The organism is Actinomyces sp. AC-20-1, assembly GCF_023369555.1.
In the GTDB taxonomy this organism is placed as follows: Bacteria; Actinomycetota; Actinomycetes; order Actinomycetales; family Actinomycetaceae; genus Actinomyces.
Genome location: NZ_JACJVC010000012.1, coordinates 1 through 56,634, shown reverse-complemented (window position 1 = coordinate 56,634; position 56,634 = coordinate 1). Strand labels below are relative to the sequence as shown.

Below are 56,634 nucleotides of genomic sequence, written 5' to 3'. Positions count from 1 at the left end.
GCCCGGTAGATGCCCTCGGGGTCGTTGTCGAAGTTGAGCGGGTAGATGTCCTGGTACTTCTTGGGCGGGTTCTCGGCGTAGGCGATGGAGCCGTCGGCCAGGACGGTGAACCACTCGGGGTGCTCGGTGACCCACGGGTGGTCCGGGGAGCACTGCAGGGCCAGGTCGAGGGCGACCTCCATGCCGAGCTCGCCGGCGCGCGCGACGAGGGCGTCGAAGTCCTCGAAGGTGCCCAGGTCCGGGTGGATGGCGTCGTGGCCGCCGTCGGGCGAGCCGATGCCGTAGGGCGATCCCGGGTCGCCGGGGCGGGCGGTGAGGGTGTTGTTGCGGCCCTTGCGGTTGGTGGTGCCGATGGGGGAGATCGGGGTGAGGTAGAGCACGTCGAAGCCCATGGCGGCGATGCGGTCCAGGTGCGCGGCGGCCGTGCGCAGCGTGCCCGAGTGCCAGACGCCGTGCTCGTCGACGCCGGAGCCGAGCGAGCGCGGGAAGATCTCGTACCAGGAGCCGGCCAGGGCGCGCTCGCGGTCCACCTGGAGCGGGTAGGTGGCGCTGGGCGAGACGTGGTCGCGCAGCGGCAGGCGCTCGAGCGCGCCGGTGACCTCGGGGCTGTGGCCGGCGGCCAGGCGCTGGGCGGGCTGCAGGGAGGTGTCGCGCAGGACGGCGGCGGCCTGGGTGAGGACGTCGGCGTCGGCCGGCTCGCGGCCGCTCACGCCCGCGGCACGCTCGAGGACGCGGGCGCCCTCCTCGAGCATGAGCTCGACGTCGATGCCGACGGGCACCTTGATGCTGGCGTCGTGGCTCCAGGTGGCGTAGGGGTCGGACCAGCCCTCCACGCGCAGGCCCCAGTCCCCGGGGGCGTCGGCGGCCAGACGGGCCTCGTAGCGGTCCAGGCCCATGCCGACCTCGTGCATGCGGGCGCTGGGCCCGTCGGTGCCGTCGGGGCGCACGAGGACGGCGGTGGCGCCGTAGCGGTCGTGGCCCTCGCGGAAGACGGTGGCGCGCACGGGCAGGACCTCGCCGGGCACGGCCTTGGCGGGCCAGCGCCCGTCCTCGACGACGGGGAAGACCTCGGTGACGGGGATACGGCCCACGGGGGAGTAGGCGGCGGGCCGGGGGGCGCTGGGGGCCGGGGGAGCGGGGGTCGTCGGCTCCCCCGAGGTCGCAGAGGCGCTGGACGCCCTCGGCTTGCGGGACGTCGCGGGGGCGGGGGAGGGCTTCGGCGTGTTCGCGGTCACAGTCGAAGGGTACGGGCTGCGCGGGCGCGAGTCACATCGCCGCGGGCTCGCCCGCGCGTCACGCGCCCACCTCCTCGGTTTGCGCGCGAGCGTACGGCGAACCCCCGGGGCGCTCGAGAGCGAACCGAGGAGCTGGAGGTGGGTTGGACTGGCCCGCGGTCACTCGCCGTCGCTGCGGCGCGCCCAGGTGCGGGCCGCAGCGCTGAGCAGGCCGAGGACGGGGGCTGCCAGGAGGATGAGCGGGATGTTGTCGTCGCGGCCGAGTGCCGCCGCGACGACGCACACGACAGCCGCGACCGCGCAGGTGGCGAGGACATGGCGCACCGCGGTGCTCCGGGCCCGCCGCCCCGGGCTCGTCATGCTCATCATGACCTCCTCGTCTCCTTCCGGCACGTGCCCATCTCCTCGCTTTGCGCGCGAGCTCCCTGGGGTTTTGGCGTACGTTCGAGCGCAAACCGAGGAGGTCGAGGCGGGTCAGGGGCGTGGTCGCCAGCAGCCAGCAGCCCCAGGGTAGCCAGTAGTCAGCAGTCAGTAGTCCATGTGCATGGCCCGGCGCACGTCCTCGAGGGTGGCGGTGGCGACCTCGCAGGCGCGCGCGTTGCCCGCGTGCAGGACCTCGCGCAGGTAGTCCTCGTTCGCGGCCAGCTCGGCGCGGCGGGCGCGGACCGGGGCGAAGAACTCGTTGACCGCCTCCGCCGTCAGCCTCTTGAGGGCTCCCGCCCCGCCGTCGCCGATCCGCTCGGCGACCTCCTCGGGCGCGCCCGCCCCGCACAGGCTGGCCAGCATGAGCAGGTTGGACACCTCAGGGCGGCCCACCGGGTCGTAGGTGATGACCCGGTCCGAGTCCGTCTTGGCCTTCCTCAGGGCCTTGGCCGTCTCGTCCGCGCTCATGCGCAGCTCGATCGTGTTGTGACGGGACTTGCTCATCTTCTCCCCGTCGAGCCCCAGCAGCAGCGGCGTCTCGGACAGCAGCGCCTCCGGGCGGCGGAAGACCGGGTGCTTCCTGTCCGCCCGCCCGTAGCGCTTGTCGAAGCGCTGGGCGATGAGCCGGGCCTGCTCCAGGTGCGGCAGCTGGTCCTTGCCCACGGGCACGAGGTTCGCCTGGCAGAAGAGGATGTCCGCCGCCTGGTGCACCGGGTAGGTGAGCATGAGGCCGGTCATGGCGCGCCCGTCGGTGGCCTCGAGCTCGGCCTTGACCGTCGGGTTGCGGTGCAGCTCGGACTCGGTGACGAGCGACAGGAAGGGCAGCATGAGCTGGTTGGCCGCCGGGACGGCCGAGTGGGCGAAGACGGTCGAGCGCTCGGGGTCCACCCCGACGGCGAGCGTGTCCGCCACGAGGGACAGCACGCGCTCGCGGATCGGGCCGACGCCGTCACGGTCGGTGATGACCTGGTAGTCGGCCACGAGGATCCACGTGTCCACCCCCAGGTCCTGGATGCGCCTCCAGGAGTGCATCGTGCCGAAGTAGTGACCCAGGTGCATGTTGCCGGTGGGGCGCACGCCCGTGAGCATCCGGTAGCGGCCCGGGTTGACGTCGAGGTCCGCGCGGATCTCCTCGCTGCGCGCCAGGGACCGCGTCAGGGAGGCGTCGTTCGTGGCGTTGGCCAGAGCCTCCTCGGCGGAGGTGGGCGTGGTCGTCTCGTGCTCGGGCGTCTGCGTCATGGCGCCCATCCTAGGGGCCGACGGCGACCACCCCGCTCCGCCCGGTCCCTCGGCACCCGCGGCTCAGGGGTGAGCCAGGACCTCCCCGGAGAAGTACACGCGCATGCTCAACGCCTCCAGCGTCGTCGTGTCCCCCGGACGGTCCTGGCGGCAGTCGGTCGCCCCCGGCCGCGAGGCGCGGGCGCGCTCGGGGTTGACGGCCCGGGCCCGCGCCGCCTCGCCCCGCGAGACCCGGCGCGCCAGGGAGAAGGAGGAGGTGTGCGGGCGCGGCACCGGCCAGGTCGAGTCCCACGCCAGGTGCCAGTCGGTGCCGTGCCCGTCGGCCAGCACCACCTCGCACTGGTCGAGGGTGCCGTTGATGACGACGAGCAGGTCGTCGTCGCCCACAGGCCGCCCGGAGCGCAGCATCTGCACGACCCGCGTGTGCGGGTCGTGCCAGGCGTCGTTGCTCAGCGCCTCGCCGTCGGCCCCGATCCACGACAGGTCCGCGATGGTGTCCCCCGGGCGGACCGCGCCCGAGGCGAAGGAGGTGGGGCGCATGACCGGGTGCTCGTGGCGGGTGCGCACGAGGAACTGGGTGGTGGCCAGCAGGTCGCGCTGCCACGGCTCCAGGTCCCAGCTGTACCAGGAGACCGGGGAGTCCTGGCAGTAGGAGTTGTTGTTGCCCTGCTGGGTGCGGCCGATCTCGTCCCCGCCCAGGAGCATCGGCGTGCCCGCGGACACGAGCAGGGTCGCCAGGACGTTGCGCATGGAGCGTCGGCGCATGAGCTCGTGCGGGCCCATGTCCACGCCCTCGGGGATCGGTCCCTCGAAGCCGTGGTTCCAGGAGCGGTTGTCGTCCGTGCCGTCCCGGTTGCCCTCGCCGTTGTCCTCGTTGTGCTTGTGGTCGTAGCAGACGAGGTCGCGCAGGGTGAAGCCGTCGTGGGCGGTGACGAAGTTGACGCTCGCGAGGGGCCCGCGCCCGCCCGGGTACTCGCCGTGGCCGAAGGTGTCCACGCTGCCCGACAGGCGCGTGGCGAGGTCGCGCAGGTCCGAGCCCGTGCGCCCCTTGGACATCTCCGAGGCGTCGCGCAGCCAGAAGGAGCGCACCGTCCCGCGGTAGCGGTCGTTCCAGTCGTGGAAGGGCTCGGGGAACTCGCCGGTGCGCCAGCCGCCGGGGCCCACGTCCCAGGGCTCGGCGATGAGCCGGGCGCCGCTGAGCACGGGGTCGGTCGCCATGGCGACGAGCAGCGGGTGGCGCGGGCTGAACTCGGTGGCGTGGCGCCCCAGCGTCGCCGCCAGGTCGAAGCGGAAGCCGTCCACCCCCATCTCGCTCACCCAGTAGCGCAGGGAGTCCAGGGTGAGCTGGACGGCGCGCGCGTAGCGCATGTCCGTGCTCGCGCCCGTGCCCGTGACGTCGTAGTAGTGGCCGGTCTGGCCGGGCGCGTGAAGGTAGTAGCGGCGGTCGTCCAGGCCGCGCAGGCTCAGGCTCGGGCCGCCGAAGCCGGACTCGCAGGTGTGGTTGTAGACGACGTCCATCACCACCTCCAGGCCCGCCTCGTGCAGCAGCGAGATCATGCCGCGCACCTCGTCGAGGACCGCCTGGGGGCCGGCCTCCTGGGAGGAGCGCATGGCGTATGACGGCTCGGGCGCGAAGTAGGACAGTGTCGAGTAGCCCCAGTAGTTCGTGCGCCCGCGCGCCAGCAGGAAGGTCTCGGAGAAGGCCGCCTGGATCGGCAGCAGCTCGACCGTCGTCACGCCCAGGGACCTCAGGTGCTCGATGGTGGCCGGGTGGGCGAGCCCCGCGTAGGTGCCCCGCAGCTCGGCGGGCACCTCCGGCAGGGTGAGGGTCAGGCCCTTGACGTGCGTCTCGTAGACGACCACGCGCTCGTTGCCCACGCGCGGGCCGGGGGCCACCGGGAAGGACGGGGCGGCGGTGACGACGCCGAGGGCCACGTGCCCGGCCGAGTCCAGGCGGGAGGGGGTGAAGGGCACGTAGGTGGGGTTGTAGTCCTCGTCGACCTCGTGGGCGAAGATCTCCGGGCCTAGGCGGGGCGCGCCCTCCAGGGCCCGGGCGTAGGGGTCGAGCAGGAGCTTGTGCGGGTTGAGCAGGAGGCCCGTCGAGGGGTTCCACTCGCCGTGGACGCGGTAGCCGTAGCGCTGGCCGGGGCCGACGCCGGGCACGTGCGCCCCCCAGGCCCCGCGCACGGGGCCGTGCATGCCGACGCGGCGCTCGGACAGGACCCGGCCGCTGCCGTCCGTCTCGAGCAGGCACAGGTCGACGGCCGTGGCGTCGGGGGCGACGACGACGAAGCTCGTGCCGTCCTCGGCCGGCACCGCGCCCAGGCGGCTGCGGTCACGTGCGTCCAGGCTCGCCAGGGCGGCGGGTCTGAGGAGGTCGGCGGCCGGGGGCGCAGCGGGCTGCGTCGTGGTCGTGTCAGGCATGGGGGCATTCTTGCCAGGTCGAGGGGGAGCGGCAATCTGAATGGGGCTTTCGGTGCGACGGAGTCGCCTCCCGGGCCGTCCCGGGAGGGGCGGGTGGCGCGCGTCTCACGCCCCCGGGGGCCGGTGATGAGCAGGGCCGTGAGTGTCTGCGTCCCGGAGGCGCGTCTCACGCCCCCGGGGGCCGGTGACCGCGGCACGCGCCGTGTGGCAGCCTGGGCCGCATGAAGATCGTGGTCTGTGTCAAGCACGTCCCCGACGTGCAGTCCGAGCGGCGGCTGGAGGACGGGCGTCTCGTACGAGGTGAGGATGACGTCCTCAACGAGCTCGACGAGAACGCCGTCGAGGCCGCCGTCAGCCTCGTCGAGGAGCACGGGGGTGAGGTCATCGCGCTGACGATGGGCCCCGAGGGCGCCGAGGACGCCCTGCGTCGCGCCCTGCAGATGGGGGCGGACTCCGCCGTCCTCGTGAGCGACGAGGCGCTGGCCGGCTCCGACGTCGTCGCCACGGCCCGCACCCTCGCCGCCGCCATCAGGCGCGTCGGCGGGGCCGGCGAGGGCACGGGCGACGTCGACCTCGTCGTCACCGGCATGGCCTCCCTCGACGCCCTGACCTCGCTGCTGCCCGGCGCGCTCGCCGCCGAGCTGCGCGTGCCCGCCCTCACGCTCGCCACCGGCCTGGAGGTCCACGACTCCGACCTCGTCGTCACCCGGACCGTGGGGGCCGTGCGCGAGGTGCTCAGCGCCCCCCTGCCCGCCCTCGTCTCCGTCACCGACCAGGCCAACGAGCCGCGCTACCCCAACTTCGCGGCCATGCGCGCCGCTCGCCGCAAGCCCCTGGAGACCTGGGACCTGGCGGCGCTCGGCCTCGAGGCCCCGAGCCCCGCGGTGTCCGTGCTGTGCGACCGGCAGCGCCCGGCGCGCGGCGCCGGCACCATCCGCACCGACGCCGGGCAGGCCGGCCGCGAGCTGGCCGCCTGGCTCGTCGAGAACCAGCTCGTCTGAGAGGAACGCACATGACTGACACCCCCGCCGGGACCGCGGGCGGGACCTTCGACGCCCCCGTCCTCGTCCTCGTCGACCTCGAGACGCCCACGACGAGCGCTGCCGAGGCCGTCTCCCAGGTCGCCCCCTCCGGTGCCGGGCTCGCGCTCGTCGCCGGGGCCGCGGCCCTCACCCGCGCTGACGTGGTCTCCCTCGTCCTCGGGCCCGTGGGGGCGGACGCCAGCGCGGCGCTGGCCGGGGCGGGCGCCACGCGGGTGCTCGCAGCCGACCTCGGGGACGCCGGCACGCAGGCCGGCGCCGTGGCGGACGCCCTCGTGAGCGCCGTGCGCGCCGTCGAGCCGGCCGTCGCGCTCGTGCCCTCCGACCACCACGGCAAGGAGGTCGCCGCCCGCGCGGCCGTCCTCCTCGGCTCGGCCTGCACCGCCGACGCCAGTGACCTGCGGGTCCAGGACGGTGCCCTCACCGCCTCCAAGACCGTCCTGTCCGGCTCCTGGGCCACGACCCTGAGGGTCGGCGGTACCGGCACGACGCCGGTCGTGGCCGTGCGGACCTCCGAGGTCGAGGTCCCCGGGCCCGGCGCCCCCCTGGCGGTCGAGGCCCTGGACGTCGTCCTCAGCCCCGAGTCGCTGGCCGTGCGGGTCGTCTCGCGCGAGCCGGCCCCCACGACCTCCGGCCCGGACCTGGTGGGGGCCCGCACCGTCGTCGTCGCCGGGCGCGGTGTCGACGGCGACATCGACCTCGTGCGCTCGCTGGCGGACCCGCTGGGGGCCGCCGTCGGCGCGACCCGCGTCGCCTGTGACGAGGGCTGGGTGGAGCGCAGCGCCCAGGTGGGCCAGACGGGGGTGAGCATCGCCCCGCGCCTGTACATCGGCCTGGGCGTCTCGGGGGCCGTGCACCACACGAGCGGCATCCAGGGGGCGGGCACGATCGTCGCGGTCTGCGACGACGCCGAGGCCCCGATCCTCCAGATGGCGGACTTCGGCGTCGTCGGGGACGTCAGGACGGTGGTGCCGCAGCTGGTCGAGGAGCTGGGCCGCCTGCGGGGCTGAGCGGTGCCCGTGCGGGTGCGGCCTGTGCGGGCGGTCCTGAGGGGTGGAACACATGGTGCCCGACAGGCCCTCAGGCTAGCCTTACCTGCGACCGGGGTCTGATGAAGGAGGACGTGTGAGCGAGCAGGGCAGCGCGGCGGGCACCGCACCCGTCTCCTCGCGCCGGATGGCGCGACGGCTCCTGGCCGGGGCCGGAGCCGCCGAGGTCACCGCCTACCGCCACGCCGGGGCCCAGCCGCTGGCCGTCATGCACGCCCTGGACGAGGACGGGCGCGTCATCGTCGCCGCCTGCCCCGGCGTCGACCACCCCCTGGCCGACGCTCTCGACGGCGAGGTCGTCGAGGTCCGTCTCGACGTCACCCTCGAGGCCGCTGAGCCCAGCCTGCGCGTGACCTCGGCGACCGCCCACCTCCTGGGCCTGCTCACCTGGCTGGACGCGGACGAGACCGCCCTCGTCCTCGCCGGCGAGACCGCCGGCTGCCACTGCCCGATCACGGGCGAGGACCCGCTCGACGGTCTCGGCTCCCTCGCCGGGGCGCCGGGGGGCCGCCTGGGCGTCGTCACCGCCGACCGCGTCATGGTCCACGACGCCATGGGCGTGTCCGGCCACACGCTCGAGGAGGTCGTGGAGGCCGACCTCGCCCCCTCCCTGCTGTGGAACGACCTCGACTCCGTCAGCGCCCAGGAGGAGGTGCGCGAGCTCGGCGACGCTGCGCTCACCCTGCTGTGCGAGAGCGTGGTCCAGGGGCGCCTGCCCGGGGTGCTGTGCTCCCACCGCCCGGCCGACGGCCTGTGCCCGTCCCTGCACGGGCGGGTCCTGTGCGCCGACGTCGCCCCGGACGGCGTGACGCTCATGCACGTGTCACCCACCTGCGTCGAGACGGTGCAGGTCTGGCTGCCCAGCGGCACCCGCCGGGCCTGCGAGGTGGGGCCCTTCCTGCGCGGCTGCGTCCAGGAGGCCCTGCTCGAGGACCTGCTGCGCGGCTGAGCCCCGCACCGTCCGGCGGGTGTTGGTGGCGCACGCGCAGGACCGGCCCCGCCGTCCTTGGTGGGGCCGGTCCCGTTCAGCCTCCGGTGTCCGGGCCTCGTGCGTGCGAGGCCCGCTGCGTGGTACCAGGTGTCAGCGGGCCTCGTAGGTGAGGCAGGCCGCGGTGTCGGGGCCGAGGGTGACGCCCTCGGCGGAGCACATGAGGTCCTTGTTGTGGACGCACTCGAGGCGCTGGCAGGCCCCGACGTGGGCCTCGGCGACGGGCAGGCCGCCGCGGGCGTCGAGGTTGATGAGGGTGCTGCAGGTGCCCGTGCCGCCGATGGTGACGGCGAAGGCGGTGCAGCCCTCGTGGTTGAAGGCGCAGGTGGTGGTGTAGCAGGCGGTGATGGGGGCGACGGTCGGCATGGTCGGTTCCTCTCGTGAGACGTGCGGTGGCCGGAGCGGCTGACGTAAATCACCGTAGGAGGGGTGTGCGGCGTCGGCAAGGCGGGATCCGCGAGAGTGGTCGGCGTCCGAGCGAATCGTTGGTATCGCATCGGAAAACGATGGTTCTGCCTTCCGTGACGCCGTGCTGACGCATATCGCTGAGGTCCTGTCTTGCGTGTGTGCCCTATTTCCAAATGAGTGGAGCCCTGCCTTGCTGAGGGTGTCCTTGCCCGGTGGGTCCGTGTGTGCCGGGGGTGGTGCTGGGAGACGGGTTGACGCCACCGGACCTCTGTGTCACTGTATTAGTGCAGTGACACAGGCGCTCCGGCCGGGCGCCCGGTCACCCGCTCATGAGCACACGTCCGCATCCGAGCCCCAGGAGGTCACGTGCCCGTCGACGACACCAGACCGATCTGGGTCCAGCTGGTCGAGACCTTCCGCCTGCGCATCGTCTCCGGCCACTGGCCGCCCGGAACCCGCATCCCCTCCGTCCGCGAGCTCGCCTCCGACGCCGGGGTCAACCCCAACACCGTCCAGAGAGCCCTCGCCGAGCTCGACCGCAGCGGCCTCACCGGCGCCGAGCGCACCTCGGGCCGCTTCGTCACCGCCGACCCCCACGTCCTCGACAGGGTCCGGCGCGAGCTCGCCACCGGCTCCACCGACACCTACATCACCGCCCTCACCGGCCTCGGCCTCAGCCTCGAGAGCGCCACCGCCCTCCTGGCCGAGCGCTGGAGGGTGCAGGGCGGCCGAGGAGACACACCATGAGCACCCCCGCACCAGCACCGGGCACCGTCCGGACCACAGGACCGGCCCCCGGCACCGACCCGGCTGGCCCCGCCCACCGCGAGCCCGGCCTCATCGAGCGCTTCCGCACCATCGCGCCCGCCTGGGGCGCCGACCCCACCGCGCCGCCCGCCGTCGCCGTCCACCACCTCACCCGCGGCTACCGGGGCACCCCCGTCCTCACCGACCTCACCCTCGAGCTGCCCGCCGGACGCGTCGTCGGCCTCATGGGCGCCAACGGCTGCGGCAAGACCACCCTGCTCAAGGTCCTCGCCGGCCTCCTCGCCGACTACGACGGCGAGGTGCGCGTGGCCGGGCACGTCCCCGGCCCCGAGTCCAAGGCGCTCGTCTCCTTCCTGCCCGACGCCGCCCTCCTCGCCCAGGACCTCACCGCCGAGCGCGCCGTCGCCCAGTTCTCCCGCCTCTTCGCCGACTTCGACGCCGCCAAGGCCCGCGAGCTCCTGCGCTTCTTCGCCCTGCCCACTGACCGCACCCTCAAGGCCATGAGCAAGGGCATGGGCGACAAGCTGCGCATCACCCTCGCCATGAGCCGACGCGCCCGCGTCTACCTCCTCGACGAGCCCCTGTCCGGCGTCGACCCGGCCGCCCGCGACGTCATCCTCGACGGCGTCCTGCACGACTTCGACCCCGGCGCCCTCATGCTCATCTCCACCCACCTCATCGCCGACGTCGAGAGCGTCGTCGACTCCGTCGTCTTCCTCAAGGACGGCCGCCTCCTGCTGGCCGCCGACGCCGACGACCTCCGTGAGGTCTCAGGCATGAGCCTCGACGCCCTGTTCAGGAAGGAGTACCGCTCATGATGCGCACCCTGCTCGCCGAGGAGCTGCGCACCCTCGGCACCGTCCACGCCAAGACCGTCGGCGTCCTGCTCGTCGCCGGAGCCGGCGCCCTCGCCGTCGGGCTCGTCCCCAACGCCATGGGGGCGGACGTCCCCACCCTGATGGCCATTGCCGGTGCTGCCGTCGCCTTCGCCCTTCCCGCCCCCATCATCCTCGTCCACGGGCTCACCGAGTACTGGCAGAGCGTGCACGGCCAGCGCGGCTACCTCACCATGAGCCTGCCCGCCCGGGGCCGTGAGGTCTTCGCAGCCAAGGTCCTCTACCTGCTCGCCGCGGCCGTGACCGCGCTGGCCATCACGGTCGCCGGGCTCACCCTCGTCGTGCTCGTCCGCTCCTGGATGGACGGCACCAGCCCGGCACAGGTGCGCGACCAGGCACTGGCCCTGCTCGACCTCGTCGGCCCCGCCATGACCTGGACCGTCCTCGGCGCCGCCGTCCTGCAGGTCCTGTGCTGGGTGGTGATGTGGGCCGGCGTCATGAGCATCGCCGCACAGACGCGATGGAACCACCTCGGGGTGACCGGCGTCGTCATCGGCATGGTCCTGGTCTACCTCGTGTGCCAGGTGCTCTACGCCGCCGCGATGGTCCTGCTGCCCCTCGGGATCGACCTCAGCACCGGCGAGCTCGTGGCCCGCTCCATGCTGCCCGACCTGCTCCGGGACGCCAGCGACCCGACCGTCCTCGGGCTCGGCTTCGTGCCGGTCGCCGTCCTCATCAGCGCGGTCCTGGCCTGGTGGGCCATCCACTGCCTCGAGCACCACGCCTCACTGCGCTGAGCCGCACCAGCGACGGCCCGGGCCCGCGCCCCTGGGAGGGCGGGCCCGGACCGTGCGGGCGCCGGGAGTCGGCCGGGGCCGTCAGGAGACGGTCGCCTGGGCCAGCACCCGCTCGCCGCCGGCCCCGCCGTACACGACGACGGACTGGCCGGCCGCCAGGCCCCGCAGTCCCTCGCGCAGCTCGGCGCGCAGCGCGCCCGCCACCGGGTCCACCACCACGTCGGCCGGCACCGGCCGCCCGTGGGCCCGCACCTGGACACTCACGCCCCGCCAGCCGAGGGCCGGGGCCTCGCCGTCGGGCATCCGGCCAGTGGGCTGCGCGCCCTCGGCGCTGACCGGCTCGGGGGAGGCCAGCAGGACGAGGCCGTCAGCCTCCACAGAGCGGCGGGTGAGCAGCTCCTCCGGGCCGACGACGACCTCATTCGTCTCTGGCCGCGTCTCGACGACGTAGCGGGGCCGGCCGTCGGGAGCCGGGCGCGTGAGCCCCAGGCCCCGGCGCTGGCCCACCGTGAAGCCGAAGTAGCCGCCGTGCGAGCCCAGCACCTCGCCGTCGGGGGAGACCAGCGCCCCCTGCCGGGTGCCCAGTGAGCGCTGCAGGAAGCCCCGGGTGTCGCCGTCGGCGACGAAGCAGATGTCGTAGGAGTCCGGCTTGTCCGCCACCGGCAGGCCCCGCTCGGCCGCCTCCGCGCGCACCCGCGCCTTGCTTGGGGCGTCCCCCAGGGGGAACAGGGCCCGGCTCAGGCCTTCTCGGCCCGAGACCGCCAGCACGTAGGACTGGTCCTTCGCGGCGTCCGCGGCCCGGGCCAGGACCAGGCCCTCGGTGTCCCCGGGACGGCCGTCCGCCGCGCCCCCGGACAGGCGCGCGTAGTGGCCCGTGACCACCGCGTCGAAGCCCATCGCCAGGCCCCGCTCCAGCAGGGCGTCGAACTTCACCCGCTCGTTGCAGCGCACGCACGGGTTGGGGGTGCGCCCCGCCCGGTACTCGCTGAGGAAGTCCGCGACCACCCGCTCCTCGAACTCCTGCGACAGGTCCCACACGTAGAAGGGGATCCCCAGGACCTGCGCCGCCCAACGGGCGTCCGCCGCGTCCTCGATGGAGCAGCAGCCGCGCGAGCCCGGGCGCGTCTGGGCCCGCTGACGGGTGAGGGCCATGTGCACGCCCACGACCTCGTGGCCCGCGTCCAGGGCGCGCGCCGCCGCGACCGCGGAGTCGACTCCGCCGGACAGGGCCGCGAGGACGCGCACAGGACCTCCAGGTGCGAGAGGATGGGGACGAGGTGCGGGGGCAGCCTAGCGAGGTGGGGGCCTTCGGGCTGGGTTGTCCACAGGGGGTGGGTGGGGTGTGGTGGTCTCCGTGGTGGCGTGGTTAGGCTCGGGGTGCTCCTCATTCCTGACACCGGGGGGCCTGGGGGCGAGGGCGCCCCCCTTCTGTCCCCGGGTGTTCCTGACTGACCCTTGGTGGTGATCCCCATGAGCCTTCACACACCTCAGCCCGAGCCTGCTGACGGCGCCCAGCAACGGCATGAGAGCGCCGACGGCGTCGGGTCTGGTGGGCGGTGGCGTGAGCCGGTGGTGCTGGGCCCGGGTGCCCAGGTGCTGGCGGCACTGGCAGCGGTCGTGGTCCTGGGAGCCCTGATAGGCACAGGACTGCACCACCTGGCCGACCAAGCCGACGATCCCCAGCCCCGGCACACCCCCATCACCTCCGGCCACAGCCCCCAACCCACACCCACACCCAGCCCGAGCGTGCAACCATCCTTGTCGGCCGAGGACCAGGCCCTCAAAGACGCCGCCCTGACCACCCCCGCGCCCGAACGCCCCACCGGCATGGACCAGTTCACCCCCGAAGGCGCCATCGCCACCGCCGAGTACCTGTTGTCGCTCTACCCCTACGTCTACGCCACCGGGGACCTAGAGGCCTGGCACGAGTACTGCCCAGAATCAGCCGCCTTGTGCGGCTCCGTGGCGACGCTAGTAACAGATCTGCATTCCTCTGGCGGATGGGCAGATCCCTGGACCCAGGAGGTCCTCATCCGTGAGTACTCGGTTCCGACCGGCGAAAACCCTAGCACAGGAGTACGCCTGACACTGCAGTCGGAGCCCGTCACACTGCACAGCGCTGATGGCACAGTGCTATCGCACGAGGCTCCTGGGCAGGAGACCTTCACCGCGCTGTACGTCTGGAACGGAACGCGCTGGACACTCAGCGAAGGTGAGTTCACCTCATGACGCCAAGCACGCTCGTGATCCCACTTGCCCTGTCCCTGCTGGCAACCTCGTTGCCATGCACAACCGTCACTGATGACAAGGACTCCTCGTTGTCGGTCCGCGGCAGCGGTAATCAGATCACCCTCCAATCCACAACTACCTGGATCGAGCACTCTGGGGCCAGCGCTCCCGCGGTGGCTCGTCCTCTTCCTGTTGCGCCTGAGTCGACGGTGGTGTGCGGGCTGACCGGCCAGATGGTCGCCGGCGCCAGCGGCGAGCGCTCAGTCAGCCGCTTGTGCCTACCCACCCGGCCCACCGAGGGCGTGCCGCTGGTGGTGACTGCGTCGGACGTGTCCACCCTGCTGGTGGGCGGCTCGGGCCTGGTGCGCCAGCCGCCCGGGGACCAGGTCATCGTCACCAAGGACCTCATCGTCCACACCGACCCCTCACCCAGGACCCTTGCCACCACCCTGGCCGGCACACCCGTCACCGTCACCGCCACACCCACCTCCTACACCTGGAGCTGGGGCGACGCCACCAGCACCACCACCACCGACCCCGGCCAGCCCTACCCCCACCAGACAGTGACCCACCGCTACCAGAAGCGCGACAAGGACGTCATCGTGTCCCTGACCACCACCTGGAGCGCCACCTACACCCTCGCCGACGACACCACCGCCCACCCCGTGACCGGCACCATCACCACCACCGAGACCTCCACCCCCTTCAACCTCATCCGCCTGACCTCCGTCCTGACCGACGACGCCGAACACGCCCAAGGCCACTAACACCCACCACCCCACCACCCCCGAACCACACCACCCCCCGAACCCCTCACCACGCGCGCCAAACCACCCCACAACCCCAAGAACCTCGAACACAAACCAAGAAGATCGAGAGGGCAAGAGCGAGCCGGGCCGCCAGGCTCCCCTCAACCGCGCACAGCCCGGGCCCGACGCGAGACCTCCACCGCGCCCGGCAGCGCGGCGAGCAGCCGCTCGACGTCCTGAGCCGTCGTCGTGCCGCCCATCGACACCCGCAACGTCGCCCGTGCCGCCTCCTCGCTCAGACCCATCGCGAGCACCACCTCGCTGGGTTGGAGGACGCCCGCGTGGCAGGCCGACCCCGCCGACGCCTCCACCCCCGCCAGGTCCAGCGCCATGAGCAGGGACTCGGCCTCCGCCTCCTCCACCCACAGGTGGACCGTGCTCGGCAGGTGGGCGACGCCGTCGGGCAGCGTCGCGCGCACACCCGGGACCACAGTCGCCCCGGCCAGCAGACGCGAGCGCAGCACCTCCAGCCGAGCCGCCTCCGCCTCGCGCTCGGCCACCGCCAGCTCCACCGCCAGGGCCAGGGCCCGGGCCGCCACCACGTCCTGGGTGCCCGAGCGGAGCCCGCGCTCCTGCCCGCCCCCGCCGGTCACCGGCCGGAGCACAAGGTCGCGGCGGGCCACCAGGGCCCCCACCCCGACCGGCGCCCCCAGCTTGTGCCCGCTCAGGCTCATCGCGTCCAGGCCCCAGCCGTGGAAGTCCACCTCAACCCTCCCCAGCGCCGCGACGACGTCGGAGTGGACCGGCACGTACCCCTCCCGGCCCGGTCGGGACTCGCCGGTGGCCTCGCGCACGCAGGCCACCAGCGCCGCCATGTCCTGGACGACACCGGTCTCGTTGTTGGCCGCCATCACCGAGACCAGGCTGACCGGGCCGCCCGAGGACGGCCCCACCGCGCGGGCCAGCGACCCGGGATCCACGCGCCCGGCGTCATCGACCTCGAGCAGGTCCAGCCCCGCCCCCAGGTCGGATACCGCCCTGCGCGCCGAGTCCAGGACCCCCGGGTGCTCGATCGGCGAGACCACCAGCCGCCCGCCCGGTACCGCGCGCGCCCGGCCGGAGACCACCAGAGCGTCGGCCTCGGTGCCGCCGGAGGTGAGCAGGACCTCATGGGGGTCCACGCCCAGGGCGTGCGCCAGGCGCGAGCGGGCCTCGGCGAGCCGGGCGCTGGCACGGCGTCCCGCGGCGTGCTGCGAGGAGGGGTTGGCCCAGGTGGCGGACAGGTCCCGCGCCACCTGCTCGGCGACGGCCGGGCGCAGCGGGGTGGTGGCCGCGTGATCGAGGTAGGGCATGGGCCGAGCCTGCCACGATCCAGGCCATTGGCCGTCCCTCCCGGTGCGGGCGCGTGGCGCGCCGGCGTCATGACGCCGTTTCCTCACGCGCGAGGCGGCTGCTGCCAGGGCAATGGCCTGGATCGTGACACCTAGGCTGTCACCCATGACCACCGCGCGCCCCGACCGCGACGCCGCCAGGCGCACCCGCCCCGGACTGCTCGAGGCGCTGGCCGCCGATCCCGCCACCCGCCTCGTCCTCGTCGACGCCCGCGGGCGCGTGAGCCTGGACGCCCCCGCCCAGCACACGGACCTGCCCCTGGACGGGCTCACACCGGCCCGGGACCGGCCCGCAGGAGAGGCGCTCGAGCTCGCCCCCGTCACCGCCGCGGACCTGGACCTGGCCGGCCTCGAGACCTACTACCTCGGGCGCGAGGCGCTGGACGGCGCCTCCTGGCTCGCCGTCGTCGTCCCCGACGGGACCACGGACCTGGCGGACGCCGAGGGCGCCGCCCGCCCCCACGCGGACCTCGACGCGCTGCTCGCCCGCTTCCCCCTGTCCGCCCTGCGCGCGGTGGGCGCCCACCTCAGCGCCCTCGCCGCCTGCCTCGCCACGCCCGCGGTCGCCCTGGCCGCCTGGCACGCCTCGCACCGCTACTGCCCCGCCTGCGGCGCGCGCACCGAGCGGGCCGAGGCCGGCTGGGCGCAGCGCTGCACGGGCTGCGGGCGCGTGTCCTTCCCCCGCACGGACCCGGCCGTCATCATGTCCGTGACGGACGAGCGGGACAGGATCGTCCTCGTCCACGGCTCGACCTGGCAGGCGGGGCGCTTCTCGACCATCGCGGGCTTCGTCGAGGCGGGGGAGTCCGCCGAGGCGGCCGTGGCGCGCGAGGTCGCCGAGGAGACGGGGCTCAGGGTCGCCTCAGTGGAGCAGGTCGCCACCCAGCCGTGGCCCTTCCCGCGCTCGCTCATGCTGGGCTACCGGGCCCGGCTCGAGCCCGGGGAGGAGCCGGCGCGGCCCGACGGCGAGGAGGTCACTGACGTCCGCGTGCTCTCGCGCGAGGAGCTGGCGGCGGCGGTGGACAGCGGCCGGATCGTCCTGCCGGGGACGACCTCCATCGCCCGCATGCTCATCGAGGACTGGTTCGGCGGCCCCCTCGGGCGGTGAGAGCGTCCCGCTCGCCGACCGCGGCCGGGCCGGCTGTGAGAACGTGTCACAGCAGCGTGGCAGGCTGGCCCCGATGAGCCACGACACCCCCTCCGCCCCGCGCAGCCCCCAGGAGCTGCTGGCCGCCCTCGACCCGGACCAGCGCCAGGTCGCCGAGCACCTTGAGGGCCCCATGTGCGTGCTCGCCGGCGCGGGCACGGGCAAGACCCGGGCCATCACCTACCGCATCGCCCACGGGGTCGCCTCAGGCGCCTACGAGCCCACCCAGGTCCTCGCCGTCACCTTCACGGCGCGCGCCGCCGGGGAGATGCGCTCGCGCCTGCGCGACCTGGGGGTGAGTGGGGCGCAGGCCCGCACCTTCCACTCCGCGGCCCTGCGCCAGCTCGACTACTTCTACCCGGTGGCCGTCGGCGGCCGGCGCCCCGAGCTCGTCGAGCACAAGGCCGGTCTCGTCGCCACCGCCGCCCGGCGCGTGGGCCTGCCCTCGGACCGCGCGCTCGTGCGCGACCTGTCCGCCGAGGTCGAGTGGGCCAAGGTCCAGATGCTCCGGCCGGAGGACTACCCCGAGCGCGTGCGCGAGCTGCGCCGCGAGACCCCCGGCGGGATCAGCGCGGAGGAGGCCGCCCGCCTCTACGAGGCCTACGAGGCGGCCAAGACCGAGCGCGGCGTCATGGACTTCGAGGACGTCCTGCTGTCCATGGTCGGGATCCTGCGCTCGCGCCCCGACGTCGCCGCCCAGGTGCGCGGGCAGTACAAGCACTTCGTCGTCGACGAGTACCAGGACGTCTCGCCGCTGCAGCACCGCCTGCTGCAGCTGTGGCTGGGCCCGCAGCGGCGCCAGCTGTGCGTCGTCGGGGACGTGTCCCAGACGATCTACTCCTTCACCGGCGCCAGCCCCGCCTACCTCACGGGCTTCGCCCAGGAGTTCCCCGGCGCCCGCACGGTGCGTCTGAGCCGCGACTACCGCTCGACCCCGCAGGTCGTGTCCCTGGCGAACACGGTCCTCGCCGGCAGGGGCAGGAGGGGTCTGCCGGCGGGGGCGGTCGAGCTCGTCGCCCAGCGGCCGAGCGGCCCCGCCGTGCGCTTCGACGCCTACGACGACGACGAGGCCGAGGCCGCGGGCGTCGTCGCCCGCGTCCAGCGCCTGGCCGCGGCCGGGGTTCCGCTGAGTGAGATCGCCGTCCTCTACCGCACGACGGCGCAGTCGGAGGTGCTCGAGCAGGCGCTCGCCCAGGCGGGCATCGGCGTGCTCGTGCGCGGGGGCACGCGCTTCTTCCAGCGGCCGGAGGTCAGGCGCGCGATGGTCCTGCTGCGCGGGGCCGCCCGCACCGAGACCACGAGCCTGAGCGGGGACCTGGGCGCGGACGTGCGCACGGTGCTGGCACGCGAGGGATGGTCCGAGACGCCGCCGGCCCAGCGGGGCGCCGTGCGCGAGCGCTGGGACTCCCTCAACGCCATCGTCGAGCTGGGCGACCAGCTCGCCCAGGTGCGCGGAGCCGGCCTGGCCGGGCTCGCCCGCGAGCTGGAGGAGAGGGCCGAGGCGCAGAACGCCCCCACCTACGACGGCGTCACCCTGTCCACCATCCACGCGGCCAAGGGCCTGGAGTGGGACGCCGTCCTCGTCATCGGCGCCAGCGACGGGCTGCTGCCCATCAGCCTCGCCGAGGGCCCCGAGGCGGTCGAGGAGGAGAAGAGGCTGCTGTACGTGGCCGTCACCCGGGCCCGCGAGCACCTGCTCCTGTCCTACGCGCGCGCCCGCCACGCCGGTGGCCGGGCCTTGCGCCGGCCCACCCGCTTCCTCGCCTCCTCCTGGCCCTCGCCCGAGGACGCGCAGGACCCGGGCCGCAGGCGGGCCTCCTCGCCGAAGGCCTCGCGCCGCCAGGCGATGGAGGAGTTCCTCGAGGACAACGACGCCTCCACGGTCGCGCTCTTCGAGGCCCTGCGCGAGTGGCGTGCCGGCGTCGCCAAGGAGCGCAGCCACCCGGCCTACACCGTCTTCCCGGACGTCACCCTGCAGTCGATCGCCATCATCAAGCCGACGACGCTGCCCCAGCTGTCCGCGGTGCACGGGGTCGGGGCCGTCAAGCTCAAGGAGTACGGCGCGGAGGTCCTCAGGCTCGTGGCCGCCCATGAGGCCGCCCACGGGGCGGCCGGCTCGGGGGCCTGAGCCGGCCGGACGTGCGGACGTCCGTCCCGTCATCCTCCTCACCCGCGAGGACCTGGCCGCACAGGCACTGCGGGTGGGGCTCCCACCGGCGCACCAGGCCCAACGGCTCGTCCACGCCGAGCTCGACACTCGTCTGCCGCCAGCGCCACGGCGCGTCCCCCAGGCAGTCGAGCACCGCGCGGGCCGCCAGGACGGCGGCCTGCTCCACCAGCAGGCCCTCCACCGGCGCGGCGGGCAGCAGCAGGTACTGCAGGGCGAGCAGGGGCCAGGCGGGGTCCGCGTCCGTCTCGTGCAGTGCCAGGCAGGTCGCGCACAGCAACCGGTCCGCCTCGAGCACCGGCCCGACGCGCACCGACAGGGGCCGCACGACCACCGGCAGGTGCCCCAGCCCCGACTGGGCGACCGCCCGCGCCGAGAGCGGGTGGATGGTGTAGTCGTCCACGCTCACCGCCAGGGCCGGCTCCACGCCCGCGGGGAGCCCACCGACGTCACCCGCCTGCCCGAAGGACCGCACCGCACCGAGCCCCGCCGCGGCCAGCAGCGCTGTCAGACGCGAGGCGACGGGGCCCTGACCGCGCACGAGGACGGCGCAGCGCGACAGGCGCTGCGCGCGCTCGCGGGCATCGACGCCGTGCGCCTCCCAGTGCAGCAGGTCCGGCTCCGTGGGCGCGACGTCGTCGGCCAGGACCCCGTGGCGCGAGAGCTCGGCGTAGAGCTCGCGGGTCCGTGCGGGCCCCACCCGGCTGCGGCGGGCCCGGCGCAGGCCCCTGGGGCCGTGGGCCTGCTCGCCGAGCTGGACCAGCAGGGCGCTCTCCTCCTCGCTCAGCCCGCTGAGCACGGGCGCGCGGCCGGGCTCAGCACCCACCTGGACCTCGCCGTCGGCGCGCCGCAGCACGCTCGCTCCACCTCGCAACCTCATGGCGCCTCCTGTGGCCGGGCCCGTCGTCGGGCCGTGCGCCAGGAGCCTCCCACCCGGGGACCGGGCCCGGCCAGAGCAGGAGAGCGCCTGTGGATAACAGACGGGGGAGGGGCCGACGGCGTGCCGCCGCGGGCCGGCCTCACGCCCCCTTGTCAGCCGCCGGCCGCCTGGCAGGAGGGCAGGGAGGAGGTCCGCCCGGAGGCGATGGCCTCCACGGCCTCGACGGCCTCGTGCAGGCTGGAGACGGCCACCACCGTCATGCCCTCGGGCTCATGGCCGACGACCTCACTGCAGTTGCCCACCGGGGCCAGGAACCAGGAGGAGCCGGCCTGCGCTGCCCCCACCATCTTCTGCCGGATCCCGCCGATCGCCCCGATGCTGCCGTCCATCGAGATCGTGCCCGTGCCGGCGACGTCCTGCCCGCCGGTGAGGCTGCCGGGCGTGAGCGCGTCGATGATGCCCAGGGCGAACATCGAGCCCGCGCTCGGGCCCCCCACCGACTCCAGGCCGAACTGGGCGTCGACCTCGGAGTCCACCCGCATGACCAGCGTGATGCCGAGCACGGAGCCCTCCATGTCCTCGGGCGCCCCGACCTCCTGCGGTGAGAGCGTCGTGAGGGCGACGTCGGTCGGCGTGCCGTCGCGCTCGACGGTGACGGTGACACGGGTTCCGGGGGAGAGCGTCGTCATGAGCCGGCGCAGCTGGGGGTAGTCGGTGATCTCGGTGCGCTCGCCGTCGACGGTCAGGGCCGTCAGGACGTCGCCCGCGACGAGCCCCGCCCCCGACTGGGCGTCGGCCAGGCCCTGGACCTCGAGGATGACGGCGCCGGCCAGGCCCGCCTCGAGCAGCGCGGCGACGACGGCGGTGGACTGGGAGGAGAGCATCTGCGACTGGGTGGCCTCCTCGACCTCCTCGGCGCTCATCGTCGCCGGGCACACGAGGTCGCGGTCGATGACGCTCTCGTCCGCGTCGAGCCACGCCCCCAGCACGTCGAGGAGCGTGACGCGGTGGCCGGGGCAGCCGCGCACCGCGACGGTCGTCATGCGCAGGGCCCCTTCGGCGGGGTAGGTCTGAGCGCCGGTGACGGTGATGACCTGTGCGCCGTCCCCCTGGCCGGAGCCGGCCTGGTCGACGGCGCCCAGGACGTTCCAGGTGGGTCCGGGGCTCTCGATAACGTAGCCGACCGGGACGGTCGCCGCCGCCACGAGGGCGGTGACCGCCAGCAGCACGGGCAGGGTGACGCGGAGCGCCCGCCTGAGGCGGTGGCGCCGGGAGCCGGCACCGGTCGCGGGCGGCAGGGCGCTGCGCGAGGGCCCGTCGGGGCTGGTGGGGCTGTCGGGGCCGTGGGGGCCGTCTGGGCAGTCTGGGGTCGGCAGGTCGGTCACGGCCCCATCATGGGGCACCCTGCTGGGAACGACCCGCACCAGCGTGCCGGCCCCAGCGTGCTCACGGCCCATGTCCAGAAACCTCCAGGATCGCGTGGCAGGCTGTCGTCATGACCCGGACGCGCCCCGCCGGCCCGGCCAGGAAGGACCCTGATGAGCAGCGACTCCGCACCCGACCCCTTCGACCAGATCGAGCAGGTGCTCGCCTCCCTGTTCGGCGCAGAGGTCGCCGGTGACGCCGTCGGCGCCCTGCGTGCCTCGGGAGTCAGCCCCGAGGACCTCGTGCGGGCGGGCGCCATGCCGGACCTGTCGCAGGTGAGCCCTGGCCAGATGATGGCCCTGCAGGCGCAGATGCAGCAGATGATGGCCTCCTCCGCCGGCCAGGCCGTCAACTGGACGATGGGCAAGGACCTCGCCCTGCGCACCGCCCGCGCCCAGGGCGACCCGGTCGTGACGGCCACCGTCGCCGAGACGACCCGGGGCGCGCTCAGCGTGGCGGACCTGTGGCTCGACACCGCCACCGACCTCATGCCCGCACCGGGGCCCCGCGAGGCCTGGACACGCGAGCAGTGGGTCGAGCGGACCCTGGCCACCTGGCAGGAGGTCTGCGCCCCGGTCGCCGAGGCCGCCACCAGCGCGCTGTCCTCAGCTCTCCAGCGCCAGGCCGAGCAGCTGGGCGGGGCGGGCGAGGACGAGTCCGTCGCCCGCCAGGTCGGTGCGCTCGGCGGTGTCATGCGCTCGATGGCGGGCACGGCCTTCGGCATGCAGCTCGGCCACGCCGTCGGCAAGCTCGCCACCGAGGCGCTGTCCGCGACGGACGTCGGCCTGCCCCTGACCACGGAGCCGGGCACCGCCCTCGTGCCCGCGGGCGTGGCGGACTTCGCCGACGGCCTGGTGGCGGACGAGGAGCAGGTCAGGCTCTTCCTGGCGGTGCGTGAGGCCGCCACCGCGCGCCTGTACGCCCACGTGCCCTGGCTGCGCGGCCAGGTCCTGGGGGCGCTCGAGGCCTACGCGAGGGAGATCCGCATCGACACCGAGGCCGTCGAGGCGGCCGTCGCGCAGGTGGACCCCTCCGACCCGGAGGCGATCCGCAAGGCCCTCGAGTCCGGCATGTTCGCGCCCCAGGAGACCCCGGCCCAGAAGGCCGCGCTGGAGAGCCTGGAGACGCTGCTCGCCCTCGTGGAGGGCTGGGTGGAGGTCGTCACCGCGCGCGCCACCGCCCCGCACCTGCCTCGGGCCGTGGCGCTGCAGGAGATGCTGCGCCGTCGCCGCCTGGCCGGGGGCGCGGCCGAGCAGGTCTTCGCGCGCCTCATCGGCCTGCAGTTCCGGCCGCGGCTCGTGCGCGAGGCCGCCCGCCTGTGGGAGAGGCTGGGGGCCCAGGCCGGTGACGCCGAGCGCGACGCCTTCTGGCTCCACCCCGACGTCATGCCGACGGCGGCCGAGCTGGCCAGCCCCGACGACTTCCTCACCATGCGCCGGGCGGCCGCGGACATGGACTCCGAGATCGACGCGGACCTGGCCTCGCTGCTCGACGGCACGCTCGGCTACGCCGAGGGCGTGCGTGAGGCGGACGCGCCCTCGGGCCAGGACGCGCCCTCGGACGAGGACGGTCCCGCGGGCGGGTGACGGCCCGGCGGACCGGGGGAGGTGCGGGACAGCGGCGAGGGAGGCCGGGCCGGCTCAGTCCAGGGTGGAGCGCAGCGCCTCGATGAGCCCCGGGACGACCGCCTCGCCCTGGGTGACGTTGGCGTCCTCGTCCTGACGCCGCCCGCGCACCGCGCACCAGGACTCGCCCGAGCGCAGGACCCCCACGACCAGGCGCACGTCGTTCGTGCCGGGGTCCTGACGCATGGCGGCCAGGCGCTGCTCGGCGTCCGCGATCGCCGCCGCCCGCTCCTGCACCTCAAGGGGCACGGTCATCTGCTCCACGCTCAGCACGACGCCGTCGACCGTCTCGGGCCAGGCCAGCTGGCCCAGGAGCTCCTCCAGGTTCGCCGACGCCGGCAGGTCCTCCTGCTCGATGACGGTCAGCGCCGTCGGGTCCGTCCGGGCCTCGGCGAGGGCGGCGGCGTCGAGCAGGGACGCCAGGGACGGGTCCTGCGCGAGCGCCGCGGTGGTGCGCACGAGCGCGAAGACGCCGACCGGGGCGTCCCAGCCCCTCTGCGCGACGTGGGACTCGACCTCGACGACGGTGCGCGCGAGGGAGGCCTGCTGGGGGCTCATGCGGGTGCTGGGGGAGGGCATGGGCGCAGCCTAGACGTGCTCGGTCGAGGGCGCTTCCGGGACGCTTCCGGGGAGACGGGGCCCGGTAGAGCGGTGTGTGCGCCAGGGGCGGACGCCTTTGGCCACGGCGACGGCGCCATGGGACGATGGGCGGACCCAGACCCCTGGCGCGCCAGGGGCCCACGCGCCGCTGCGCGGCGCCGATGCTGCCGAGACGACGGAGTGTTCCTGTGAGCATGAGGCCCGACGACGAGTCCCCCGACAAGCCCGACGCCGAGTCCGGACCCTCCGGGTCCGAGTCCCTGAGCCGCGAGGACCGCGTCCGCGGCGGCTTCTTCCAACCCGACGGCGCCGGCCGCCCCGGTCGTGGGGCCGCCTCCTCGGACCGCGCCTCCGCCTCCCGGGGCGAGGGCGGGCGCGAGGACGACGACGGGCCCGAGGAGGAGGCCGCCGACCCCGACGACGAGGGCTTCTCCCCGGCGTCGGTCCTCGGCTTCGACCCGGCCGCCGTCTTCGGCCTCGGTGCCGCGGGCGCAGGGGCCTCAGGCGGACGCGCCGCCCGACAGGCGGGCTCGGGCTCATCCGGCGGTGGTGGGCGTCCCACCCGCCCCGTGCAGGCCGCCCCCTACCGCCCCGGCCCCCTGGCCTGGACCGTCATCATCCTGGCGGTGGCCGCCCTGGCCATCGGCTTCCTCTCACGCACCTGGACCGAGGTCCTGTGGTTCAGCCAGCTCGGCTTCGCCCGGGTCCTGTGGACCCAGTGGATCGCGGCGGGCGCGCTCTTCGTCGTCGGCTTCCTGCTGATGCTCGGCGCCGTGAGCGGGGCGATGCGCTCGGCCTACCGCGCCCGGGAGATCGACCTGCCCCGCGACGAGGCCGCCCGCAACCTCGAGGCCTACCGCACGGCGGTCGAGCCGCTGCGCCGGCCGCTCATGTGGGTGGTGCCCGCCGTGCTCGCCCTCTTCGCCTCCGCCTGGGAGCTCGCCCCCCGCTGGCAGGAGGTGCTGCTCGCGGTCAGCTCGCAGTCCTTCGGCGTGAGCGACCCCGAGTTCGGCCACGACGTCTCCTTCTACGTCTTCATCCTGCCGGTGCTCACCACCGCGGTCGCCTACCTCAGCCGGATCGTCCTCTTCTCGGCGATCGCCAGCGTCGCGGTCCACTACCTCTACGGCGGCATCTCGGTGGCCCGCAGCCCGCACTTCACCCGGCCTGCCCGCATCCACCTGGCCGTCTTCCTGGCCCTGTACTCCCTGCTGCGCGGCGCCGGCTACTGGCTCAGCCGCTACGAGGCCCTGTACGCCTCCGGCACGAAGTTCGACGGCGCCGGCTACACGGCCGTGCACGCCTCGATCCCGGCCGACGCGATCCTCGCGGCCATCAGCGCGGTCATCGCCGTGATGTTCCTGCTGTCGGTGCGCTCGAGCTCGTGGCGCCTGCCGGTGACGGGCGTCGTCGTCATGGTCGTCTCCGCCCTGCTCATCGGCACCGGCTACCCGCTCGTCATCCAGCGCTTCGTCGTCGACCCCAACGCCCAGCGCCAGGAGGCCGAGTACATCGACCGCAACATCCAGGCGACCCTGGCCGCCTACGGTCTGGAGGGCATCGAGGTCACCCCCTACGACGCGGCCACCACCGCGCAGGCGGGCCAGCTCAAGGAGGACGCCGAGTCGACGACGTCGATCCGCCTGCTGGACCCCAACCTCGTCTCCCCGACCTTCCGTCAGCTGCAGCAGAACAAGCAGTACTACTCCTTCGCCGGCTCGCTCAACGTCGACCGCTACGAGATCGACGGCGCCAGCCGGGACACGGTCATCGCGGTGCGCGAGCTCAACCTCGACGGCCTCGACGCCGGCCAGCGCACCTGGATCAACGAGCACACCGTGTACACGCACGGCTACGGCGTCGTCACCGCCTACGGCAACACGGTCGCCTCCGGCGGCTACCCCTCCTTCTGGGAGGGCGGCATCCCCTCGACCGGGGACCTGGGCGAGTACGAGCCGCGCATCTACTTCGGCCAGGCCTCGCCGTCGTACTCCATCGTCGGCGGTGACGACGGCGGCAACCCCCGCGAGCTCGACTACCCCGACGACGCCTCCGCCTCCGGCCAGGTCAACACGACCTTCGCCGGCAACGGCGGGCCCGACGTCTCCAACCCCTGGAACCGTCTGCTGTACGCGGTGAGGTTCCAGGAGATGAACATCCTGTTCTCCACCGAGGTGCGTGACGGCTCGCAGATCCTCTACGACCGCGACCCCGCCGAGCGCGTGCGCAAGGTGGCCCCCTGGCTCACCCTCGACGGCAACCCCTACCCGGCCGTCGTCGACCACGACGACGACCCCGCCACCCCCAAGCGGGTCGTGTGGGTCCTGGACGGGTACACGACGACGAACAGCTACCCGTACTCGCAGCACGAGTCCCTCGAGACCGTCATGGCCTCGGCCGACGGACAGCCCTACCTGCTGGGCGCGCCCGCCGAGTCCAACTACGTGCGCAACTCCGTCAAGGCCGTCGTCGACGCCTACGACGGCTCCGTCACCCTCTACGAGTGGGACGAGACCGACCCGGTGCTCTCCGCCTGGGAGGCCGTCTTCCCGGGCTCGGTGACGCCCATGAGCGAGATGAGTGCCGACCTCATGTCGCACATGCGCTACCCGGAGGACCTGTTCAAGGTCCAGCGCACCATCATGGCGAGCTACCACGTGACCGACGCCGACGAGTTCTACTCCGGCGGTGACTTCTGGAAGGTCCCGGACGACCCGACGACCTCCCATGAGGACACGCAGGACCCGTACTACCTCACCCTGCAGATGCCGGACCAGGACTCGGCCTCCTTCTCCCTGTCCAGCGTCTACATTATCGGCGGCAACACGGACCGCAACGTGCTCACGGGCTTCATCGCCGTCGACTCCGAGACCTCCTCGGGGCAGTCGGGCGTGCGCAACCCGGACTACGGGCGGATCCGCCTGCTGGAGCTGCCGCGCTCCTCGAACGTCGCCGGCCCCGGCCAGGTGCAGAACAACTTCGACTCCAACGCGGCCGTCTCCCAGGTCCTCAACCTGCTGAGCCAGCAGGGCTCCGAGGTCATCAAGGGCAACCTGCTCACCCTGCCCGTGGGCGGGGGCCTGCTGTACGTGCAGCCCGTGTACGTCCAGTCCTCCTCGGACACGAAGTACCCGCTGCTGCGCAAGGTCCTGGTCTACTTCGGCAACCAGGTCGGCTTCGCGGACACGCTCTCCGAGGCGCTGGACCAGGTCTTCGGCGGCGACTCGGGCGCCACGACCGGTGAGGAGGCGGTCGACGGCGACGCCGGGGCCGCCAACGGCACCTCCGAGGCCGTGGAGGAGGGCGACGGTGCGAGCGCCGCCCCAACCGGGGAGGCCACTGCCCCGGCGCCCGCCCCCTCGGTCACGGCGGCCCCGGCCGTCCCCGGCTCGGGGAACCCGCAGGCGGACCTCAGCACGGCGCTGGCCGACGCCCAGGCGGCGATGGCGGACGCGGACACGGCGCTCACCGCCGGTGACTGGGCGGCCTACGGCGAGGCCCAGAAGCGGTTGAACGAGGCCATCAACCGGGCGGTCGCGGCCCAGGAGCAGATCAACAACCAGGGCTGAGGGCGCGGGCTGCCGGGCGGGGAGCCCCGCCCGGCAGCCCCCTGGCTGAGAGGCGGGCTGGCTCAGGCCGAGGGGCCGGAGCCTCCTTGCTCACACGCGGGTGAGCAAGGGCACGGCCCATCGGTTTGAGTTCGCGTGCTGGGGCGGCCTAGAGTAGGTCTCACCGACGCGGGGTGGAGCAGTTCGGTAGCTCGCCGGGCTCATAACCCGGAGGTCGCAGGTTCGAATCCTGTCCCCGCTACCATGTACCGCGAGGTAGCAGGTCCCCCGGTCTCTGTCGAGACCGGGGGACTTTGTCATGTCGGCGGGACGGGTGACGGTGCAGGACGCCTCAGAGCGCCACCCCGGCTCGCACCAGCACCCGCAAACCCGCCGGGCACCAACGGGCACCGGGACTCACACCAGCAGGACCTGACGTATGAGCCACTCGTGCCAGAGCGTCAGAACGTCAGCCCGAAGACCGGCACCCCGATCGTCAGCACGGCCAGCGTGATGAGGACGATGCCTACCAGGTTCAGCCAGATGCCGGTGCGGACCATGTCCCCCATCGTGATGTAGCCGGAGCCGTAGGCCACGGCGTTCGGGGGAGTGGCCACGGGCAGCATGAACGCGAAGGTGGCGGCCAGGGCCACGGGGACCACCAGCAGCAGGACGTTCATCGGGTTGTCTGAGGTGATGCCGATACCGGTGGCCACGCCGCCCATGATGGGGAGGAACGCGGCGGCCGTGGCCGTGTTGGAGGTCAGCTCGGTCAGGAAGATGATGAGCGTGGCGACCGTTGCCACGATCACCACGATCGGCAGCGTGCCCAACCCCTTGGCCTGCTCGCCGATCCACACGGACAGGCCGAGCTTGTCGAACATGGAGGACAGGGACAGGCCACCGCCGAACAGGAGCAGCACGTCCCACGGCAGCTCGTTGGCTGACTTCCAGTCCAGCAGGCGCCGGCCTTCGCTGTCCGCCGGGATCAGGAACAGCAGAGCGGCGCAGACCATAGCGATCAGGGCGTCCGGGATCCTCAGCTCCGAGCCGGTCTTGTCCAGCAGGATGGGGATGAGCACCCAGGAGGACGCGGTCAGGACGAAGATGGTGCCCATCAGTGCCTCCCCGCGCGAGACGCCGCCCAGCTCCTTCCACTGCTGGGAGATGAACTCGCGGCCGCCCGGGATCTCCTTGACCTCGGGCTTGAACAGCACGAAGGCCATGAGCCACCAGGCGAAAGCCATCAGCGTCACCGCCAGCGGGGCGCCCAGGATCATCCACTGGCCGAATCCGATGTGGATTCCGTGGCTCTCCGAGAGGTAGGCGACCAGGAGGGCGTTCGGGGGTGTGCCGATGACCGTGGCCACCGAGCCGATGGAGGCGGCGTAGGCGATGCCGAGCATCAACGCGGTGGCGAACCTCTTGACCTTGTCAATGCCGCCCACCAGGTCGGAGACCAGGGTGAGCACGGACATGCCGATGGGGAGCATGACCACGGCCGTTGCGGTGTTGGACACCCACATGGACAGGAACCCGGTGGCGATCATGAAACCCAGGATCAGCTGGCGGGGCTTGGTGCCGACCATCAGCACGACGGCCAGCGCGATGCGCCGGTGCAGGTTCCACCTCTGCATGGCCAGGGCCAGCATGAAGCCGCCCATGAACAACCAGATCGTCTCAGAGGCGTAGGGGGCAGCCGTCTCCTTGAACGTCGCCACCTGCATGGCCGGGAACAGCACCAGCGGCAGGAGCGCGGTGGCGGCGAGCGGGATCGCCTCGGTCATCCACCACGCGCCCATGAGGATCGCAGCGGCTGCGACGGTGCGCAGTCCGGTGTCCGTGACGTCGGTGTAGGTCTTTCCCGCTGCCTCGGCTGCGGACCGGCCCACCTCGTTGACCTGCTCCGCACCGCTTGCCGGGAACAGGTAGTAGGCCAGCGCGGCCAGGGCCAGGCCGACGAGCACGCCGATCAACCGCCGGCGGACTGTGGTCCTGTCTGCGAGACCCTCGCTGACGGCCGGAGCCTTGGAGGAGGACGTCAGGGTGTGCGGGACGCTCATGCTCATCTCCTGTGGTACTCGGGAAGGGGCGCAGCCGGGTTGGCCCGGCTGCTCAAGCGCTCACCATAGGGGTATTTGGTCCCATATGTGTTGGAATGCACAAATTCATAGGTCCGGTTTTGTGTGACTGAGAGGTTGGCGCCTTGTCGGTGTGTGTGATCGGCGAGATTGCGGCCGTTTGCTCACCTCGGGTCAGTTGTGCGACGCGCTGCCTGCCATCACGTGGGCGGGGCCGCCGCCTCGCTCGGGGCAACTGCGGGGACGAAGGGCCCAGCGGTCGGGGTGCGAGTCAGCGGGGTTGTCGCCTGGTGGTGGTCGTCCTGGTCGGCTAGTGCGGATGAGCGGCTGCTGGGCCGGCGGGCCGCGATCGAGCGGGCTGGGCTGGAATGACTCCACGCGGATATGTGTGCGCTGCTGGGCGTGTGCAGGTCGGGACGCCGCACATGGGGTCAACGGCAGGGTGTCCGCGCTGAGGGCGTGCGATCCGGAGGAGCGCTCGTTGCGGCAGGCGCCGAGACCTGGTCGGCCTCGGCACCGATGAGATCCTGGAAGCCCACGCACAGCAGACGGCGGACCATCTCGTCGCGTCCGGCCAGGGTCTGCTGGGAGCTCCCCGACCAAGACGGGCGGGGCAGGCTGACGGTGGGTCGTCGCGGGTCCCTTCAGATGGTTCTTGGCGGAGTCACAACCGAGATGCCCTCAGCCGCCTCGACCAGCACCCCCTCGCGGGAACCGTCACCATGCAAAGGAACGCACCTCAGTCGTTGACTGGGTGCGTGACATCCGTTGTGCGTGCGAGGACAACCATCCGTGTGGCTGGACAACGTGAAAGGCGCAACCAGGTTGTCCTGGGGCGGGTGACGTTGTCCAAAGCAGGGTTATGCGATCCACGTCTATGGCGGGACTTGCTGCTTCCGGGCCCGGCCTGCGAACCGGCTGGTTATTCGTGGTGAAGGAGCGTGCGCACCCGTGCTCGCAGCGCTCTCGTGCTGTTAGTCGAGTCCGAGCACCGTTCCTGTGAGGTCCACCTGCGCCTGTGCGTAGGCATCCGGTTGGATGACGACGTTGGCTCCGTTGCGGACCTGATAAATCAGCTGCGCCTGCGCAAGTGAGCCGTCGAGGCTCTCGTGAGGGTAGCTCAGTGGTGCCTGGCCGGCGCGTGCCAGCCAATAGCTCCCGTTGACGCCCCTGTAGGGAGTGTCCCTCATCTGTGCGATGACATCGGCGTAGTTTCGCGGATGAGCGGCTTCGAGCCACGATCGGATGAGCATGTTGACCGCGTCGTACTGGACGCCTGCTTGCGAGTAGCCCGGGGAGCGCCCGTTACTCCTGAGGAACTCCTGGCGAAACCTCTTCCCGAAAGCGTCACCGTAGATACCTGTTTGTGTTGACCAAACGATGCCCTCGGCAAGGTCCGCGTTCTCCTCAAGAAATCCTGCCAGTGACGGGGTGAAGAAGGAGAAGACGAGCGGCTTCACGGGGCGGTCGACAAGTGACCTCATGACGTCGACGAGCAGCAGATGGTCGAGAAACGAGGCGCAGACGATGATGTCCGGGTCGCAGCTCTTCATGCTCTCGACGATTCTTGCCCTGTCCTCCGCGTTGCACAACGGGTCGGAACGGGGAATCGTCGACAGCTGGATCCCGAGGTCCTCGATCCTCTCCTGGGAGTAGGGGTGGATGACGTTCATCCCGGTCGGCGCCTCAATGAACGCGAGTCGCCTTCCCCGTAGGCGCGAGCCCTGGGCCGAGACGAGGTGCCGAAGAAAGTCGTCAACGCCGTGCCCGTACAGCTCGTCTCCACCGCAGATGTGAAAGATGTTTCCCAGCCTGTCCTGATTGTCGGCAACAGTGGCTATCGCCAGCTGGGACGTCGAGGCGTGAATAACAGGAACCTCGGCGTCGCCGGCAGCCCTCAAGAAGCTCTCGGTGTTCGGGTAGTCAAGGTTGTAGCCGAGAAGAACGGCATCAGCACCGGAGTTGGTTGCTCTACGGAGCGCCTCACTCATGCTTGAGGTGTCGAATACGTCGCACTCAATAACACAGTGCTCAATGGGGGTCCCATGGATGCCGTTGCGCTCATTGCGGCGTTCGATCGCCATTGTCGCGGCTTGAATCATGTCCGAGGACTCTCCCGGAAACTGCGCCGGGACTATCGAGGCGATCCGCAGAGAGGCCGTGCTGATCCGGCTTGCTCCGCGTGTGCTCGGTGTGGTTGATGAAGGAGGGGTGGGAGGGCGGCGGGCTGTTGAGTTCGAGCTGTGCTCCCACGCCCCTTTGAGGCGGGACAAGCGAAAACTGGAAAAGGCGGTGCCGGTGGGGACGGCCCCCCAGAAGAGGAGGTTCTGCTCCAACGCCACGGCCGCGGCCAGTGCACGAGTGCCGACTCCGAGGCGGTTGAAGACGTCCTCAACATGGGCGCCGACCGTTTTTGGTCTGATACCGAGTCTCTCGGAGACCTCATGATTGGTGCAACCGAAAGCGATGAGGGTAAGCACCTCCAACTGCCTGATGGTCAGCCCGGATCTGGGTTTGGCGTCATGCGCCTTTACCTCACGAACATGAGGGCTGCACTGCGGGCGCGTGATCGTCACGAGCAGGGTGCCCGACCGGCCTCCGTACATCACGAAGGAGACTGACCCCTCATCCGTCATCAGCGATGTGCGAGCCAGATCTATGACGGGTTGTGTGATGAGGTCGAGCGGGTCATTCAACACGTGGACTGAGTCAAGAAAGACGACCGCTTCCGCGGGGCGCTGCTGTACCGCGCCCCGCGGAAGGTCCGCGTGCTCATGAGGAAGAGCCTGGTTCACGTCATACCTGCCTGCCCCATGAGCGCAGCCGGGCCTCGGCGTCGTCATCGACTGCTGACGCACCCGAGGATACCTAAGGCGTGGCGGGTGCGGAACTGTCGACTCTGTCGTCAATCCAGTCGGTGTACCACTTTCTCCCGAAGACGGTCATCCACCCAAAAACGAGGCCGAGCACCGCGTAGAGGAGCACTCCGGCGAGCAAATGGGTCCGAGGGGCATTGGCGTACGATCCGAGCAGCCCGAAGTAGGCCCCGGCACCGATGAAGACGGGGGCGACAGCCGAGCTGATATCGGGTCCGCGTTCCAGCATGATCGTCAGAGGGACCAGGCACGCGATCGCCACCGGGCCGGACCACATTCCAAGGAAGTCGATGAAGCCGCTGAGCCCGAGTATCCCCAGGGCCAGGAGGCATCCGATCGTCATGCCAATGAATGCCTTCACTCCTCCTCGGGCAGTGCCTCCCGACATGAAATAGGTCGCCCATGCCAGGAAGGCGATCCAGGCCATTCCGGTGTTTCCGTCCGGTGGAATCCACGAATGGACGATGATGTCGATCACCTGGACTGTTGCCCCGAGAACCCCCGTGAAGACAGCGATAGGTATGAACTGGCGTGATGACATCATCATCGGGTTCCCTCGGCCCACTCGGGGAAGGAGGAGCGGTACTCCGCGAGGTCATGACGGCAAGGGGTCCCAAGGCAGATGTAGGCCGTGAGTGTCGTCAGGTCGTAGATCGACGAGGTGATGGTGGCAAGACGGGTGATCGGCTCCTGGGTCTCATCGGGGTGTCGACATATCCCGTTCGGGAACAGGTCCCCGTGGCTCTGGGAGATCCGGTGGAGCGCAGCAACGGTGATACTGCCGGACGCCTCCTCCAGGGCGGCCTTCAGCTCCTTGACGCGTGCGGGGCCGTCGGGAATCTCGATGGCGCCGATATCGTCGAACGGCACGTCGCAGACGAAGCAGTTCGAATGGCCGATGACACCCTTTGAGGGTGTGACGTGAGCGACGTTCGATCCACTGCCGGGCCATGTCTCCACGGAGAACCCTCGCCCCGACGACGAGGCCACCAGGTAGTTCGCTGAGGCTGACCGACAAGAGGACGTCAGGATCTTCTCGACCTGGTCCAGACTGGTGCAGTTGAGGACCGCACGAAGGAAGACGTGGTAGGGCACGGCCGGTTTTCCCTTGTCCTCGGGCGAGATAAGGGTGTTGGTCGTCAAGCCGATGCCTGCCGAGTTGAATCCCGTCTTGGCTACGAGCCCCGCCTCGACGATGGTGATGTAGGCGGGGGCGTCCGGTCCCTGCCTGATGTCCATCACGATGGTCGTGTCGAGGCAATCGGGCTTCCAGTCCCAGTTCTGTCCGAGGAGGACGTGTCCATCGAACGTCGAGCTGGGGCCGGCGAAGAAAGACGTGCACTCGCCGGCAGGATCGACCTTGAGCCCGAACATGATCTCGGAGCGGACATTCAGGGCCAGGATGTCCCCCCGTCCGACTCCTGCGCCGTCGGCGATCCCGTCGATCTCCGCGAGGATGTCGGGTGAGTAGTCCTTGATCACCCCACGAAAGTCCTGTGCGTGCTCAACGACCTCAGGCCAGTCGAGAAGGGCGTAATGATGGAAGATGCGGGCGTACAGGTCCAGAGAACGATCGATGTACGTCTTCGCCTGCTGTCCGATCGAGCGTCCCCGCTCATAGGGGTCCGCCTCGTCAACGGTGATGATCGGTGGAAGTGCCATTGTTGTTCCTCACGATGAGGGGCGGGCGGCGACAAGGGCCGTCCCGCGAAGCAGTCCCGCGGAAGAGATGGACCGGAGCCGCCCGCCCTGTCCCATATCAAGCCTCGGGGAAGGGGTTCGCGGCCTTCCACTGCTGAGCGGCGTCCAGGCAGGTGGTGAACTCGAACCCGAGCTCGCGGCCCTTCCTGATCATGTTCTCAACGACCCTGATGCGCGCCCCACGGCCGATGACCTGCGGGTGGAAGCACATGACGAAGACGCCGTCGGGAACCTCCTTGCTCATGAAGTCCATGTCCTCGAGCCACATGCGCTCACACACCTTCGGGTCGCGGTTGCCCTCCAGCGTCAGGCTGCTGCTGAGGACCAGCTCCATCTGGGGGAAGTCATCAAGGGTCCACGAGAAGGGGAGGCTGACAAGCGGAACCGTCTGTCCGAAGGTGATCGACCCGTCGGTGCCGAGTTTGTCTCCCTCTCGGCACCAGTAGGGGGAGAAGTCATTGGCGCACATCGTCGCGTCGTACACGAAGCCCTCCTCCCGGAGGAGGCGGATGGAGTTCGGTGACAGGTCCGAGGCCGGTGAGCAGTACCCGTACGGGCGGTAGCCATCGAGATGCCTCTCCATGGCATCGATCCCCCGGAGCAGCTCCTCGCGCTCCTCCTGCTCCGTCATCGGGACCGGGCTGACGTGACGGTAGCCATGGTGCGCGAACTCATGCCCTTGGTCGCGGATCGCCTTGCAGACCTCCGGGAAGGTGTCGACGGTCAGCCCGGGGACGAAGAAGGTCGCCGGGATGTCCTCGCGGCGCAGGAGATCGAGAATGCGGGGGACTCCGACGCGGGCACCGAATTCTCCTCGGGACGCCGTGGACGGTGAGGTCACCCCGAACATCCCAGGATACAGGCTCACTGCGTCGAAATGGAAAGTCAAGCAAATGGTGCCAGCCATGATAATCAACTCCTTTGTCACTATTCATCGTGGCAACTTCAATGCTAGGAGGCATGACCGTGCCTGCCACCGGGCAAATGCCCGATAGCGTGTGGGCTTCCGAGCCGAGCGGACGTGGTCGGTGCGCACAGGTCGTCTCACACGACGAGGGCTGCGTGAGGAGCTCAGTGGCCGTCCCAGTAAGCCAGTAGGACACCCGTCCTCGCCTGCGACCGGCCCCGGCCCGATAGCCTGGGCCCATGGCATCTGAGACCAGCGCGACCACGCGCACCGAGACCGACTCCATGGGCGCCGTCGAGGTCGCCTCCGACCGTTACTGGGGCGCCCAGACGCAGCGCTCCCTGACGAACTTCGACATCGGCCGCGAGACCTTCGTGCTCACCCGCCCGCTCATCAAGGCCATGGGCGTGCTCAAGAAGTCGGCCGCCCTCGCCAACGGCGAGCTCGGCGAGCTGCCCAGTGAGATTGCCCAGTACATCGCCTCCGCAGCCGACGAGGTCATCTCCGGCGAGCTCGACTCCCACTTCCCGCTCGTCGTCTTCCAGACCGGCTCGGGCACGCAGTCGAACATGAACTCCAACGAGGTCATCTCCAACCGCGCCATCGAGCTCGCGGGCGGCGAGATGGGCTCCAAGACGCCCGTCCACCCCAACGACCACGTCAACCGCGGCCAGTCCTCCAACGACACCTTCCCGACGGCCATGCACATCGCCGTCGTCGACGAGCTCCAGCGCATGTACCCGCGTGTCCTTCAGCTGCGCAACACCCTGGACGCCAAGGCCAAGGAGTACGCCGAGGTCGTCATGGTGGGCCGCACCCACCTGCAGGACGCCACCCCTATCACACTCGGCCAGGTCATCTCCGGCTGGGTCGCCCAGATCGACTTCGCCCTCGACGGCATCCGCTACGCCGACTCCCGCGCCCGCGAGCTCGCCATCGGCGGCACCGCCGTGGGCACCGGACTCAACGCGCACCCGGACTTCGGTGCCCTGACCGCCGCGAAGATCTCCGAGGAGATCGGCGTCGAGTTCCGCCAGGCCGACAACCTCTTCGCCGCCCTCGGCGCCCACGACGCCCTGGTCCTGGTCTCCGGCGCGCTGCGCGTGCTCGCCGACGCCCTCATGAAGATCGCCAACGACGTGCGCTGGTACGCCTCCGGCCCCCGCAACGGCATCGGCGAGCTCATCATCCCGGAGAACGAGCCCGGCTCGTCCATCATGCCCGGCAAGGTCAACCCCACCCAGTGCGAGGCCATGACGATGGTCGCCACGAAGGTCTTCGGCAATGACGCGACGGTCGGCTTCGCCGGCTCCCAGGGCAACTTCCAGCTCAACGTCTTCAAGCCGGTCATGGCCTGGTGCGTGCTCGAGTCCATCCAGCTGCTGGGCGACACCTGCGTCTCCTTCGACACGAACTGCGCCTACGGCATCGAGCCGAACTACGACAGGATCCAGGCGAACCTCGAGTCCAACCTCATGCAGGTCACGGCCCTCAACCGCCACATCGGCTACGACAAGGCCTCCAAGATCGCCAAGAACGCGCACAAGAAGGGCCTGTCCCTGCGCGAGTCCGCCCTCGAGCTCGGCTACGTCACCGACGAGGAGTTCGACGTCTGGGTCGTCCCGATGGACATGACCCACCCCTCCGCCGCCAAGTGAGGCACCCGCTCGGCACGCCGAGCGGTCTTGCCTGACGACGACGCCCGCCCGCCCCGGCAACCACCTGGGGCGGGCGGGCGTCCTGCGCACTACGGCGAGCCGGGCCGTGAGGCACCGCGGCGGACGAGCTGCCCCTCTGTTGCGAGGACGCGAACAGCCGGGTGCGACCATGTCACCGTGACTGCCGACCTCACCCAGGTCCCCGGCCTCAGCGCCGAGACCCTTGCCACCCTGCCTGCCCCGCTGACCTCCGCCGCCTCCATCGTCGCGGACCTGCGTGCAGGGCGCACGAGCGCCCGCGCCGTCGTCGACGGCGCCCTCGCCCGTGCCGACGCCCTCAACCCCGTCCTGCACGCCTTCACCGAGCTGCGTCACGCGGCCGCCCGGGCCCAGGCCGACGCCATCGACGACGCCCTCGCCGCCGGGCAGGCCGTCGGGCCCCTCGCCGGCGTGCCGGTGGCCGTCAAGGAGGAGTACCCCGAGGCCGGCCACGTCATGAGCCTCGGCGGGCGGGGCAACTCCTCACCCGAGACCGGCGACGCCGAGGTCATCGCCCGCCTGCGCCGTGCCGGGGCGGTCGTCATCGGCCGCACCCTCATGCCGGAGTTCGGGCAGTGGCCCGTCGGCGAGTCCGAGCACCACGGCACCGCCCTCAACCCCTGGGACACCACCCGCTCACCCGGAGGCTCCTCCTCCGGCTCCGCCATCGCCGTCGCCACCGGCATCGTCCCCGTCGGCATGGGCTCCGACGGCGGGGGATCGGTGAGGATCCCCGCCTCGGCCTGCGGCGTCGTCGGGCTCAAGCCGAGCCGTGGCCGGGTCTCCCAGGCCCCGCTGGCGCAGGCGTGGCAAGGCATGGTGACCTTTGGGGCGATCACCCGTGACGCCGTCGACGCCGCCCTCGTCCTGGACGTCATCCGCGGCAACGTCGAGGGCGACCTGTGGACCCTGGACGCTCCCGAGCGGGCCTACACCGAGGTCGTCGCCGAGGCCACCACCGGGGCGAGCCGCCCGCTGCGCGTCCTGCACGCCAGCAACCAGGTCCTGGGGGCGCCACCGGACCCGGAGGTCGAGGCGGCCGTCGCCGCTCTCGCTGAGCGGCTGGCGGCCCTGGGCCACGACGTGCGGGCCGGTCGCGTGCGCTGGCCCAACCCGACCCCCACCTTCCTCACGCTGTACGCAGCCGGCATGCACGAGGAGTCCACCCAGGTCCAGCACCCCGACCGGCTCACAGCGCGCACCCGCCGCACCGCCAGCCTGGGCTCCCTGCTGCCCGGGCGCGCGGTCCGCGCCGCGCGCCGCCACCAGCTCGACCTCGCCTGGCGGCTCGAGGAGGCCTTCGGCAGCGCCGACCTCATCCTCCTGCCCACGCTCACGCAGCTGCCCTGCGGCGCCCACGACTTCGCGGGCCGGGGGTGGCTGGCCTCGCTGCTGGCCTCCGCGGACATCATCGGCAACACGGCGCTGCTCAACGTCACCGGCCACCCCTGCGTCTCGGTGCCCGCGGGCCTGTCGCTCACGGGCGTGCCGGTCGGCGCTCAGCTGGTGGCGCGCATGGGGCGCGAGGACCTGCTCCTGGCCGCCGTCGCCCAGCTGGAGGCCGCCGAGCGCTGAGGGCCTCACGCCTCGTGGAGCTCGACGGCGAGGCCCGCTTGACGCAGCTGCGCCACGACGTCGCCGTCGACGTCGCTGGTCGTCAGCAGGGTGTCGAGGTCGCTCAGCCCGCCGAAGCGGTAGGTGGAGGAGCGGGTGAGCTTGCGCGCGGTGGCGGGCATGAGGCACCGCGCGCTGGAGGCGATGATGGCGGCCTTGAGGGCGGCGTCGTCGTCCTCCACGCAGGTCAGGCCGCCGGACGGTGAGGCGGCGCAGGCGCCCAGCACGCCGACGTCGGCCCTGAAGCGCCGCACCGCGTCGACGGCGGTGGACGTCAGCATGGCCAGGGTGTCCGTCTGGACGACGCCCCCGGGCACGGTGACCACGGGTCCCGGGCTGGAGGCCAGGACGGCGGCGGCAGCCACCGACAGGCACAGGACCCGGATCCTGCGGCCCACGAGCTCATGGGCCACCAGCTCGCAGGTGGTGCCGTTGTCGATGATGAGGCTCTGGCCCTCCTCGATCATGTCCGCCGTGGCTCGCGCCAGCACGCGCTTGGCCTCCAGGTCCTCGCCGCGGCGCAGGCTGATCGGCTGGGGCGATCCGCGCAGTGGCGCCCTCAGGGCGCCCCCGTGCACGCGGGTCACCAGCCCGTCCGCCGCCAGCGCCGCCAGGTCCCGACGGATGGTGACACCTGAGACGCCCGTCAGGCGCGTCAGGGCGTGGACGCTCAGCGGCGTCGTCGGGGACAGGGCTCGCAGGATCTGCCGCTCTCGGTCGGTGCGGGTGGGCACGGCACCTCCTCATGGTGGATGGCCAGGATGATCATCTTTCTCCGACATGATCCTATCTGATGATCATATGCTCACTACTGTTGAGTCATCGCCCGTGAATGCACCCATGAAAAGCCTTGAACTCAACGAATTCAGGAGATGATCACCGTGTTCGCTCGCGCCACCACCTCCCTGGCCCTTCTCTCGGCCGCCTGCGACGCCTGGCTCGTCAGGACGTCCCGTGCGGTGCTCAGCGTCAGGGACGGCGAGCGCGGCGACTACCTGCGCCGCGTGCTCGCCGGAGCCTCGATGACTGAGATGACGGAGATGACCGGAGCCCCGCCCACGGTCGGCGCCCCCGGCCCCGCCGCACCGCGCATCGACCACGTCGCGCTGTGGGTGGCCGACCTCGCGGCGTCCCGCGACTTCTACCGCCACTGGTTCGACGGCCGCCCCAACGGCGAGTACCACAACCCGCGCACCGGCCTGCGCACCTGCATCCTGAGGTTCGGGGACCTGCCACGTGCCGGGGGCGGGCCCCGGGGTGCGCGTCTGGAGCTCATGACCCGTCCCGACGTCACGACCGCGACGGCCGTCGAGCTGCTGGGCTGGGCCCACCTGTCCTTCGCCCTGCCCTCGCGGCCCCGGGTCGACGCCCTCGTCCGGCACCTGGCTGAGGCCGGCGTGCCCGTGGTCGACGGGCCGAGGGTGACGGGGGACGGCTACTACGAGGCCGTCCTCCTGGACCCCGACGGCAACCGCGTCGAGGTCGTCGCCGGGGACTACCCCGAGGAGGTGGCGCTGCGGGGTGCCGCCTCCTGACGCGGTGGTCCGCAGCGCCACCTCCTCGGCCTCAGAAGGTCGAGGTGTCGATGACGTAGCGGTAGCGCACCCGTGAGCCCACGACGTCGTCGTAGGCGCGGGTGATCTCCTCGCCGCCGATGACCTCCACCTGGGGCGCCAGGCCGTGCTCGGCGCAGAAGTCCAGCATCTCCTGGGTCTCGGCGATGCCGCCGATCTGGGAGCCGGCCAGGGCCTTGTTGCCGTCGCACAGCGCCGCCAGGTGGACGCTCGAGGGGTGCTCGGGCAGGCCGACGTCCACGAGGGTGCCGAAGGGCCGCAGCGTGCGGATGAGCCCCGTGTAGTCGAGGTCGCTGGCGCTGACCGTGCAGATGATGAGGTCGAAGGACCCGTGCAGTGACTCGAGCGCGCCCTCCTCGCTCGTCGCGTAGAAGGCCGTGGCCCCGAACCTGCGCGCGTCGGCCTCCTTGGAGCGCCCGTGCGAGATGACGGTGGTCTCGGCGCCCATGGCGGCGGAGATCTGCACCGCCATGTGCCCCAGGCCTCCCATGCCGACGACGGCCACGCGCCTGCCCGGTCCCGCGCCGTAGCGCTTGAGGGGCGAGTAGGTGGTGATGCCCGCGCACAGCAGCGGCGCCGCGGCCTCGAAGGGGATGGACTCGGGGATGCGGCAGGCGAAGTCCTCGCTCACGGTGAAGCCCTGGGCGTAGCCGCCCGCGGTGGGCTCGCCCTCGGCGTCGGGGCCGTAGGTCCACAGGGTGCCCGGCAGGCCCTCTCCGTCGGGGTCGCCGGCGCAGAACTGCTCGTAGCCCGTGGTGCAGTACCCGCAGCGCCCGCAGGCGTTGACCATGCAGCCGACGCCGACCCTGTCCCCGACCTTGTACCTGGTGACCTCGGCGCCGACGCGGGTCACGACGCCGGCGATCTCGTGCCCGGGGACGATGGGGTAGGAGGTCGGGCCCCACTCGCCGCGGGCGGTGTGGATGTCGGAGTGGCAGATGCCGGCGTAGCGGACCTCGAAGTAGATGTCCTTGGGCCCCGGCTCGGGGACCATGATGGTGGTGCGGTGGAACTGGGTGGTGGCGTCGTCGGCGGCGTAGGCGAGGACATCGGGCATGGGGTGCTCCTGGGGCTCACGAGGCGGTGCGGTGGTGCGGCCCATTGTCCCAGCGGAGGGCGGGCGACGTCACGGCCACGTGGGGATCTCGCCCGGGATCTGCGGCGACATCGCATGTGACCGCGCGCCTACCGGGTTGAGCCAGGACCGCGCTGCCTCGTGTGAAAAGGCGTGTGCGTGTAGGGGTCCGTGGTTAGGGTTGCTTGCGGTGCCTCTGGGCGGACCGCACCGAGACGACATGTCATGACCAGGAGCCATCTATGAGTCACCCTGCCGACACACTCAGGCAAGCACTCCGGACCGACAAGGTTGATGAGTACCTGCGGTGGCGTCGCCGGCGCCACGACCTGCACACCAACGAGACCTACGCCGCCATCGCCTTGGCTGTGTCCACCCTGGCGGCACTGGTGTGGGCGAACGTGGGGGAGGGCTACCACGCCTTCTGGGACACGCCCGCCGCCATCGCGCTGGGGTCGTTCACGGTCGAGCTCAGCCTTCACGGCTGGGTTGATGAGGGCCTCATGACCGTCTTCTTCTTCATGGTCGGCCTCGACGTGCGTCGCGACCTCGCGCTGGGGGAGATGCGGCTTCCGGGACGCGCCCTGCTGCCGGCAGCCGCTGCGGTCGGTGGGCTCGTCGTCCCGAGCCTGCTGTACCTGCTGCTGATCGGCGGTGCCGATGGTGCCCATGCCTGGGGCACCGTGATCTCCACCGACACGGCCTTCGCCATCGGCATGCTCGCACTCATCGGCCCCCGTCGCGCTCCACGCCTCAAGGCGTTCCTGCTGGCCTTCGCGGTCATTGACGATATCGGCGCGCTGCTGGTGATCGCCGTCTTCTACTCCTCGGAGCTCAACCTCGTGGCCCTGTCCCTGGCGCTGGTCGGGCTTACCGGGGTCTGGCTGATGGCCCGTCGGGGTGTGTGGAGGGTACCTCCCTACCTGCTGCTCGGCATCGCGATCTGGTACGCCCTCTACCGTGCCGGTGTGCACGCGACCCTGGCCGGTGTGCTGATCGCCCTGCTCATGCCTGTCTACAGCGTGCGCCCCCGCGACGTCGACGCCGCGGTGGAGGTCGCCAGCCTGTTCCGCCAGGCCCCCGCCCCGGGCACCGCGGCCGTCCTGCGTGAGGCGCTGTCCTACTCGATGCCGCTCAACCAACGCCTGTCCTTCCTGCTGCCGCCGTACGTCAACTACGCGGTGGTGCCGCTGTTCGCCCTGGCCAACGCCGGCGTGGTCCTGTCCGGTCAGGCCCTCAACGCGGCGGCGTCCTCGCGCATCATGTGGGCGGTCATCGGCGGCCTGGTGGTGGGCAAGCTCGTCGGGGTCTCTCTTGCCGCCGGACTGGTCTGGCGCCTGGTGCCCGGATCGCGAGTGGCCGGGCTGGACATGCCGCGGATGCTCGGGCTGGGCGCGCTGTCTGGAATGGGCTTCACCATTTCGCTGCTGGTGGCGGGGCTTGCCCTTGACGATGAGGTGGCCCGAGACCAGGCGCGCATCGGGGTGCTCTGCGCCTCTCTCCTCGCGCTGGGACTGGCTACGATCATCTTCCGCCTGGGCGACCGCTTCTGGCCCCTGCCCGAGGACCGGGGCGAGACCCTGGCCAGAGCCATGGACGTCGAGACGGATCTCATCTACGGGGCCCCGGACGCTCCTAATGTGCTCGTCAACTACGCGGACATGACCTACGAGGGGCGCTGGCGCCTCGTCGAGGCCCTGTGGGGCATCCAGCCCCTGGTGTCCTCCGGGCAGCTGGTGATGGTCCTGCGGCACAAGGTGACAGGGCCCGACTCCCTGCTGGCGGCCCTGGCTCTGGAGGCGGCATGGCACCAGGAGCAGGAGGCCACAGACGGGCAGGTGCTCCTGTTCCCGCTTCACGACGCGATCGCGAGCCTGCGCGGCCGGGTGACCGAGAAGTCGCTCACCCGTGCCTCCCGTGAGGTCGGGCTGGACGCCCACGCCATGTGGGAGCGTCTGAGCAGCGCTGTTGACGAGCCCAAGGTCCTGCGCGACAGCCTGGAGGTGGACGGATTGACCGAGGAGCCGGGGGAGCCCGTGCTCTATCTCAACGGACGACGCCTGCACGGCTTGTTCAACCGCTGGACCCTCTCGGAGGCTGTTGCGAGGGCCGAGCAGGAGCGCGCGTCCCGGCCGCCTCACGGTGACGGTCCGGGCGAGGCGGTCACCGGGGTGCGCGCCGTCGGCAGTGGAGCCTCCGCCTAGGCGGTCGGCTGACCGGGATGAGGATCAGGCCCAGGGCAGGCCGACCAGCTTGCCGCTGTGGGCCCCCGAGGCCATGTCCCGGTGGGCCTGGACGATCTCGTCCAGCGGGTAGGCGCGTACCGGCAGGAGGTCGAGCGCGCCGGCTCCGACGCGGTCCAGGACCCGCTGCAGCTCGGTGGCCGGCAGGTCGCTCGACTGCCCGGAGTAGGCGGTCAGCCTCACCCCGTTGGGCAGCCAGTCCATCGGGTAGAACTCCGGGATCGTCCACGAGTCGGACAGCATCCCGCTGAAGCAGACGACGCCGTGGACCGCCGTGGACGCGATCGTGTCGCGCAGCGTGGGCACCCCCACCAGCTCCAGGGCGCCGACGACGCCCTCCGGGACGATCTCACGCACCCGCGCGGCGACCTCGCCGTCGTCGAGCAGGGCCCTCACGCCCCGCGAGGTGAGCAGGTCGAGACCCGCCTGCCGCCGTGAGGTGGCGATGACGTCGTAGCCCCAGTCGCGGGCCAGCGCCGAGGCCGCGAGCCCCAGGGCGCTCGTGCCGCCGCGCACCAGGACGGTGCCGCTGCCCCCGGGGCCGGCCAGGCCCAGGCCGGTGGTGAGCGAGCCGTAGGCGGTCTGGAGCGTCTCGGGGACCGAGCCGATGACCTCCCACGGCAGGGTGGAGGCGAAGGCGAGGACCTGCTCGCGCGGCACGACGGTGTACTGGGCGTAGCCGCCGTCGAAGGCCCGCCCCATCCCGCCCATCATCGTGGCGACCTGCTGCCCGGGGGCCCACACGCCCTCGGGGTCGAGGTCGATGACGCCGCTCGCCTCGATGCCCAGCACGCGCGGGTGGCTCATGCCACCGGCCTGCCCGGTCACCGAGTGGTACTCGGAGCGGTTGAGGCCGAAGGCCATGACCTTGATGCGGACCTGTCCGGGCCCGGGCTCGGGCAGGGGCAGGTCGGTGACGGTGAGGTTGTCGAGGCCGGGGGCCGTGAGGACCGCGGCCCTCATCGTCCGGGGCGTCGTCTCGGGCGCGGTGCTCATGGGAAGGGCTCCTGGTGGTGTGTGGGGTGGGTGCTGCGGTGGTCGGCCGCCGATGGCGCGGCCTCAGGCGGCTGGGCGGCCCTGGTCGGGGTGCTGGGCCCCTTCCAGCTGCTCGCGCAGCCAGGCGAGCTCGGCCTGGCGGGCGGCGCGGGCGGTGAGGAGCATGCCCCGCCGGTAGGGGTCTTTCTCCTGGGCCAGCCGCCGGGGGACGCCGTCGTCGGTGAAGAAGGCGGGGGCCCTCTCCATGGCGGCCAGTCGCCGCCTGAGGACGGCCTCGCGCTCACTGGCGTCCGGCAGGTGGGAGAGGAAGGCGAGCACCGTCATGAAGCGGGGCATGGACTCGACGTCCGCGCCGCTGACGTCGCGCAGGAGGGTGTGCAGGCGCTCGCGGCCCACGTCCGTGAGGGTGAGGACCTGCCGGGACCGGCCGCGGGCTCCGGCGTCCTGGCTGCGGGTCACCAGGCCCCCGCGCTCGAGCCGTGCGAGCGCGGGGTAGAGGGTGCCGTCGGACAGCCGGGTGCCGGGGCCGGAGAGGTCGAGGAGGCGTCGGCGGATCTCGTAGCCGTGGAGGGGGCCGTCGTCGAGCAGACCGAGGATCTGGAGGTCGAGCACGGCCTCATGCTACCCCACATTTACATCGAATCGACATAAAAGATATGGGTGCACTATGGTGGAGGTCGTCACCGATAGGAAGGTCCCCCCATGACCACTCCGACGGAGCACTCCTCCGCGCGCCCCGGCACCAGCAGCACGAGCCCCCGCCGCGCCCCGGAGCTCACCTTCGAGGCCGTCACCAAGCGCTACCGTGGCACCGCCGCCCCCGCCGTGGACGGCTTCACCGCCACCCTCGCAGCCGGTCACGTCACCGTCCTGCTCGGCTCCTCCGGGTGCGGCAAGACCACCCTCCTGCGCATGGTCAACCACATGGTCGCCCCCACCTCGGGACGGGTCCTGCTCGACGGCGCGGACGTCGCCGAGCGCAACGCCGTCACCCTGCGCCGCTCCATCGGCTACGTCATGCAGAACGCCGGCCTCCTGCCGCACCGCAGCGTCATCGACAACATCACCCTCGTCCCCCGGCTCGACGGCGTCCCCCGCGCCACCGCCCGCCAGCGCGCCGCCGAGCTCATGGACATGCTCGGCCTGGCCAGCACGCTCGCCGACCGCTACCCCCACGAGCTCTCCGGAGGCCAGGCCCAGCGCGTCGGAGTCGCCCGCGCCCTCGCCTCCGACCCCGGCGTCCTGCTCATGGACGAGCCCTTCGGGGCCGTCGACCCCCTCGTGCGCCGTGAGCTCCAGCGCGAGCTGTGGCGCATCCAGGCCGGGCTGGCCAAGACCATCGTCTTCGTCACCCACGACGTCGACGAGGCCCTGGCCCTCGGCGACGACATCATCCTCCTGCGCGAGGGTGCCCAGGTCTCCCAGCGCGGCACCGGCACCGACCTGCTCCAGGCCCCCGCCGACGACTTCGTCGTGCGCTTCCTCGGTCTCGACGACGACGCCCGTGCCCACCGGCTGCGCCAGGTCGCCGACGCCACCGACGCCCGGTGCGGCCGCACGGGACCGGCCGCCGCCGGCGGCACGGGCGCCGCCCAGGACCCCGGGACCGGAGCGCGCTCATGACCTGGGTCCTCGCGAACCTGCCGCTGCTCGGCCAGTACACGCTCGCGCACCTGACCCAGGCCGTTCCCGCCATCATCGCCACCTTCCTCCTCGCCGTCCCGGCAGCCCGGCTGGCCCGCCTGTCGCGTCCCGTGCGCCGCCTGCTCGTCACCGGCTCCTCACTGCTCTACGCCGTCCCCTCCCTCGCCCTGTTCATCGTCCTGCCCCTGCTCATCGGCACCGGCGTGCGCGACACCCTCAACGTCATCGTCGCCCTCACCCTCTACGGCCTCGCCCTCATGGTCCCCGCCGCCGTCGAGGCCCTCGAGTCCGTCGACCGTGGCCCGCTCGACGCCGCCACCGCCATGGGCATGGGCTTCGAGAGGCGCTTCCTCACCGTCGAGCTGCCCCTCGCGGGCCCGGCCCTCCTGGCCGGCCTGCGCGTCGTGACCGTCTCGACGATCTCGCTCACCACCGTCGGCGCGGTGCTGGGCGTGCGCAGCCTCGGCTTCCTCTTCACCGACGGCTTCCAGCGCGGCCTCTGGAGCGAGGTCCTCAGCGGCCTGGTCCTCACCGTCGCCCTCGCCCTCGTCCTCGACCTGCTCGCCGTCGCCGTCGGCCGCCTCCTCATGCCGTGGACCCGGCGCCGGCCCAGCCGCGCCCCCAGCGGCGCCGAGACCGAGGAGGCCACCGCATGAGGCACCTGCTCGCCGCTCTCGCCTACATCGCGGACCCCGCCAGCTGGTCCGGCCCGCTCGGCATCGCCCACCTGCTCACCGAGCACGTCACCTACTCCCTCCTGGGCGTGCTCCTCGCCGCCGCCGTCGGCGTGCCGCTCGGCTGGGCCGTCGGGCACAGCGGCCGGGGCCGCGACGCCGTCGCCGCCTTCTCGGGAGCGGCCCGCGCCCTGCCGACCCTGGGCCTGGTCACCGCCCTCGGCCTCTGGCTGGGCATCGGACTGACCGCACCCCTGCTCGCCTTCGCCGTCCTCGCCCTGCCCAGCGTCCTGGCCGGCGCCTACGCGGGCGTCGAGTCCGCCGACCGCCGCGCCGTGGACGCCGCCCGCGCCGCGGGCATGACCGAGCTGCAGGTCCTGGCCCGAGTGGAGGTCCCGCTCGGCGCCCCGCTGCTCGTCGGCGGGCTGCGAGCAGCCGTCCTGCAGGTCATCGCCACCGCCACGCTCGCCGCCTACACGGGTGCGGGCGGGTTGGGACGGCTCATGTTCCTCGGCCTCAAGACGCAGGACTACCCGATGATGCTCGCCTCCGCGCTGCTCGTCATCGCCCTGGCCCTGGTCAGCGAGATCGTCTTCGCCCCCCTCCACAGGCTCGCCGTGCCGGCGGGCTCCCGTCCCCGAAAGGACGCCCGATGAACCTCACACGCCGCTCACTGCTCACCGGCGCGGGCACGCTCGCCGCCGCCACCGTCCTGGCCGCCTGCTCCTCCTCCGACCCGCTGTCCGGGGCCCCGGCCGAGGGAGGTGACAACAGCACCCTCACGACGATCGTCATCGGCTCGCAGCAGTACTACTCCAACGAGATCATCGCCGAGGTCTACGCCCAGGCCATCGAGCACGCGGGCCTGGGCGTGGACCGCCAGTTCCAGATCGGCCAGCGCGAGATCTACATGCCCGAGCTGGCCTCCGGCGCCCTCCACGTCATCCCCGAGTACACCGGCAACCTCCTGCAGCACCTCGACGGCGACGCCTCCGCCACCGACGCCGACGCCCTCCACGCCGCCCTCGAGGAGGCGCTGCCCGAGGGCCTGACCGTCTACCGCTACGCCGAGGCCACCGACCAGGACTCCTACACGGTCACCGCCGCCCTCGCCCAGGAGCACGGCCTGGTCACCGTCGCGGACCTGGCGAGCCTGGGCCGCACCGTCAAGGTGGCCGCCAACTCCGAGTTCGCGACCCGCCCCTACGGCCCGCAGGGCCTCAAACGGGTGTACGGCGTCGACGCCGAGGTGACACCGGTCGAGGACTCCGGCGGCCCGCTCACCGTCAAGGCCCTGCTCGACGGCGACGTCGATGTCGCGGACATCTACACCTCGGACCCCGCTATCGAGGACAACGGCCTCGTCGTCCTGGAGGACCCCAAGGGCCTCATCCTGCCGCAGCACGTCGTTCCCGTCGCCGCCGAGGGCCTGCCCCCCGTGGTGCGCACGACGATCGAGCTGGTCCAGGCATCCCTCACCACCTCCGAGCTGCGGGCGCTCAACAAGCGCTCGACCTCCGAGGGGCTGGACGCGGCGAGGATCGCGGCCGACTGGCTCAGCGCCCAGGACATGGTCGGCTGAGACTCTGAGCCCGCAGGTCCGCCCCGGCCTCAGGCGCGCAGCGCCCGGGCCGTCCACGCCGTCACAGCGCTGACCGCAAGGACCGCCAGGGCCAGGACGAAGGGCGCGGCCGGGTGCCAGCCGTACAGGGCCGTCGCCGTCACCGGCGCGAAGATCCAGGTGAGCGACGCCGACGCGTTGAGCACGCCCGCGACCGCGCCCTGCTCCTCGTCCCTCACCGCCAGCGAGCCGCCCGCGCTGTAACCCGGCGCGACCAGCCCGTTGGCCAGGCCGATGCAGAAGGTCGCCGCCGCCATGAGCCACAGCGTGGGCGCGAGCGACAGGACCGCGAGGCAGACGAGGGCCCCGCTCACACCCACCCGCATCAGGCGCCGGGGCGGCCAGCCCAGCCGCGGCACGATGAGAAGCTGGGAGAGCATGGCCCCGGCCGCGTTGGCCAGCAGCATGACCGCCGTCAGCGGCACCGCTCTCTGCGGTGGGACGCCCAGCCGGTCCTGCACGACGAAGCCGATGATGATCTGGACGACGCCCGCGGCGAAGAACATGCCGAAGGCGGAGCCGATCCAGGGCAGCACCCGCCGGTCGCCCCAGGACAGCCGCGGCGGCAGCACCGCGCGCGGGCCCCGGTCCGGGCCCTCCTCGGCCGTCAGGGGCGCGGCCCCTCCCTCCACCTGCCGGACCCCGGCCCCCACGCGGGCCTCCCCGGCCGGCTCACCGGCCTGGCCGGGACGACGGGGACGGTCGCGCGGGATCCCCGCCCAGCCGATGACGAAGGCGAGGGCGACGCAGACGGGGGTGGCCCACACGGGGGCCAGGATCGACCAGCTTCCCAACAGGCTCGACAGCAGCGAGCCGACGACGATGGACAGCTGGATGGACCCCGAGAAGGCGCTCATGCCCGCGACCCGGCTCCTCTCGTCCGGGGTGATCTTGGCGATGAGGGTCTGACCGGTCGGCGGGATCGCGGAGACCGCGGCGCCGAAGAAGGGGCCGCGGGCGACGACGATGACTGCGGCCGCCGCCCCCACGCCCAGCACCCCCGCCGAGCGCAGCGCGACGGCGAGGGCGAACAGCGTGCCGGCGACCAGCGCCAGGCTCAGGGCCGTGAGCATGACGCGGCGCCTGCCCCAGGCGACGGACCTGCGCCCCCAGAACTGCGACAGGGTCGTGACGAACAGGGCGGCGGAGGAGATCGCCAGGCCCACGATCCACTCGGCCAGACCGAGGGCGCGCGCCAGGGGCGCGATCGACGCGTTGAGCATGTTCTGCGCGACGTAGACGAACAGGCACGCGGCGAGCAGGGCCCTGAGCGTGGGGTGGGAGATGATGGGGGAGCGGCCGGGGGCGGGGCCGCCGGGGCGGGAGGTCGGGGGCACCGGGGGATCCTACCGACGCCGGTAGTGGTCCACGCGCCAGGCGGCGTCCCCGGAGACGGGCCGCCAGGCGCCGGGGACGTCCGTCAGGGGACCGTCCGCGGTCCACCGCCCCGGCCCGGCGCCGGCCGTGAGGTCGGGGACACGGACCAGGTGGTCCCGGCCGAGGCCCCGCGCGCGGGCCGTCTCGGCGGCGTCGACGTCGATGATGGAGACGAGGACCTCGTCCAGCACACCGGCCTCCAGGGCCTGGTGGTAGACACAGCCGCCGCCGATGACCCACAGGCGCGGCAGCACGCGGTAGAGGCCCTGGCGGGGGTCCTCGCCCAGCCCGGCAGCGAGCTCACGGCCGCGCCGGAGACCCTCGGCGAGCGTCGGCACGGCGCAGGACACGCCCTCGGCCCCCCAGCGCTCGCGGCGCGTGAGGACCACGCTCACACGCCCCGGCAGGCAGGTGCCCAGGGAGTCCCAGGTGGTGCGGCCCATGAGGACGACGCCGCCTGTGGTCGCCGCCTTGAAGTGGCGGAAGTCGGCGGGCACGCGCCAGAGCATGGCGCCGTCCGCGCCGATGACACCGGCACGGTCCTGCGCCCAGACCGCTGCCACGCGCACCGGTGCCGGTGGCGGAGGCGGCGAGCTCATACGGCCACCGGCGCCTTGATCGCCGGGTGGTGCCGGTAGCCGTCGGAGGCGTCGATGTCCTCCATCGTGTAGGCGTCGATGGAGCCGGCCGGCGCCAGGCGCAGGGTCGGGAAGGGGTGGGCCCGGGGCACGCGTGAGAGCTGCTCGCGGACCTGCTCGACGTGGTTGTCGTAGATGTGGCAGTCCCCGCCGGTCCACACGAGCTCGCCGGGCTCCAGGCCGGCCTGCTGGGCGAGCATGTGCGTGAGCAGGGCGTAGGAGGCGATGTTGAAGGGCACGCCGAGGAAGAGGTCGGCGCTGCGCTGGTAGACCTGCAGGCTCAGGCGCCCGTCGGCGACGTAGCACTGGAAGAAGGCGTGGCAGGGGGCCAGCGCCATGCGGTCGAGCTCGGAGACGTTCCAGGCGGAGACGAGCATGCGTCGCGAGTCCGGGTCCCGCCGCAGCGTCTCGACGAGCGCGGTGACCTGGTCGATGGCGCCGTCGTCGCGTGCCGGCCAGGAGCGCCACTGCGAGCCGTAGACGGGACCGAGCTCGCCGTCGTCGTCGGCCCACTCGTCCCAGATGGTGATGCCCCGCTCCTGCAGCCAGCGCACGTTCGTCGCGCCCTGGAGGAACCACAGCAGCTCGCCCTTGACGGCCCTCATCGCCACGAACTTCGTCGTCACGCGGGGGAAGCCCCGGCTCAGGTCGTAGCGCAGCTGGCGGGCGAAGAGCGAGCGGGTCCCGGTCCCGGTGCGGTCGCCCTTGGCGGCGCCGTGCAGGAGGACCTCGGCCAGCAGCTCCTCGTAGGCGACGTCGACGCCCTCGGGAGCGGCCAGCCCCATCTCGGCCAGGCTGGGGTGACGGTCAACGGTCATGGTCCTGTCCCCTCAGGCCTCGATGACCTCGTGCACCACGACCTCGTCGGGCGCGGGGCCGAGGGCGGCACGGGCGCCCTCAATGACCTGGTTGGCCAGGGCCCGCCCACCGCTCCAGCCGATGGCGGCACCGATGCCGAAGGGGATGAGCCGGCCCAGGGCGAGGGCCCCTCCCTTGACGGCGCTCCTCCTGGCCAGGCGCTTGACGAGCTGCGCGTTGAGGGAGCGCACCGTCGGCAGCGGCATCTGCGCCAGCGACTGCGCCGCCCAGTACAGGGTGGACAGCCCGAGCGAGCCCTGGATCGCCTCGGAGCCGTCACGCCCCATGAGGGCGGACAGGACCAGGGCGCGACGCCTCTCGGGCGTCACCAGGCGCAGGCCCTGCAGCTCGGCGACGGTGAGGACGTACTTGACGGCACTGGCGAGGAAGACGGTGGTCTGCCCCACGGTGAGGGCGGCGGCCGTGCCCGTGCCGACCGCGGGCAGGGCCGCGCTGGCCCCCACCGTGGCCGAGGTCAGGCCGGACTCGGTGCGGAAGCGCTCGGCCGCGAGCTCGACGAGCTCGGCCGTGTCCGCTCCGGGACGGTCGCGCCGCATCCGGGCGACGTTGTCATCGATGCTGCGCGCGGGCACGGCGATCGCCTTGTCGAGGGCGCGCTCGAGGGCGGAGGCTCGCGTCTGGCTCATACTCACTCCTGGTCCGTGCGTCTACGGGTGCTGGTGCGTGGTGGGGAGGAGCGGCGGACGCCTCAGTCCACGTCCTCGGGGCGGTCGTCCAGCAGGTGCAGGCGGACCTCGGCCCCCTTGTCGAGGGTGTGGCCCACGGTGCAGCCGCGCTCGATGGCGGCCTCGACCCGCTGGGTGAGCGTGGCGAGCTGGTCGCCGGTGAGCCCGGACAGGTCGGTGACGACCTGGACGTCCAGGGCCGAGTAGCGCTCCTCCTCCTCGTTCTTCAGGGTCGCGCAGATGACGTTGGCCTCGAAGTCCTCACCCAGGGCATTGGCCAGGCGGTGGTCCGCGGAGAGCGTGTTGCAGGTCGCCAGGGCGATCTTGAGCAGCTCGCCGGGGGAGAACTCGCCGGGGCCCATGCCCACGCGCACCTCGGCTCCGCGCGCGTTGTGCCCGAGGTACTGGCGGGTGCCTGTGCGCTCGGCCCAGGCGGAGTTGGACTCGGTGGGGGTGATGATGGCGTCGTCACTCATGGGCTGATCGTGGCACGAGCCGCTGACGGGAATCCAGGCGCGAGCCCGCCCGGGCGCGGGGCGTGCGCGCACGGCGCAACGTCGCGGTGGGCCCGCGCCGGCCCCGGCCGGGTCAGTGAGCCGCCAGCCAGGCGGCGGCACGCTCCTGCTCATCCGTGACGACGGTGTCCACGTAGCCCATCGCCCTGTCCTCCAGGGCCCGCCCCACGAGAGGGACCGTGACGTCGAGGCTGAGGTCGAGCACGACGGTGGTGCGGGCGCCGTCGTCGGAGCGCATCGACCCGGTGGCCGCCAGGCGCACCGGGGCTCCGCCGACCTCGGCGCTCACGCGCCCCTCCCGACGGCCCCCCGCCCCCGGCTCACCCCAGGACTCGGTCAGGGTCAGCGACAGGGGTCCGCGCACGAGGCGGCGGGCCGCCGAGGGCAGCCTGTCGGCGGGCACCGTGCCGGACACGGTGACGACCAGGCCCTCACCGCGTGCGGCGACGTCGACCCCCAGGCCGTCCAGGCCCAGCCGGGCCACGCGGCCGCGCTGGAAGGCGGGGTCGGCGAGCATGGTCGCCACGGTGGCGGGGTCGGTGGGGTAGGTGATGGTGACGGTCTTCCTCATGCGGCGATCCTGCCACGCGTCAGTACGATCAGACGGTGCCCTCCTCCGCCGCCGCCTCGCACCGCGTCCTGTCCCTGCTGCCGGACGCGGACCGCGACTGGACCCACCAGCTCATCGCCGACTGGCAGGTCATCGCCGACATGTCCGTCTCCGACCTCGTCCTGTGGGTGCGCTCCGAGACAGGCCGCTTCGTCGCGGTCGCCCACCAGCGCCCCTCGACGGGCTCGACCGTCCACCTCGAGGAGGTCATCGGCCACCGCATGCCGGCCTCCCGCGAGGTCATGGCCATCGAGGCCCTCGCCTCCGGCCAGACGCTCGTGGCCGCCACGCCCCTGTGGACCGGCTCCTTCGCCGTGCGCGAGGAGTACGTGCCGGTCGTCCGTGACGGGTCGGCCATCGCCGTCATGACGCGCGAGACCTCGGTGGGCCTCATGCGGGGCGGGCGCCACAGGGACACGGTCCTGGGGGAGATGGCGGACCGGCTGTGCCAGATGGTCGCCGAGGGCGCCTTCCCGATCCGGGGCGCCGGGACGGTCCTGCGTCACGGCACCCCGCGGGTGGCCGACGGCGTCGTGAGCCTGGACACCGACGGCGTCGTCCTCTTCGCCACCCCGAACGCCCACTCCTGCTTCCGGCACCTGGGCATCGCCGACGAGCTCGACGGCGTCCAGCTCGTCGAGGCGGTCACCTCGATCATCCCGGAGAGGACGCCGGTCGACGAGGCGATGGCCGTGGTGCTCATGGGGCGCCAGGCCTGGCTCACCGAGGTCGAGGTCGCCGGCGTCTTCCTCGCCATCCGCTCCATCCCCCTGACGGACGCGGGCGAGAGGGCCGGCGCGGTGCTCCTCGTGCGCGACGTGACGGAGATCCGACGACGCGAGCAGGTGCTCCTCAACAAGGACGCGACGATCCGCGAGGTGCACCACCGGGTGAAGAACAACCTCCAGACGGTCTCGGCCCTGCTGCGCATGCAGGCGCGCCGGGCGACGAACGACGAGACGCGCGAGGCCCTGGCCGAGGCCGAGCGCCGCGTGGCGACGATCGCGACGGTGCACGAGGCCCTGAGCCACAACGTCGACGAGAGGGTCGACTTCGACGAGGTCTTCGAGTCGATCCTGCGGGCCGCCGCGACCGTGGCCCGCGCCCGCGGCGACGTGGCCACACGCCTGGAGGGCACCTTCGGCACGGTGGACGCGGACACGGCCCAGGCGCTGGCGACGGTGCTGGCCGAGCTGGTGACCAACGCGGTCGAGCACGGCCTGGAGGACCGTGACGGGCTGGTGACGGTGCGGGCCCACCGGGAGGGCGAGGACCTGGAGGTGCGGGTGATCGACGACGGCCAGGGCCTCGAGGAGGGCACGATCCTCACGGGGCTGGGCACGCAGATCGTGCGCACGCTCGTGCGCGGTGAGCTGCGCGGGTCGATCGACTGGCGCCCCGGCGAGTCGGGGCGCGGCACGGAGGTCATCGTCCGTGCGCGCCTGAAGGAGTCCTGAGGAGGAGCCCCTCAGGCGGACGGTGCCGACGGCGCCCGCCGGCACGGCGGCGCGGGCCGGTGCCGGCCCGCAGCGGGCCGCTCAGGAGGAGCGGCGGGCGCGCGCGGCGCGGCGCTTGAGGGAGCGGCGCTCGTCCTCGCTCATACCGCCCCAGACGCCGGCGTCCTGGCCGTTCTCGAGGGCCCACTTGAGACAGGTGTCCACGACGTCGCAGCGCGCGCACACCTGCTTGGCCTCTGCGATCTGGGCGATGGCGGGACCCGTGTTGCCGACCGGGAAGAAGAGCTCGGGGTCGACCGTGAGACATGCTGCCTGGCTGCGCCAGTCCATGAGGGCTCCCTTCCAAGGGTGGTGATGCGTGCGGTCCCTCCCGGTGCTCCTCGACGGCGACCGGCCGAGCCGGTGCGGAGGTGGACATCAGTCAACCGCGTCCTGGGCCAACCCTCACACGCTGCCTGGGGAGGGGCAAGGGCTGCGGCATGAGACCTGCGCCGAGCCCGTATCGCGATCCTCACAGGCCCGGATCCTTGACGTTGCCGCCCCTGACCGTGTGCGCCCCCGGAGGTCAGACCTTCCGGTGGGAGCCGGCGCCCGCTCACGGCCCCGCAGCGACCTGCAGCGCCGTCACCTCACCCCGCGAGACCAGGACCCCGCGCCCCGGCGTCGTCGGGTGCCTGGGGTCGCAGGCCGCCCGCACGCTCATCCCCGCCGCCTGCGCCGCGGGCCCGAGGCAGGGCCACAGGACCACCACCGCGGCCCGCGCCCGCAGGTCCGCCAGGGCTCCGCGGTAGGCGCCCGCCGCCCGCTCCGTCGTCGCCGAGGCCAGCACCCGAGCCCCCTGCGCCAGCGCCTCGCAGACGGGGGCGAGCCCGGGCGGACCCGCCAGGTCGAGGTCGTCGACGACGAGCGCCTCCTCGCCCGTGGACTCGAGCAGCGCCCGCGACAGGGAGCGCAGCGCCGTCGTCCGCCCCGAGCCGTGGGGCCCGACGACGAGCACCGGCCCGTCGGGCACCGCCAGGGGCGCCGCGTCGTCACCGCCGATGGCCCACACCCCGGGACGCGGGGCCGCCGACAGCGGCAGGGGCGCCAGACGCAACGGCGCCGGGCGCGACCCCGCCGTCACGCCCGGGCCCGCCTCGCCCTCCTCCGCCAGGACCACCTGGCAGTCGAGCACCGCCCGCCCACCCAGCAGCAGTCCGCGCCCCGGCCCCCGCCCGCACAGGCGCCCCCGCTCCAGCCCCGCCACCGCCGCACGGGCGGCATCATCGGCCCCCAGGACGATGCGCGTGCGCAGGGGCAGCGCCCACCGCGCCCCCGAGGCGCCGAGCGAGGCCGAGACCACCAGACCCGTGCCGGACAGGGCGCAGCCGCGCCGCACCGCGTCGAGCAGCGCGGTGCCCTCAGCCGGGCCGAGCACCTCCTCCACCGCTGCGACGAGCTCCTCCACCCCGTCCAGGACGAGCACCCCGCCCAGCGCCCCCGCCGCCGCGAGGGACCACAGGCGCACCAGCCGACGAGGGTCCTCCGTGCTGACGACGGTGCCCAGGCCCGCCGAGGCATCCAACCGCCTCACCCAGGAGCCGGGCAGTCCGCACACGTGCACGTCGCGGCCGGCCGCCAGCGCCCCGACGGCGGCGCTCGCCACCGCGGTGCTGCGCCCGGAGCCCGCCGCCCCCAGGACGAGCAGGGCCTCGCCGGGGTCCCAGGACCAGGTGCCCCGCGCCTGCTCCTCCGGCAGGTCCGTGACGGCCAGCAGCACCCCCGGCCCGGCCTGCGCGCACGCACGGGCCTCAGCACGCGTCACCCGTGCCGGCAGCGGCGGTGCCCAGGGGCGCCAGGCCCCCGGGAACCCTGCGGCGGCGGCGCGCAGCTCCTCCACGAGCCCGGCCACCTGCCCGCCCTCACCCGCGTACAGGGCCTGGAGGGGCCCCTCGCGACGGGAGCCGGCCACGAGCAGGCGCCCGGGCGCGGGGTCCAGGCGGGCGGCCTCCTCGTGCCCGAGCACGTCGCGCGAGTCCGCGCCGTCGAGCACCCGCAGGCACACCCTCAGCGCCGTGTTCGCCCGCACGGCCGCGCTCACGACCCCCGCCGGCCGCTGTGTGGCGAGCACCAGGTGGATGCCCAGGCTGCGCCCCTGGGAGGCCACCCGGATGAGCGTGTCAAGGACTTCCGGGTGGCTGGTGGCCAGCGCCGCGAACTCGTCGACGACGATGAGCAGCCGGGCCGGGCGCTCGTCCTCGGCCACCGCCTCGAGGTCCGCCGCGCCATGGCGGGCCAGGACCCTCTCACGGCGGCGCACCTCGGCGCCGAGCGAGGACAGCGCACGCGAGGTCATTGCGTGGTCGAGGTCGGTGAGGACACCGGCCGTGTGAGGCAGCCGGGTCAGGCGCCCGAAGGCGGCACCCCCCTTGTAGTCGATGAGGACGAGTGAGAGCCGGTGCGGCGGGTGCCCGGCCGCCAGCTGCAGGAGCCACGAGGTCAGCAGCTCCGACTTGCCCGCGCCCGTCGTGCCCGCCAGGAGGGCGTGGGGACCGTCGGCCACGAGGTCGGCGCGGACCGGGCCGTCGGCACCGACCCCGAGCACCGCCTCCAGCCCCGGTGCGGGCCGGCGCCAGGTCCTGCGCACGCGCTCGCGGTCGATCTCACCCAGGACCTCCTCCAGGCCCGCGCGACGGGGCAGGGCCCGCCCGTCGTCCGCCCGGCTGCCGCTCATCCCGACCGACCGGCCCGTACCGGCCATCCGGGCCACCGCCTGCCACCACGTGGGCGACAGCCGGCGGGCGTCACGCCCCCACCCGTGCGCGCCCGGGACGGCGCGCACG

At 72.5% G+C, this 56,634-nt stretch carries 48 protein-coding genes and 1 tRNA gene (1 of these 49 only partly in view); 22 read left to right on the top strand and 27 right to left on the bottom strand.

The genetic code is table 11. The features are described 5' to 3' along the window. From H6X67_RS08120 to glgX, 4 genes are all read right to left on the bottom strand, one after another. Nucleotides 1-1,091, bottom strand: partial view of an alpha-1,4-glucan--maltose-1-phosphate maltosyltransferase gene (locus H6X67_RS08120; RefSeq protein WP_249368039.1) — the 5' portion only. Its footprint begins 904 nt before the window's first position; the window shows 1,091 of its 1,995 coding nt (coding positions 1-1,091); it begins with the start codon at nt 1,089-1,091; the stop codon falls past the left edge of the window. A gap of 303 nt (nt 1,092-1,394) precedes the next feature. Further along, nucleotides 1,395-1,601 (bottom strand): hypothetical protein, encoded by a 207-nt coding sequence (locus H6X67_RS08115; RefSeq protein ID WP_249375508.1) that lies wholly within the window; start codon nt 1,599-1,601, stop codon nt 1,395-1,397. Nucleotides 1,602-1,763: 162 nt separating this feature from the next. Beyond that, nucleotides 1,764-2,897: a tryptophan--tRNA ligase gene (gene trpS / locus H6X67_RS08110; RefSeq protein WP_249369168.1), complete on the bottom strand. Its 1,134-nt coding sequence runs from the start codon at nt 2,895-2,897 to the stop codon at nt 1,764-1,766. 63 nt (nt 2,898-2,960) lie between these two features. After that, nucleotides 2,961-5,321 carry a glycogen debranching protein GlgX gene (gene glgX, locus H6X67_RS08105; protein WP_249375510.1) on the bottom strand — a complete coding sequence of 787 codons (2,361 nt, stop codon included), beginning with the start codon at nt 5,319-5,321 and terminating at the stop codon, nt 2,961-2,963. 221 nt (nt 5,322-5,542) lie between these two features. Here glgX and H6X67_RS08100 point away from each other — a divergent pair, with 221 nt between their 5' ends. The 3 genes from H6X67_RS08100 (at nt 5,543) to H6X67_RS08090 (ending at nt 8,359) form a co-directional block, all read left to right on the top strand. Further along, nucleotides 5,543-6,322, top strand: coding sequence for an electron transfer flavoprotein subunit beta/FixA family protein (locus tag H6X67_RS08100; RefSeq protein WP_249369166.1), 780 nt, complete (start codon nt 5,543-5,545; stop codon nt 6,320-6,322). Between the two features lie 11 nt (nt 6,323-6,333). Continuing rightward, a complete protein-coding gene (locus tag H6X67_RS08095) occupies nt 6,334-7,371 on the top strand; it encodes an electron transfer flavoprotein subunit alpha/FixB family protein (protein WP_249369165.1) in 1,038 nt (345 codons plus the stop codon). 115 nt (nt 7,372-7,486) lie between these two features. Beyond that, complete coding sequence (locus H6X67_RS08090) at nt 7,487-8,359, top strand: hypothetical protein (protein WP_249369164.1); 873 nt, start codon at nt 7,487-7,489, stop codon at nt 8,357-8,359. Nucleotides 8,360-8,491: 132 nt separating this feature from the next. On the opposite strand, the gene H6X67_RS08085 is transcribed toward H6X67_RS08090, so the two are convergent. Further along, nucleotides 8,492-8,764, bottom strand: coding sequence for a DUF1540 domain-containing protein (locus tag H6X67_RS08085; RefSeq protein WP_249369163.1), 273 nt, complete (start codon nt 8,762-8,764; stop codon nt 8,492-8,494). A 408-nt stretch (nt 8,765-9,172) separates the two neighbouring features. Between H6X67_RS08085 and H6X67_RS08080 the strand changes: the two genes are divergently transcribed. The 3 genes from H6X67_RS08080 to H6X67_RS08070 are packed head-to-tail and all read left to right on the top strand — an operon-like array spanning nt 9,173 to nt 11,207. Beyond that, nucleotides 9,173-9,553, top strand: a complete 381-nt coding sequence (locus H6X67_RS08080; RefSeq protein WP_249369162.1) for a GntR family transcriptional regulator — start codon at nt 9,173-9,175, stop codon at nt 9,551-9,553. Then, nucleotides 9,550-10,392, top strand: coding sequence for an ATP-binding cassette domain-containing protein (locus H6X67_RS08075; RefSeq protein ID WP_249369161.1), 843 nt, complete (start codon nt 9,550-9,552; stop codon nt 10,390-10,392). The genes H6X67_RS08080 and H6X67_RS08075 overlap by 4 nt, the downstream gene beginning before the upstream one ends. Beyond that, nucleotides 10,389-11,207, top strand: coding sequence for a hypothetical protein (locus tag H6X67_RS08070; protein WP_249369160.1), 819 nt, complete (start codon nt 10,389-10,391; stop codon nt 11,205-11,207). The genes H6X67_RS08075 and H6X67_RS08070 overlap by 4 nt, the downstream gene beginning before the upstream one ends. An 81-nt stretch (nt 11,208-11,288) precedes the next feature. Here the strand turns inward: H6X67_RS08070 and mnmA are convergent, their stop codons facing one another. After that, entirely contained in the window at nt 11,289-12,452 is a 1,164-nt protein-coding gene (gene mnmA, locus H6X67_RS08065; protein ID WP_249369159.1) for a tRNA 2-thiouridine(34) synthase MnmA, read from the bottom strand. A 225-nt stretch (nt 12,453-12,677) separates the two neighbouring features. On the opposite strand from mnmA, the gene H6X67_RS08060 reads away from it, so the two are divergent. Further along, nucleotides 12,678-13,436 (top strand): DUF6318 family protein, encoded by a 759-nt coding sequence (locus tag H6X67_RS08060; RefSeq protein WP_249435501.1) that lies wholly within the window; start codon nt 12,678-12,680, stop codon nt 13,434-13,436. Nucleotides 13,437-13,648: 212 nt separating this feature from the next. Continuing rightward, a complete protein-coding gene (locus H6X67_RS08055; RefSeq protein WP_249435500.1) occupies nt 13,649-14,203 on the top strand; it encodes a zinc transporter in 555 nt (184 codons plus the stop codon). A 143-nt stretch (nt 14,204-14,346) separates the two neighbouring features. Here H6X67_RS08055 and H6X67_RS08050 read toward each other — a convergent pair whose 3' ends face one another. Continuing rightward, complete coding sequence (locus H6X67_RS08050; RefSeq protein WP_249435499.1) at nt 14,347-15,537, bottom strand: cysteine desulfurase family protein; 1,191 nt, start codon at nt 15,535-15,537, stop codon at nt 14,347-14,349. Between the two features lie 145 nt (nt 15,538-15,682). Between H6X67_RS08050 and nudC the strand changes: the two genes are divergently transcribed. Further along, nucleotides 15,683-16,684, top strand: a complete 1,002-nt coding sequence (nudC, locus tag H6X67_RS08045) for an NAD(+) diphosphatase (RefSeq protein WP_249369372.1) — start codon at nt 15,683-15,685, stop codon at nt 16,682-16,684. A 73-nt stretch (nt 16,685-16,757) separates the two neighbouring features. Then, complete coding sequence (locus H6X67_RS08040) at nt 16,758-18,851, top strand: ATP-dependent DNA helicase UvrD2 (RefSeq protein ID WP_249369370.1); 2,094 nt, start codon at nt 16,758-16,760, stop codon at nt 18,849-18,851. Here the strand turns inward: H6X67_RS08040 and H6X67_RS08035 are convergent. Both H6X67_RS08035 and H6X67_RS08030 read right to left on the bottom strand, forming a co-directional pair. Further along, the gene (locus H6X67_RS08035; protein ID WP_249369368.1) at nt 18,796-19,770 is read right to left on the bottom strand and encodes a thiamine biosynthesis protein ThiF; all 975 of its coding nucleotides are present in this window, start codon (nt 19,768-19,770) and stop codon (nt 18,796-18,798) included. The genes H6X67_RS08040 and H6X67_RS08035 overlap by 56 nt on opposite strands. Nucleotides 19,771-19,922: 152 nt before the next feature. Next, nucleotides 19,923-21,155 (bottom strand): YlbL family protein, encoded by a 1,233-nt coding sequence (locus H6X67_RS08030; RefSeq protein ID WP_249369366.1) that lies wholly within the window; start codon nt 21,153-21,155, stop codon nt 19,923-19,925. 153 nt (nt 21,156-21,308) lie between these two features. Here H6X67_RS08030 and H6X67_RS08025 point away from each other — a divergent pair, with 153 nt between their 5' ends. Continuing rightward, complete coding sequence (locus H6X67_RS08025; RefSeq protein WP_249369364.1) at nt 21,309-22,781, top strand: zinc-dependent metalloprotease; 1,473 nt, start codon at nt 21,309-21,311, stop codon at nt 22,779-22,781. A gap of 54 nt (nt 22,782-22,835) precedes the next feature. Here the strand turns inward: H6X67_RS08025 and H6X67_RS08020 are convergent, their stop codons facing one another. After that, complete coding sequence (locus tag H6X67_RS08020; protein WP_249369361.1) at nt 22,836-23,399, bottom strand: PPA1309 family protein; 564 nt, start codon at nt 23,397-23,399, stop codon at nt 22,836-22,838. A gap of 635 nt (nt 23,400-24,034) precedes the next feature. On the opposite strand from H6X67_RS08020, the gene H6X67_RS08015 reads away from it, so the two are divergent. After that, the gene (locus tag H6X67_RS08015) at nt 24,035-26,989 is read left to right on the top strand and encodes a UPF0182 family membrane protein (protein WP_249376387.1); all 2,955 of its coding nucleotides are present in this window, start codon (nt 24,035-24,037) and stop codon (nt 26,987-26,989) included. Between the two features lie 167 nt (nt 26,990-27,156). Further along, nucleotides 27,157-27,233: transfer RNA gene (locus tag H6X67_RS08010), tRNA-Met, on the top strand. A 196-nt stretch (nt 27,234-27,429) separates the two neighbouring features. Here H6X67_RS08010 and H6X67_RS08005 read toward each other — a convergent pair. The 5 genes from H6X67_RS08005 to H6X67_RS07985 all read right to left on the bottom strand — a co-directional run bounded on the left by H6X67_RS08005 (nt 27,430) and on the right by H6X67_RS07985 (nt 34,533). Further along, nucleotides 27,430-29,031 (bottom strand): SLC13 family permease, encoded by a 1,602-nt coding sequence (locus tag H6X67_RS08005; protein ID WP_249368399.1) that lies wholly within the window; start codon nt 29,029-29,031, stop codon nt 27,430-27,432. Nucleotides 29,032-30,023: 992 nt separating this feature from the next. Then, nucleotides 30,024-31,844, bottom strand: coding sequence for an ABC transporter substrate-binding protein (locus H6X67_RS08000; protein ID WP_249368401.1), 1,821 nt, complete (start codon nt 31,842-31,844; stop codon nt 30,024-30,026). A gap of 73 nt (nt 31,845-31,917) precedes the next feature. Then, entirely contained in the window at nt 31,918-32,466 is a 549-nt protein-coding gene (locus tag H6X67_RS07995) for a DUF1097 domain-containing protein (RefSeq protein ID WP_250649167.1), read from the bottom strand. A 2-nt stretch (nt 32,467-32,468) separates the two neighbouring features. After that, the gene (locus H6X67_RS07990) at nt 32,469-33,587 is read right to left on the bottom strand and encodes a C45 family autoproteolytic acyltransferase/hydrolase (RefSeq protein ID WP_249368404.1); all 1,119 of its coding nucleotides are present in this window, start codon (nt 33,585-33,587) and stop codon (nt 32,469-32,471) included. A 97-nt stretch (nt 33,588-33,684) separates the two neighbouring features. Further along, nucleotides 33,685-34,533 carry a polysaccharide deacetylase family protein gene (locus tag H6X67_RS07985; RefSeq protein ID WP_249368405.1) on the bottom strand — a complete coding sequence of 283 codons (849 nt, stop codon included), beginning with the start codon at nt 34,531-34,533 and terminating at the stop codon, nt 33,685-33,687. A 239-nt stretch (nt 34,534-34,772) separates the two neighbouring features. Between H6X67_RS07985 and fumC the strand changes: the two genes are divergently transcribed. Next, nucleotides 34,773-36,191 carry a class II fumarate hydratase gene (fumC, locus tag H6X67_RS07980; protein WP_249368406.1) on the top strand — a complete coding sequence of 473 codons (1,419 nt, stop codon included), beginning with the start codon at nt 34,773-34,775 and terminating at the stop codon, nt 36,189-36,191. Between the two features lie 177 nt (nt 36,192-36,368). After that, on the top strand, nt 36,369-37,805 hold the full coding sequence (locus tag H6X67_RS07975; protein WP_249368407.1) for an amidase: 1,437 nt from the start codon (nt 36,369-36,371) through the stop codon (nt 37,803-37,805). Nucleotides 37,806-37,810: 5 nt separating this feature from the next. On the opposite strand, the gene H6X67_RS07970 is transcribed toward H6X67_RS07975, so the two are convergent. Continuing rightward, entirely contained in the window at nt 37,811-38,578 is a 768-nt protein-coding gene (locus H6X67_RS07970) for a DeoR/GlpR family DNA-binding transcription regulator (RefSeq protein ID WP_249368408.1), read from the bottom strand. Between the two features lie 138 nt (nt 38,579-38,716). Here H6X67_RS07970 and H6X67_RS07965 point away from each other — a divergent pair, with 138 nt between their 5' ends. Continuing rightward, nucleotides 38,717-39,379: a VOC family protein gene (locus H6X67_RS07965; RefSeq protein ID WP_306468467.1), complete on the top strand. Its 663-nt coding sequence runs from the start codon at nt 38,717-38,719 to the stop codon at nt 39,377-39,379. 31 nt (nt 39,380-39,410) lie between these two features. On the opposite strand, the gene H6X67_RS07960 is transcribed toward H6X67_RS07965, so the two are convergent. Further along, the gene (locus H6X67_RS07960) at nt 39,411-40,475 is read right to left on the bottom strand and encodes an NAD(P)-dependent alcohol dehydrogenase (RefSeq protein ID WP_249368409.1); all 1,065 of its coding nucleotides are present in this window, start codon (nt 40,473-40,475) and stop codon (nt 39,411-39,413) included. 260 nt (nt 40,476-40,735) lie between these two features. Here H6X67_RS07960 and nhaA point away from each other — a divergent pair, with 260 nt between their 5' ends. Further along, nucleotides 40,736-42,697 carry a Na+/H+ antiporter NhaA gene (gene nhaA, locus H6X67_RS07955; RefSeq protein WP_249368410.1) on the top strand — a complete coding sequence of 654 codons (1,962 nt, stop codon included), beginning with the start codon at nt 40,736-40,738 and terminating at the stop codon, nt 42,695-42,697. Nucleotides 42,698-42,721: 24 nt separating this feature from the next. Here the strand turns inward: nhaA and H6X67_RS07950 are convergent, their stop codons facing one another. Both H6X67_RS07950 and H6X67_RS07945 read right to left on the bottom strand, forming a co-directional pair. After that, on the bottom strand, nt 42,722-43,732 hold the full coding sequence (locus tag H6X67_RS07950; RefSeq protein ID WP_249368411.1) for a zinc-binding dehydrogenase: 1,011 nt from the start codon (nt 43,730-43,732) through the stop codon (nt 42,722-42,724). 63 nt (nt 43,733-43,795) lie between these two features. Further along, nucleotides 43,796-44,344: a PadR family transcriptional regulator gene (locus H6X67_RS07945; protein WP_249368412.1), complete on the bottom strand. Its 549-nt coding sequence runs from the start codon at nt 44,342-44,344 to the stop codon at nt 43,796-43,798. 90 nt (nt 44,345-44,434) lie between these two features. Between H6X67_RS07945 and H6X67_RS07940 the strand changes: the two genes are divergently transcribed. The 4 genes from H6X67_RS07940 to H6X67_RS07925 are packed head-to-tail and all read left to right on the top strand — an operon-like array spanning nt 44,435 to nt 47,632. Continuing rightward, entirely contained in the window at nt 44,435-45,355 is a 921-nt protein-coding gene (locus H6X67_RS07940; protein WP_249375382.1) for an ABC transporter ATP-binding protein, read from the top strand. After that, nucleotides 45,352-46,032, top strand: a complete 681-nt coding sequence (locus H6X67_RS07935) for an ABC transporter permease (protein ID WP_249368414.1) — start codon at nt 45,352-45,354, stop codon at nt 46,030-46,032. The genes H6X67_RS07940 and H6X67_RS07935 overlap by 4 nt, the downstream gene beginning before the upstream one ends. Next, complete coding sequence (locus tag H6X67_RS07930; RefSeq protein ID WP_249368415.1) at nt 46,029-46,706, top strand: ABC transporter permease; 678 nt, start codon at nt 46,029-46,031, stop codon at nt 46,704-46,706. Before H6X67_RS07935 ends, H6X67_RS07930 begins: the two co-directional genes overlap by 4 nt. Further along, complete coding sequence (locus H6X67_RS07925) at nt 46,703-47,632, top strand: ABC transporter substrate-binding protein (RefSeq protein ID WP_249368416.1); 930 nt, start codon at nt 46,703-46,705, stop codon at nt 47,630-47,632. The genes H6X67_RS07930 and H6X67_RS07925 overlap by 4 nt, the downstream gene beginning before the upstream one ends. Before the next feature lie 29 nt (nt 47,633-47,661). On the opposite strand, the gene H6X67_RS07920 is transcribed toward H6X67_RS07925, so the two are convergent. From H6X67_RS07920 to H6X67_RS07895, 6 genes are all read right to left on the bottom strand, one after another. Beyond that, a complete protein-coding gene (locus H6X67_RS07920) occupies nt 47,662-49,008 on the bottom strand; it encodes an MFS transporter (protein ID WP_249435497.1) in 1,347 nt (448 codons plus the stop codon). A 9-nt stretch (nt 49,009-49,017) separates the two neighbouring features. Further along, entirely contained in the window at nt 49,018-49,647 is a 630-nt protein-coding gene (locus H6X67_RS07915; RefSeq protein WP_249369891.1) for a dihydrofolate reductase, read from the bottom strand. Further along, nucleotides 49,644-50,504 (bottom strand): thymidylate synthase, encoded by an 861-nt coding sequence (locus H6X67_RS07910; RefSeq protein WP_283251358.1) that lies wholly within the window; start codon nt 50,502-50,504, stop codon nt 49,644-49,646. Before H6X67_RS07910 ends, H6X67_RS07915 begins: the two co-directional genes overlap by 4 nt. A 12-nt stretch (nt 50,505-50,516) precedes the next feature. Then, nucleotides 50,517-51,191, bottom strand: a complete 675-nt coding sequence (locus H6X67_RS07905) for a hypothetical protein (RefSeq protein ID WP_249369890.1) — start codon at nt 51,189-51,191, stop codon at nt 50,517-50,519. A 62-nt stretch (nt 51,192-51,253) separates the two neighbouring features. Continuing rightward, nucleotides 51,254-51,706 carry an OsmC family protein gene (locus H6X67_RS07900; protein WP_249369888.1) on the bottom strand — a complete coding sequence of 151 codons (453 nt, stop codon included), beginning with the start codon at nt 51,704-51,706 and terminating at the stop codon, nt 51,254-51,256. A gap of 112 nt (nt 51,707-51,818) precedes the next feature. Continuing rightward, nucleotides 51,819-52,316 carry a DUF2505 domain-containing protein gene (locus H6X67_RS07895; protein WP_249375612.1) on the bottom strand — a complete coding sequence of 166 codons (498 nt, stop codon included), beginning with the start codon at nt 52,314-52,316 and terminating at the stop codon, nt 51,819-51,821. Nucleotides 52,317-52,351: 35 nt separating this feature from the next. On the opposite strand from H6X67_RS07895, the gene H6X67_RS07890 reads away from it, so the two are divergent. Continuing rightward, nucleotides 52,352-53,812 carry a sensor histidine kinase gene (locus tag H6X67_RS07890; protein ID WP_249369914.1) on the top strand — a complete coding sequence of 487 codons (1,461 nt, stop codon included), beginning with the start codon at nt 52,352-52,354 and terminating at the stop codon, nt 53,810-53,812. A gap of 81 nt (nt 53,813-53,893) precedes the next feature. On the opposite strand, the gene H6X67_RS07885 is transcribed toward H6X67_RS07890, so the two are convergent. Then, nucleotides 53,894-54,142: a WhiB family transcriptional regulator gene (locus tag H6X67_RS07885; protein WP_249369912.1), complete on the bottom strand. Its 249-nt coding sequence runs from the start codon at nt 54,140-54,142 to the stop codon at nt 53,894-53,896. Nucleotides 54,143-54,407: 265 nt separating this feature from the next. Then, nucleotides 54,408-56,634 (bottom strand): FtsK/SpoIIIE domain-containing protein (locus tag H6X67_RS11875; protein WP_283251357.1); only part of this gene is annotated, 2,227 nt, incomplete at its 5' end.

Bases quoted from the DNA above. Each gene is read 5' to 3' on its own strand.
- H6X67_RS07940 (WP_249375382.1), top strand. From the start codon at position 44,435: ATGACCACTCCGACGGAGCACTCCTCCGCGCGCCCCGGCACCAGCAGC.
- H6X67_RS07960 (WP_249368409.1), bottom strand. From the start codon at position 40,475: ATGCCCGATGTCCTCGCCTACGCCGCCGACGACGCCACCACCCAGTTC.
- glgX (WP_249375510.1), bottom strand. From the start codon at position 5,321: ATGCCTGACACGACCACGACGCAGCCCGCTGCGCCCCCGGCCGCCGAC.
- H6X67_RS08040 (WP_249369370.1), top strand. From the start codon at position 16,758: ATGAGCCACGACACCCCCTCCGCCCCGCGCAGCCCCCAGGAGCTGCTG.
- H6X67_RS07900 (WP_249369888.1), bottom strand. From the start codon at position 51,706: ATGAGTGACGACGCCATCATCACCCCCACCGAGTCCAACTCCGCCTGG.
- nhaA (WP_249368410.1), top strand. From the start codon at position 40,736: ATGAGTCACCCTGCCGACACACTCAGGCAAGCACTCCGGACCGACAAG.
- nudC (WP_249369372.1), top strand. From the start codon at position 15,683: ATGACCACCGCGCGCCCCGACCGCGACGCCGCCAGGCGCACCCGCCCC.
- H6X67_RS08025 (WP_249369364.1), top strand. From the start codon at position 21,309: ATGAGCAGCGACTCCGCACCCGACCCCTTCGACCAGATCGAGCAGGTG.
- H6X67_RS08005 (WP_249368399.1), bottom strand. From the start codon at position 29,031: ATGAGCGTCCCGCACACCCTGACGTCCTCCTCCAAGGCTCCGGCCGTC.
- H6X67_RS08095 (WP_249369165.1), top strand. From the start codon at position 6,334: ATGACTGACACCCCCGCCGGGACCGCGGGCGGGACCTTCGACGCCCCC.
- H6X67_RS07950 (WP_249368411.1), bottom strand. From the start codon at position 43,732: ATGAGCACCGCGCCCGAGACGACGCCCCGGACGATGAGGGCCGCGGTC.
- trpS (WP_249369168.1), bottom strand. From the start codon at position 2,897: ATGACGCAGACGCCCGAGCACGAGACGACCACGCCCACCTCCGCCGAG.
- H6X67_RS07930 (WP_249368415.1), top strand. From the start codon at position 46,029: ATGAGGCACCTGCTCGCCGCTCTCGCCTACATCGCGGACCCCGCCAGC.
- H6X67_RS08060 (WP_249435501.1), top strand. From the start codon at position 12,678: ATGAGCCTTCACACACCTCAGCCCGAGCCTGCTGACGGCGCCCAGCAA.
- H6X67_RS08070 (WP_249369160.1), top strand. From the start codon at position 10,389: ATGATGCGCACCCTGCTCGCCGAGGAGCTGCGCACCCTCGGCACCGTC.
- H6X67_RS08075 (WP_249369161.1), top strand. From the start codon at position 9,550: ATGAGCACCCCCGCACCAGCACCGGGCACCGTCCGGACCACAGGACCG.
- H6X67_RS07885 (WP_249369912.1), bottom strand. From the start codon at position 54,142: ATGGACTGGCGCAGCCAGGCAGCATGTCTCACGGTCGACCCCGAGCTC.
- H6X67_RS08050 (WP_249435499.1), bottom strand. From the start codon at position 15,537: ATGCCCTACCTCGATCACGCGGCCACCACCCCGCTGCGCCCGGCCGTC.
- H6X67_RS07910 (WP_283251358.1), bottom strand. From the start codon at position 50,504: ATGACCGTTGACCGTCACCCCAGCCTGGCCGAGATGGGGCTGGCCGCT.
- H6X67_RS08085 (WP_249369163.1), bottom strand. From the start codon at position 8,764: ATGCCGACCGTCGCCCCCATCACCGCCTGCTACACCACCACCTGCGCC.
- H6X67_RS07935 (WP_249368414.1), top strand. From the start codon at position 45,352: ATGACCTGGGTCCTCGCGAACCTGCCGCTGCTCGGCCAGTACACGCTC.
- H6X67_RS07990 (WP_249368404.1), bottom strand. From the start codon at position 33,587: ATGGCACTTCCACCGATCATCACCGTTGACGAGGCGGACCCCTATGAG.
- H6X67_RS07965 (WP_306468467.1), top strand. From the start codon at position 38,717: ATGATCACCGTGTTCGCTCGCGCCACCACCTCCCTGGCCCTTCTCTCG.
- H6X67_RS07915 (WP_249369891.1), bottom strand. From the start codon at position 49,647: ATGAGCTCGCCGCCTCCGCCACCGGCACCGGTGCGCGTGGCAGCGGTC.
- H6X67_RS07905 (WP_249369890.1), bottom strand. From the start codon at position 51,191: ATGAGCCAGACGCGAGCCTCCGCCCTCGAGCGCGCCCTCGACAAGGCG.
- H6X67_RS08020 (WP_249369361.1), bottom strand. From the start codon at position 23,399: ATGCCCTCCCCCAGCACCCGCATGAGCCCCCAGCAGGCCTCCCTCGCG.
- fumC (WP_249368406.1), top strand. From the start codon at position 34,773: ATGGCATCTGAGACCAGCGCGACCACGCGCACCGAGACCGACTCCATG.
- H6X67_RS08100 (WP_249369166.1), top strand. From the start codon at position 5,543: ATGAAGATCGTGGTCTGTGTCAAGCACGTCCCCGACGTGCAGTCCGAG.
- H6X67_RS07985 (WP_249368405.1), bottom strand. From the start codon at position 34,533: ATGGCTGGCACCATTTGCTTGACTTTCCATTTCGACGCAGTGAGCCTG.
- H6X67_RS07925 (WP_249368416.1), top strand. From the start codon at position 46,703: ATGAACCTCACACGCCGCTCACTGCTCACCGGCGCGGGCACGCTCGCC.
- H6X67_RS08035 (WP_249369368.1), bottom strand. From the start codon at position 19,770: ATGAGGTTGCGAGGTGGAGCGAGCGTGCTGCGGCGCGCCGACGGCGAG.
- H6X67_RS07895 (WP_249375612.1), bottom strand. From the start codon at position 52,316: ATGAGGAAGACCGTCACCATCACCTACCCCACCGACCCCGCCACCGTG.
- H6X67_RS07995 (WP_250649167.1), bottom strand. From the start codon at position 32,466: ATGTCATCACGCCAGTTCATACCTATCGCTGTCTTCACGGGGGTTCTC.
- H6X67_RS08115 (WP_249375508.1), bottom strand. From the start codon at position 1,601: ATGAGCATGACGAGCCCGGGGCGGCGGGCCCGGAGCACCGCGGTGCGC.